General features: G+C 53.9%; 61 protein-coding genes, 1 tRNA gene and 1 pseudogene (1 of these 63 running past the window's edge). 34 read left to right on the forward strand and 29 right to left on the reverse strand.

What is annotated here, in order from left to right; genetic code table 11:
- Positions 1-59 precede the first annotated feature (59 nt).
- Positions 60-407: a quaternary ammonium compound efflux SMR transporter QacE delta 1 gene (locus tag AB3175_RS06535; protein WP_000679427.1), complete on the reverse strand. Its 348-nt coding sequence runs from the start codon at positions 405-407 to the stop codon at positions 60-62.
- A gap of 377 nt (positions 408-784) precedes the next feature.
- Here AB3175_RS06535 and AB3175_RS06540 point away from each other — a divergent pair, with 377 nt between their 5' ends.
- Complete coding sequence (locus tag AB3175_RS06540; RefSeq protein ID WP_367360147.1) at positions 785-2,146, forward strand: integron integrase; 1,362 nt, start codon at positions 785-787, stop codon at positions 2,144-2,146.
- 161 nt (positions 2,147-2,307) lie between these two features.
- Here AB3175_RS06540 and AB3175_RS06545 read toward each other — a convergent pair whose 3' ends face one another.
- The 4 genes and pseudogenes from AB3175_RS06545 to AB3175_RS06560 all read right to left on the reverse strand — a co-directional run.
- Positions 2,308-3,519, reverse strand: coding sequence for a hypothetical protein (locus AB3175_RS06545; RefSeq protein ID WP_367360148.1), 1,212 nt, complete (start codon positions 3,517-3,519; stop codon positions 2,308-2,310).
- Positions 3,520-3,633: 114 nt separating this feature from the next.
- Positions 3,634-4,686, reverse strand: coding sequence for a CNNM domain-containing protein (locus AB3175_RS06550; protein ID WP_367360149.1), 1,053 nt, complete (start codon positions 4,684-4,686; stop codon positions 3,634-3,636).
- Positions 4,687-4,943: 257 nt separating this feature from the next.
- Positions 4,944-5,486: a DUF502 domain-containing protein gene (locus AB3175_RS06555; protein WP_367360150.1), complete on the reverse strand. Its 543-nt coding sequence runs from the start codon at positions 5,484-5,486 to the stop codon at positions 4,944-4,946.
- A 123-nt stretch (positions 5,487-5,609) separates the two neighbouring features.
- Positions 5,610-5,720: pseudogene (locus AB3175_RS06560) on the reverse strand (Tim44 domain-containing protein); the annotation flags it as partial.
- A 620-nt stretch (positions 5,721-6,340) separates the two neighbouring features.
- Here AB3175_RS06560 and AB3175_RS06565 point away from each other — a divergent pair.
- From AB3175_RS06565 to AB3175_RS06600, 8 genes are all read left to right on the forward strand, one after another.
- Positions 6,341-6,733 (forward strand): pirin family protein, encoded by a 393-nt coding sequence (locus AB3175_RS06565; RefSeq protein ID WP_367360151.1) that lies wholly within the window; start codon positions 6,341-6,343, stop codon positions 6,731-6,733.
- Complete coding sequence (locus AB3175_RS06570; protein WP_367360152.1) at positions 6,730-7,188, forward strand: pirin-like C-terminal cupin domain-containing protein; 459 nt, start codon at positions 6,730-6,732, stop codon at positions 7,186-7,188. The genes AB3175_RS06565 and AB3175_RS06570 overlap by 4 nt, the downstream gene beginning before the upstream one ends.
- Positions 7,189-7,522: 334 nt before the next feature.
- On the forward strand, positions 7,523-7,771 hold the full coding sequence (locus tag AB3175_RS06575) for a putative molybdenum carrier protein (RefSeq protein WP_367360153.1): 249 nt from the start codon (positions 7,523-7,525) through the stop codon (positions 7,769-7,771).
- Entirely contained in the window at positions 7,768-8,724 is a 957-nt protein-coding gene (locus tag AB3175_RS06580; RefSeq protein WP_367360154.1) for an NAD(P)-dependent oxidoreductase, read from the forward strand. The genes AB3175_RS06575 and AB3175_RS06580 overlap by 4 nt, the downstream gene beginning before the upstream one ends.
- A gap of 22 nt (positions 8,725-8,746) precedes the next feature.
- Positions 8,747-9,613: an LD-carboxypeptidase gene (locus AB3175_RS06585; RefSeq protein ID WP_367360155.1), complete on the forward strand. Its 867-nt coding sequence runs from the start codon at positions 8,747-8,749 to the stop codon at positions 9,611-9,613.
- Positions 9,610-10,185, forward strand: coding sequence for a nucleoside recognition domain-containing protein (locus AB3175_RS06590; RefSeq protein ID WP_367360156.1), 576 nt, complete (start codon positions 9,610-9,612; stop codon positions 10,183-10,185). Before AB3175_RS06585 ends, AB3175_RS06590 begins: the two co-directional genes overlap by 4 nt.
- Positions 10,182-10,712, forward strand: coding sequence for a spore maturation protein (locus AB3175_RS06595; RefSeq protein ID WP_367360157.1), 531 nt, complete (start codon positions 10,182-10,184; stop codon positions 10,710-10,712). The genes AB3175_RS06590 and AB3175_RS06595 overlap by 4 nt, the downstream gene beginning before the upstream one ends.
- Before the next feature lies 1 nt (position 10,713).
- On the forward strand, positions 10,714-11,433 hold the full coding sequence (locus AB3175_RS06600) for a class II glutamine amidotransferase (RefSeq protein WP_367360158.1): 720 nt from the start codon (positions 10,714-10,716) through the stop codon (positions 11,431-11,433).
- Positions 11,434-11,493: 60 nt separating this feature from the next.
- Here AB3175_RS06600 and AB3175_RS06605 read toward each other — a convergent pair whose 3' ends face one another.
- Positions 11,494-11,622 carry a hypothetical protein gene (locus AB3175_RS06605; protein ID WP_367360159.1) on the reverse strand — a complete coding sequence of 43 codons (129 nt, stop codon included), beginning with the start codon at positions 11,620-11,622 and terminating at the stop codon, positions 11,494-11,496.
- A 145-nt stretch (positions 11,623-11,767) separates the two neighbouring features.
- On the opposite strand from AB3175_RS06605, the gene AB3175_RS06610 reads away from it, so the two are divergent.
- The 6 genes from AB3175_RS06610 to AB3175_RS06635 all read left to right on the forward strand — a co-directional run bounded on the left by AB3175_RS06610 (position 11,768) and on the right by AB3175_RS06635 (position 16,390).
- The gene (locus AB3175_RS06610; RefSeq protein ID WP_367360160.1) at positions 11,768-12,307 is read left to right on the forward strand and encodes a hypothetical protein; all 540 of its coding nucleotides are present in this window, start codon (positions 11,768-11,770) and stop codon (positions 12,305-12,307) included.
- A gap of 424 nt (positions 12,308-12,731) precedes the next feature.
- Complete coding sequence (locus AB3175_RS06615) at positions 12,732-13,787, forward strand: cytochrome c3 family protein (protein ID WP_367360161.1); 1,056 nt, start codon at positions 12,732-12,734, stop codon at positions 13,785-13,787.
- Positions 13,788-13,981: 194 nt separating this feature from the next.
- Entirely contained in the window at positions 13,982-14,905 is a 924-nt protein-coding gene (locus AB3175_RS06620) for a sulfurtransferase (RefSeq protein WP_367360162.1), read from the forward strand.
- 78 nt (positions 14,906-14,983) lie between these two features.
- Positions 14,984-15,271 (forward strand): ribosome assembly RNA-binding protein YhbY, encoded by a 288-nt coding sequence (yhbY, locus tag AB3175_RS06625; RefSeq protein WP_367360163.1) that lies wholly within the window; start codon positions 14,984-14,986, stop codon positions 15,269-15,271.
- 26 nt (positions 15,272-15,297) lie between these two features.
- Complete coding sequence (locus AB3175_RS06630; protein WP_367360164.1) at positions 15,298-16,134, forward strand: PHP domain-containing protein; 837 nt, start codon at positions 15,298-15,300, stop codon at positions 16,132-16,134.
- Positions 16,135-16,189: 55 nt separating this feature from the next.
- A complete protein-coding gene (locus AB3175_RS06635) occupies positions 16,190-16,390 on the forward strand; it encodes a rubredoxin (protein ID WP_367360165.1) in 201 nt (66 codons plus the stop codon).
- 139 nt (positions 16,391-16,529) lie between these two features.
- On the opposite strand, the gene thrC is transcribed toward AB3175_RS06635, so the two are convergent.
- Together thrC and AB3175_RS06645 are read right to left on the reverse strand one after the other, a co-directional pair.
- Entirely contained in the window at positions 16,530-17,918 is a 1,389-nt protein-coding gene (thrC, locus tag AB3175_RS06640; RefSeq protein ID WP_367360166.1) for a threonine synthase, read from the reverse strand.
- Between the two features lie 18 nt (positions 17,919-17,936).
- Complete coding sequence (locus tag AB3175_RS06645; RefSeq protein WP_367360167.1) at positions 17,937-18,863, reverse strand: selenium metabolism-associated LysR family transcriptional regulator; 927 nt, start codon at positions 18,861-18,863, stop codon at positions 17,937-17,939.
- Positions 18,864-19,071: 208 nt separating this feature from the next.
- On the opposite strand from AB3175_RS06645, the gene selD reads away from it, so the two are divergent.
- Both selD and AB3175_RS06655 read left to right on the forward strand, forming a co-directional pair.
- Complete coding sequence (gene selD / locus AB3175_RS06650) at positions 19,072-20,124, forward strand: selenide, water dikinase SelD (RefSeq protein WP_367360168.1); 1,053 nt, start codon at positions 19,072-19,074, stop codon at positions 20,122-20,124.
- Between the two features lie 139 nt (positions 20,125-20,263).
- Positions 20,264-21,001 carry a hypothetical protein gene (locus AB3175_RS06655; RefSeq protein WP_367360169.1) on the forward strand — a complete coding sequence of 246 codons (738 nt, stop codon included), beginning with the start codon at positions 20,264-20,266 and terminating at the stop codon, positions 20,999-21,001.
- A 127-nt stretch (positions 21,002-21,128) separates the two neighbouring features.
- Here AB3175_RS06655 and AB3175_RS06660 read toward each other — a convergent pair whose 3' ends face one another.
- The 16 genes from AB3175_RS06660 to AB3175_RS06735 form a co-directional block, all read right to left on the reverse strand.
- Entirely contained in the window at positions 21,129-21,425 is a 297-nt protein-coding gene (locus AB3175_RS06660) for an FmdB family zinc ribbon protein (protein WP_367360170.1), read from the reverse strand.
- A 25-nt stretch (positions 21,426-21,450) separates the two neighbouring features.
- On the reverse strand, positions 21,451-21,984 hold the full coding sequence (locus AB3175_RS06665) for a hypothetical protein (RefSeq protein ID WP_367360171.1): 534 nt from the start codon (positions 21,982-21,984) through the stop codon (positions 21,451-21,453).
- 199 nt (positions 21,985-22,183) lie between these two features.
- Complete coding sequence (locus tag AB3175_RS06670) at positions 22,184-23,179, reverse strand: D-alanine--D-alanine ligase family protein (protein ID WP_367360172.1); 996 nt, start codon at positions 23,177-23,179, stop codon at positions 22,184-22,186.
- Positions 23,180-23,298: 119 nt separating this feature from the next.
- On the reverse strand, positions 23,299-25,227 hold the full coding sequence (gene alr / locus AB3175_RS06675; RefSeq protein ID WP_367360173.1) for an alanine racemase: 1,929 nt from the start codon (positions 25,225-25,227) through the stop codon (positions 23,299-23,301).
- A 352-nt stretch (positions 25,228-25,579) separates the two neighbouring features.
- Entirely contained in the window at positions 25,580-26,179 is a 600-nt protein-coding gene (locus AB3175_RS06680) for a MotE family protein (protein ID WP_367360174.1), read from the reverse strand.
- Positions 26,176-26,616: a flagellar export protein FliJ gene (fliJ, locus tag AB3175_RS06685; protein WP_367360175.1), complete on the reverse strand. Its 441-nt coding sequence runs from the start codon at positions 26,614-26,616 to the stop codon at positions 26,176-26,178. Before fliJ ends, AB3175_RS06680 begins: the two co-directional genes overlap by 4 nt.
- 7 nt (positions 26,617-26,623) lie before the next feature.
- Positions 26,624-27,976 carry a flagellar protein export ATPase FliI gene (gene fliI, locus AB3175_RS06690; RefSeq protein WP_367360176.1) on the reverse strand — a complete coding sequence of 451 codons (1,353 nt, stop codon included), beginning with the start codon at positions 27,974-27,976 and terminating at the stop codon, positions 26,624-26,626.
- Positions 27,977-28,008: 32 nt separating this feature from the next.
- Complete coding sequence (locus tag AB3175_RS06695) at positions 28,009-28,704, reverse strand: FliH/SctL family protein (RefSeq protein ID WP_367360177.1); 696 nt, start codon at positions 28,702-28,704, stop codon at positions 28,009-28,011.
- Complete coding sequence (fliG, locus tag AB3175_RS06700) at positions 28,697-29,701, reverse strand: flagellar motor switch protein FliG (protein WP_367360178.1); 1,005 nt, start codon at positions 29,699-29,701, stop codon at positions 28,697-28,699. The genes AB3175_RS06695 and fliG overlap by 8 nt, the downstream gene beginning before the upstream one ends.
- A 70-nt stretch (positions 29,702-29,771) precedes the next feature.
- Positions 29,772-31,301: a flagellar basal-body MS-ring/collar protein FliF gene (gene fliF, locus AB3175_RS06705; RefSeq protein WP_367360179.1), complete on the reverse strand. Its 1,530-nt coding sequence runs from the start codon at positions 31,299-31,301 to the stop codon at positions 29,772-29,774.
- A gap of 44 nt (positions 31,302-31,345) precedes the next feature.
- Positions 31,346-31,651, reverse strand: a complete 306-nt coding sequence (gene fliE / locus AB3175_RS06710) for a flagellar hook-basal body complex protein FliE (RefSeq protein WP_367360180.1) — start codon at positions 31,649-31,651, stop codon at positions 31,346-31,348.
- A 105-nt stretch (positions 31,652-31,756) separates the two neighbouring features.
- Positions 31,757-32,188 carry a flagellar basal body rod protein FlgC gene (gene flgC / locus AB3175_RS06715; RefSeq protein WP_367360181.1) on the reverse strand — a complete coding sequence of 144 codons (432 nt, stop codon included), beginning with the start codon at positions 32,186-32,188 and terminating at the stop codon, positions 31,757-31,759.
- A gap of 1 nt (position 32,189) precedes the next feature.
- Entirely contained in the window at positions 32,190-32,576 is a 387-nt protein-coding gene (gene flgB / locus AB3175_RS06720; RefSeq protein ID WP_367360182.1) for a flagellar basal body rod protein FlgB, read from the reverse strand.
- Positions 32,577-32,648: 72 nt separating this feature from the next.
- Positions 32,649-34,052, reverse strand: coding sequence for a sigma-54-dependent transcriptional regulator (locus tag AB3175_RS06725; RefSeq protein WP_367360183.1), 1,404 nt, complete (start codon positions 34,050-34,052; stop codon positions 32,649-32,651).
- Positions 34,053-34,073: 21 nt separating this feature from the next.
- Positions 34,074-35,354 carry a nitrogen regulation protein NR(II) gene (locus AB3175_RS06730; protein WP_367360184.1) on the reverse strand — a complete coding sequence of 427 codons (1,281 nt, stop codon included), beginning with the start codon at positions 35,352-35,354 and terminating at the stop codon, positions 34,074-34,076.
- Positions 35,355-35,372: 18 nt separating this feature from the next.
- The gene (locus tag AB3175_RS06735) at positions 35,373-37,880 is read right to left on the reverse strand and encodes a tetratricopeptide repeat protein (RefSeq protein WP_367360185.1); all 2,508 of its coding nucleotides are present in this window, start codon (positions 37,878-37,880) and stop codon (positions 35,373-35,375) included.
- Positions 37,881-38,444: 564 nt separating this feature from the next.
- On the opposite strand from AB3175_RS06735, the gene AB3175_RS06740 reads away from it, so the two are divergent.
- The 9 genes from AB3175_RS06740 to AB3175_RS06780 all read left to right on the forward strand — a co-directional run bounded on the left by AB3175_RS06740 (position 38,445) and on the right by AB3175_RS06780 (position 46,994).
- Positions 38,445-39,458 carry an HlyD family secretion protein gene (locus AB3175_RS06740; protein ID WP_367360186.1) on the forward strand — a complete coding sequence of 338 codons (1,014 nt, stop codon included), beginning with the start codon at positions 38,445-38,447 and terminating at the stop codon, positions 39,456-39,458.
- Positions 39,442-40,206 (forward strand): ABC transporter ATP-binding protein, encoded by a 765-nt coding sequence (locus AB3175_RS06745; RefSeq protein ID WP_367360187.1) that lies wholly within the window; start codon positions 39,442-39,444, stop codon positions 40,204-40,206. The genes AB3175_RS06740 and AB3175_RS06745 overlap by 17 nt, the downstream gene beginning before the upstream one ends.
- The gene (locus AB3175_RS06750) at positions 40,187-40,951 is read left to right on the forward strand and encodes an ABC transporter ATP-binding protein (RefSeq protein WP_367360188.1); all 765 of its coding nucleotides are present in this window, start codon (positions 40,187-40,189) and stop codon (positions 40,949-40,951) included. Before AB3175_RS06745 ends, AB3175_RS06750 begins: the two co-directional genes overlap by 20 nt.
- Before the next feature lie 102 nt (positions 40,952-41,053).
- Positions 41,054-41,353: a YciI family protein gene (locus tag AB3175_RS06755; RefSeq protein ID WP_367360189.1), complete on the forward strand. Its 300-nt coding sequence runs from the start codon at positions 41,054-41,056 to the stop codon at positions 41,351-41,353.
- Between the two features lie 42 nt (positions 41,354-41,395).
- A complete protein-coding gene (locus tag AB3175_RS06760) occupies positions 41,396-41,581 on the forward strand; it encodes a hypothetical protein (RefSeq protein WP_367360190.1) in 186 nt (61 codons plus the stop codon).
- A gap of 8 nt (positions 41,582-41,589) precedes the next feature.
- The gene (locus tag AB3175_RS06765) at positions 41,590-42,723 is read left to right on the forward strand and encodes an ABC transporter permease (protein WP_367360191.1); all 1,134 of its coding nucleotides are present in this window, start codon (positions 41,590-41,592) and stop codon (positions 42,721-42,723) included.
- A 1-nt stretch (position 42,724) separates the two neighbouring features.
- Positions 42,725-43,846: an ABC transporter permease gene (locus tag AB3175_RS06770; RefSeq protein WP_367360192.1), complete on the forward strand. Its 1,122-nt coding sequence runs from the start codon at positions 42,725-42,727 to the stop codon at positions 43,844-43,846.
- A 335-nt stretch (positions 43,847-44,181) separates the two neighbouring features.
- Positions 44,182-45,285, forward strand: coding sequence for a PocR ligand-binding domain-containing protein (locus AB3175_RS06775; protein ID WP_367360193.1), 1,104 nt, complete (start codon positions 44,182-44,184; stop codon positions 45,283-45,285).
- Positions 45,174-46,994 carry a PAS domain S-box protein gene (locus AB3175_RS06780; RefSeq protein WP_367360194.1) on the forward strand — a complete coding sequence of 607 codons (1,821 nt, stop codon included), beginning with the start codon at positions 45,174-45,176 and terminating at the stop codon, positions 46,992-46,994. The genes AB3175_RS06775 and AB3175_RS06780 overlap by 112 nt, the downstream gene beginning before the upstream one ends.
- A 42-nt stretch (positions 46,995-47,036) precedes the next feature.
- Here the strand turns inward: AB3175_RS06780 and AB3175_RS06785 are convergent, their stop codons facing one another.
- Positions 47,037-48,287 carry a type II toxin-antitoxin system HipA family toxin gene (locus AB3175_RS06785; RefSeq protein ID WP_367360195.1) on the reverse strand — a complete coding sequence of 417 codons (1,251 nt, stop codon included), beginning with the start codon at positions 48,285-48,287 and terminating at the stop codon, positions 47,037-47,039.
- Positions 48,280-48,525, reverse strand: a complete 246-nt coding sequence (locus AB3175_RS06790; protein WP_367360196.1) for a helix-turn-helix domain-containing protein — start codon at positions 48,523-48,525, stop codon at positions 48,280-48,282. The genes AB3175_RS06785 and AB3175_RS06790 overlap by 8 nt, the downstream gene beginning before the upstream one ends.
- A gap of 219 nt (positions 48,526-48,744) precedes the next feature.
- On the opposite strand from AB3175_RS06790, the gene AB3175_RS06795 reads away from it, so the two are divergent.
- The 6 genes from AB3175_RS06795 (at position 48,745) to AB3175_RS06820 (ending at position 51,217) form a co-directional block, all read left to right on the forward strand.
- Positions 48,745-49,182 carry a hypothetical protein gene (locus tag AB3175_RS06795; protein ID WP_367360197.1) on the forward strand — a complete coding sequence of 146 codons (438 nt, stop codon included), beginning with the start codon at positions 48,745-48,747 and terminating at the stop codon, positions 49,180-49,182.
- A gap of 13 nt (positions 49,183-49,195) precedes the next feature.
- Positions 49,196-49,405, forward strand: coding sequence for a hypothetical protein (locus AB3175_RS06800; RefSeq protein ID WP_367360198.1), 210 nt, complete (start codon positions 49,196-49,198; stop codon positions 49,403-49,405).
- A 145-nt stretch (positions 49,406-49,550) separates the two neighbouring features.
- Positions 49,551-49,844 (forward strand): type II toxin-antitoxin system RelE/ParE family toxin, encoded by a 294-nt coding sequence (locus tag AB3175_RS06805; protein WP_367360199.1) that lies wholly within the window; start codon positions 49,551-49,553, stop codon positions 49,842-49,844.
- 73 nt (positions 49,845-49,917) lie between these two features.
- Complete coding sequence (locus AB3175_RS06810) at positions 49,918-50,235, forward strand: helix-turn-helix domain-containing protein (RefSeq protein ID WP_367360200.1); 318 nt, start codon at positions 49,918-49,920, stop codon at positions 50,233-50,235.
- A 428-nt stretch (positions 50,236-50,663) separates the two neighbouring features.
- The gene (locus AB3175_RS06815; RefSeq protein WP_367360201.1) at positions 50,664-50,930 is read left to right on the forward strand and encodes a type II toxin-antitoxin system ParD family antitoxin; all 267 of its coding nucleotides are present in this window, start codon (positions 50,664-50,666) and stop codon (positions 50,928-50,930) included.
- A complete protein-coding gene (locus tag AB3175_RS06820) occupies positions 50,930-51,217 on the forward strand; it encodes a type II toxin-antitoxin system RelE/ParE family toxin (protein ID WP_367360202.1) in 288 nt (95 codons plus the stop codon). Before AB3175_RS06815 ends, AB3175_RS06820 begins: the two co-directional genes overlap by 1 nt.
- Before the next feature lie 98 nt (positions 51,218-51,315).
- On the opposite strand, the gene AB3175_RS06825 is transcribed toward AB3175_RS06820, so the two are convergent.
- The 3 genes from AB3175_RS06825 to glp form a co-directional block, all read right to left on the reverse strand.
- The gene (locus AB3175_RS06825; RefSeq protein WP_367360203.1) at positions 51,316-51,705 is read right to left on the reverse strand and encodes a hypothetical protein; all 390 of its coding nucleotides are present in this window, start codon (positions 51,703-51,705) and stop codon (positions 51,316-51,318) included.
- Positions 51,706-52,259: 554 nt separating this feature from the next.
- Positions 52,260-52,357 (reverse strand) — tRNA-Sec (locus AB3175_RS06830).
- An 82-nt stretch (positions 52,358-52,439) separates the two neighbouring features.
- Complete coding sequence (gene glp, locus AB3175_RS06835; RefSeq protein WP_367360204.1) at positions 52,440-53,690, reverse strand: gephyrin-like molybdotransferase Glp; 1,251 nt, start codon at positions 53,688-53,690, stop codon at positions 52,440-52,442.
- A gap of 218 nt (positions 53,691-53,908) precedes the next feature.
- On the opposite strand from glp, the gene nadA reads away from it, so the two are divergent.
- Together nadA and mfd are read left to right on the forward strand one after the other, a co-directional pair.
- On the forward strand, positions 53,909-54,820 hold the full coding sequence (gene nadA / locus AB3175_RS06840) for a quinolinate synthase NadA (protein WP_367360205.1): 912 nt from the start codon (positions 53,909-53,911) through the stop codon (positions 54,818-54,820).
- Between the two features lie 120 nt (positions 54,821-54,940).
- A protein-coding gene (gene mfd / locus AB3175_RS06845; protein ID WP_367360206.1) for a transcription-repair coupling factor crosses the window boundary here: on the forward strand, positions 54,941-55,484 show its beginning. It continues 3,059 nt past the right edge of the window; only the first 544 of its 3,603 coding nucleotides appear in the window; its start codon is at positions 54,941-54,943; its stop codon lies beyond the right edge, outside the window.

Raw genomic sequence — 55,484 nt, forward strand, 5'->3', positions numbered from 1 at the left:
TAGCCGCCGGCTCTCATCGAAGAAGGAGTCCTCGGTGAGATTCAGAATGCCGAACACCGTCACCATGGCGTCGGCCTCCGCAGCGACTTCCACGATGGGGATCGGGCGAGCAAAAAGGCAGCAATTATGAGCCCCATACCTACAAAGCCCCACGCATCAAGCTTTTGCCCATGAAGCAACCAGGCAATGGCTGTAATTATGACGACGCCGAGTCCCGACCAGACTGCATAAGCAACACCGACAGGGATGGATTTCAGAACCAGAGAAAGAAAATAAAATGCGATGCCATAACCGATTATGACAACGGCGGAAGGGGCAAGCTTAGTAAAGCCCTCGCTAGATTTTAATGCGGATGTTGCGATTACTTCGCCAACTATTGCGATAACAAGAAAAAGCCAGCCTTTCATGATATATCTCCCAATTTGTGTAGGGCTTATTATGCACGCTTAAAAATAATAAAAGCAGACTTGACCTGATAGTTTGGCTGTGAGCAATTATGTGCTTAGTGCATCTAACAAGTAATTCTATGGTTCTGTCTGTCCTTCCTTTCGTAAGAATATACTGAAAGATGGATAGACACTGCCTTTATGTTTAACTCCTGGAACTTGAACGCCGATTACCATATTACATAACCTATACATTTTTAGTCCCGATGAACTCTCGGTAATCATTTATTATTTATGGTGGTTAGATTAATGCCTTGACAGATTTATTTCAACGAAATATTTTAACTTTCTGTATAACATACTGATTTGCAGGATGTATAGAAAAAGGAGAATTATTCATGCTGAACATCCCGCCCGCATTGCTTAAACAATATGAAGTATTTTTACGTAATAAGACTATTCCAATCAGCTTCCAGGGGACCTATAAGAAGTGGTTACGCTATTACCTGGACTTTTGCCGGAAGTATCATTTCCATCCTTCTCAAAACGCCAGCCTGCCTCCTTTTATCCGTAAATTACAGGACAAGAAACAGACGAATGAGCAGCGAGAACAGGCTGCAAAAGCGATTAACCTTTATTATGAACTTTGTAAGGCAAAGGACCCTGACAGCATAGGAACCGTTTTGCAGATGAATGATCAAGGATACGCAACCTGGAATGATTCCCATCAAACCAAGCTCCATGAGAATACTGGGCTGTCGATTAAAGCTGAAGAGGCGAATCTTTCTCTTTCCGGTGCTTCCTGGAGAGCGGAGTACTCACGATTGGAGGATGAAATCCGTGTAAGGCATTACTCTGCTAAAACTCTCAAGACATACAAAGGATGGGTACAGAAGTTTCAGGCGTTTACAAGCAGCAAATCTCCGGCTTTACTTTCCCCCACGGATGTCAAAGAGTTTCTTTCCTTTTTGGCGGTTAAGCGGCAGGTGTCTGCCACAACGCAAAATCAGGCATTTAACGCATTGTTATTTTTTTATCGACATATCCTGCACAAGGAATTCGGAACAATCGATGGGGTTGTCAGGGCAAAACGAAAACCATATATTCCCGTGGTTCTGTCTCGCGATGAGATTGAGAGTATTCTTCAATATTTGGAATACCCTTGTGATCTTGTCGTGAAATTACTTTACGGCTGCGGACTTCGGCTTTTTGAATGTCTGGGACTTCGTGTGCATAGCATAAACTTTGATGCAGGCATCCTGACGGTTCATGACGGTAAAGGACAGAAAGATCGGACGGTACCGCTCCCTGAAACGATTTTACCCGAAATGCAAAAACATCTTGGTTTCCTGAAAAAACTTCATCAAAGGGATCTTGATAAAAAATATGCCGGCGTGTTTCTAGTGAATGCCTTGGAACAAAAATACAAAAATGCATCAAAGGAGTTTATCTGGCAATGGTTTTTCCCTGCGAAACAATTGACCTATGATAAAGAGGCCGCAGAGTACCGGCGCTATCATCTTCATGAAACGCTGGTCCAAAAGGCGATCAAGGATGCGGTGAACAAATCGCGGATCTGCAAGCGCGCCTCGGCCCATACATTCCGTCACAGCTTTGCGAGCCATTTACTGCAGGCGAATTATGACATCCGAACGATTCAGGAGTTGCTGGGGCACAGCGATGTAAGAACGACCATGATATACACCCATACCGTCAAGAGCCGGACGCTGAAAGAGGCAAAGAGCCCCCTGGATTTCTGATGTTTCAGTTTGAGTGAAGGAGAATAGGGATAAGGAATTCCAAGGGACGCCCCTGAGTCGCTTGTGGAGCTGGCCGACACGGTCCCCCGTCATGCAGGCGGCTTTGGCCGCACAGTGTCGTCAGTCTATTCATTCTCTCCATCTGTCTTGTTCATCTTTGTTTATTCCCCGAAGCTTGGAGGGTCCTCATCAAAACTACACTTGGGATTTGTGAAGACGTCAGCCACGGCAGCAATACCCGTTGGATCCAAAGCCATGAGAAGATCCTTCGTGTCGGGCGACTCTCTCGCCAGAGTTGCCTCGGCCAGAATCTCCGCTGCATTCCAACACACCTCCTCGGCGATCTCCTTTGAGTACTTTTTGAGAAGTTTCTTGTTCAGCTTGGAGCGGATGCCAGGCATCATCTCATGAGCTATCGTCTTCGTTGATTTCTTGATGGTTTCCTTTGCTATCGCTTTACTCGTCGTCCTTGCCGCAGTCTTCGCCGAAGCCTTTGCCGCATTCACCGCAGCGTTGGCTGAACCTCCCGTGGTTACAGCGGTCGCTATGTTCAGTGCAAGTTCCAGAGGTGCGAATATCTGCTTAATGGTCTTGTCAGCACATTGATTTGCATGAGTTGCACATCCAGCACCACAATCGACAGGCTGGGTACTGGGACAGTCCTGCCAGCAGACAGGTCCCACACCATGATAATTCTCCTTGCACGGCTTATAACAAAGGCCGGCATCATACACTTGCCCTTTTTTGCATTTCATCGGCTTGCCTACTCCGCGTCCCTTAGACTTCTTCTGGCAGGATATGCCAATGTCCGTCATCCCCGGAGGGCATCTTGGACTGCAAACACAGCAGCCAATCGCCCGATAATCAGGCTTGCACTTGGGATAATAGATGGCCCCGTACTTTTCACATTGGCCCTGTCCGTGCTTCTTCTCGCAGCGTTTTTTGGCGTTGCTCAGATTAAAAGCCTGGTCCCCGAACTTCCAGGGAAATCCCACTCCCCTTCCGTAGGACTTCGGCTTAAAGCAGTAGGCCCCGTCATCACGGAACCCAGATGGACACCTCTGCCAGCACACAGGGCCGACTCCCTTCGCCCCTGGCATGCCAATGTCTTCGCAAGTGGGATAGCAAAGTCCGGCGTCCTTCTCCTGACCCTCCGGACAAGCGCTGACCGGCACACCCACACCACGCCCGTAGGAGTGCCTCCAGCAGTATGGTTGATTTGCCTTGCCCAGCTCCTTAAGGGACCAGCGCAGAAGGGCGTCTTTTTCTTCCGGTGTAATGGTTTTTACTGTGGTCGAATTCATGCTGCAGCCGAAACACAGCAGGGCCAGAACCGCAGAAATCATTATCATGATACTGGACGTTTTTTTCATGCCTCAGTCTCCTGTTTTGTCGAGCTTTAATGAACGGTCTGGTCTGAGCGTGGCCACAAAAAAGATGGAAAAATAAACCGACATAGACAAGAAAGGCGAGGGAGAGCGGGATGACTATTCCTCTGTGTCGACAACGATTCCCAAGGAGCGTGCACGCTTGAACCATTGCTGCCTGGCCAGAGCCCGCATGTCGGCGACCGTGTCTGTTTCGTCCATTATCTCGATGCCCAGCAATGTTTCAATAAGATCCTCCATCGTCACAATGCCGGCGACCCCTCCGTGCTCGTCAATTACAAGCATGGCCTGTTGCCGCTGTTTCAAAAAGTGTTCGAAAATTTGAATCAGAGGTACGGTTTCCGGAACCGCTGCCAAGTCACGGCGCAGCGACATCAGCAGTTTGGCCTGGTTGCCGCACGAAGCCTCCAGGTAGATGTCGCTTTTTAAAACGAATCCGACAATATGATCGGGATCGCCCTGATAGATCGGAATCCGGGAGAACTTGATATCTGGCACCTTGACGGCTTCCCCGACCGTCATGCTCGCCGGCAGAGTAAACATGACCGTACGGGGCGTCAAGACATCATCAGCACTCAGTTTTCTCAGCATAAACAGATTCTTGATGATCCGTGCCTCCTCCTCCCTGAACTTTCCCTCCTGAAATCCGATATCGGCAATAGCAAGAAACTCTTCGCGACTGAACCCGCTTTCGTTTTTGCCTTTAGATATCAGCCGGGTAAGTGCCAAGCACAGAATGACCAGCGGATATAACACAAGGATCATCAAATGGACGGTACGGGCCGTAAAAGGGGCCAATTCCCTCCAATAGAGCGTGCCGAACGTCTTGGGGATAATTTCCGTAAACACCAAAATCAAAAACGTTAATACGGCTGATGTGACAGCGACATACGCACTGCCGAAGACGATCAAGGATTGGGCGCCGACTCCTGCGGCGCCAATTGTGTGCGCCATGGTGTTCAGGCTCAGGATGGCTGCCAGGGGTCGATCGATATTCTCTTTCAAACCGCGCATCAAACGTCCGGTCGTGGGCGCTTTTTTTTCGTAAGCCCCCACAAATCCCGGAGTGACCGATAAAAGCGCCGATTCAAGGAGCGAGCACAGGAACGAAAATCCAAGTGCCGCAAATAGATAAATTAATAATAACTTCATTTCCCTCACCGATAGTGTAAGTGGAGTTTTCTGAAATTCCTCCGGGAGCTACGCTTTAGGCCTCCAGAAAAATGAAGCCATTTCAAGCAGCCGCTTACGGATTGGGGCACGGAATGAATGACGTATCAGCACGAGCGACCACTCATTTCCACCCTGATTTACTTCGTCACGCGACCCCTGTGCCAGTAGGATCCCGCTCTGAGTTACAAGATACGGTCGCCAATTAAAAAAAACTCTGTTGTAGATGACCACTTCATTCATTGCTTTCCTAAAACCCCGCCGGAAACAATAAAAGCCATCACTTTAGAACTTTCTATATCCAGGGGGTTAACCCTGTCCGACGGAAATATCAGTACCTGACCGGCAAAATTATATGACTGAGGCAGGTAAACGGCAACGTGTTCTGATAGGGCAAACATACTCAGGTCTTCCCTTGTAATAAATCCCAATACTTTAGGCCCACCTGATATTATTTCTACAAGAACCGGCTTATCAAAACTTCTCTTCTCGCCTGCCAATGCATTTGTAAAGTCTTTAATGGCTGCGTACAACAATTTGACCACGGGCAATCTGATAAAAACCTGGTCTATGAGGGCAAAGAATTTATTTCCAAAGTAATTTGAAGCCAAAAACCCGATCAGTGTAATGATTGCCACGGCAATAGCGGAACCCAGGCCGGGAATTGGAAGATCAAGTAGACCATCGAACGCCCTGATAACCCAGACAATTATCGTAACGGTCAAAGCTGCCGGCACAAATACCAATAGACCTTTTATGAAATAACCTAATAAATTCTTCACTTACCTCTCCAGGGTCACATCCGATAACCTTTAGATCAAATGTGCTTTTTGGGTTATTAAACAAATCGACAATGAAGCTGATCACCTCCAATATCCGGAGAGATGATCAGCCGCTTTTGGCGATTATTCGTGTTGGTTGATTGCTGATAACTGCCAGGGATAATTCCCCACAGGACGGGTGAAGGTCCCGTATTCGTCGAACCTGACTGGTTCGGTTGTGCTGCCCGCCAGGAGACGGGCTCGTGGCAGTCGTCACCTGCCGTGACGATCTGGTAGTGCTTTTCGATTGTGAACTTGGCGACGAGTAGGAGTGTGAGCCCCGGCTACAGAAGGACTTGCTGCCGCCTGCACGGGCAAAAGCGTCAATCTCCAGGACGTAAAACAGCAAGGACTTGTCATTGTAGGAGAAGGCGCCTGCGACAATGACAAGGAGAAAGCCTGCCAAGGATATTAAGCTGATCTTCTTAATCAGGGACTGACATCTATAAACCTTCTTGCCGGTTAATCTCATATGAGATTACCAGATATCACCTGTTTCTAAGTCGCGTCAAGGGATACCATCGAGTTATTTTACTATCTGATGAATGAAATGATGCATGGCAGGAGGAAGCAAGAAATCAGAGAAGTACGCTTCAGCCGGATGAACCAAATTTCGCGCTCTTGCCTGCAGGGCTTACACAAAGGGCTGAAAAGCGGCAAAATCCCCTTCTAAAATCTTAGAATACCGGACAAGCGCGTGAAACCCATGCTTCTGCGTGGGCTGTGCCGTGATGATTCCATTCATTGAAAATCCAGGCAATCGTGTTAAGATACCCTGAAACGGTCCACGGGCATCGGAAAGGGAGCATCCGATCATGACAATTTCCAGGAAAATTCGCAAGGTTTTTCAAGAGCAGGCTCATTATTCAGGGGGCGGACGTTCATCTGATGCAGGTTTTCGGGCATCGAAATTCCCGTTCGATCCCTTTCGCTCCTGGAGCCGACTTCATGTCACAATCCCGACGATTATCTCAGCGGGTTTTCCATGGCATCCCCATCGCGGCATCGAGACGATCACCTACGTGTTGACGGGGGCTGTCGAGCATGGGGACAGTATGGGGAATCTGCGGGAAAGGATTTCCTCGGGGGACGTGCAATGGATGACCGCCGGAAGTGGAATCATCCACCAGGAAATGCCAAAGGGCGATCCCAACGGCGTCCTTGGAGGGTTTCCAGCTCTGGGCGAATTCCGGCCGCCTACAAGATGATGAACCCCCGTTACCAGGAGATCCGGTCGGACCAGATTCCCATCCTCCGGCTGGACAGCGGCATACGCATCGCGGTGATCTGCGGAACCGTCGAAGGCATTACCGGGCCGGTTTCCGATATTGTCATCGAACCCGAATACATCGATGTCACCCTCCCGGCACAGACCGCCTATGTCCACCCCACAAAGGCCGGACACACCGTTTTCGCCTATGTCATTGCCGGAAAGGGATATTTCTGCGGCGAGAAGAAGCCTTTTTCTTACGAGTCGGAAGGACGCAACGATTATGATCTGGAGGTGCCGCCCTATCTGGAAAACGGGGCGCTGGCCCTCTTTGAAGACGGCGAGGAGATCGCTGTATCAACGGAGGATGAAGGAATCCGGTTTCTCCTGGTTTCCGGAAAGCCCATCGGAGAACCCATTGCATGGCGCGGTCCCATCGTGATGAATACCTGAAGAGCTCCAGTGCCTTCGACGAACTCCAGAAGGAGACCTTCATCAAAAAGGGCACAGGATGATCAGGAGCGCGGTTCGGCGGATCACCAGATCCGCTGCAGCCGATTTGTAACATTACGCGGGGTATGATTCTGGATCATTTCAGGCGGCCAGACGGGTGCAGACCGAGCCGCTCTCGATTTCGCCATTCAATATTCCATTCCCTACAGCGGTACGGCCCCTAAGGGCAGAAAATCGGAGGACGGACCGTTCCCGAGGCCTACAGGCTCCAGGAGATGCCGACCAGCGACTATTCGCAAAGGACGGAAAAAGAAATGTTCTGGATTCCGATGGAATGCTGATCGTGTCCTATGGAATCCTGACGGGTGGCTCCGCCGTGACGGAATTCTATGCCGAACAACATGGCAAGCCCTGTCTGCACGTCGATCTGGACAAAGTGGCTCCCGCCGAGGCGGCCGTCTTCGTGCGCGCCTGGATCGACGAACATTCCATAAGCGTGTTGAATGTCGCCGGGCCGCGGGCGGGAAAGGATCCCGAAATCTATTCATCGACGTTTACATCTCTGGAGGCGTTCAAGAAATGAGCATCCGCATTTTAGCCACATCCTCCCTGGTGGGCCCGTACATTGAACATCTGGGGCTCAGCTTTCCCGAGCTGTGCATCGCTCCCTTCCCGTCTCCGGAATGGACGGCCGCGCTCACTCAGTGCGGAGGCCCTCGTCGTTCTGCTCTCAGAGCCCTGACGGAAGCGGATCTGGAACGCTGCCCGAACCTGAAGGTCATCTGCACCTATTCCGTGGGCATAAACCATCTCCCCGTCGCCTATTGCCGGCAAAGGGGCATTCGCATCGTCAATACGCCCGGCGTGTTGACGGATGCCACAGCCGATCTGGCCCTGACGCTTCTGCTCTCCCTGACCCGGCGCGTCAGCGAAGGCGAGACCCTGGTGCGCTCCGGCCAGTGGAAGGGGTGGGCGACCGACCTGCTCCTGGGAACCGGCCTCTCGGGAAAAACCTGCGGGATTCTGGGATCCGGCCCGATCGGCCGGGCCTTTGCCCGACGGGCCTGGGCCATCGGGATGACGGTCTTTTTCTGGGACCGGGAAGGAAACCAGCCCCCGGTGGATTTCGGCGTGGAGATCGCCGAACGCCTGCCCCTGGATGAGCTGCTGCCGCAGAGCGACGTGCTGTCCCTCCACTGCCCGCTGACGGATACGACCAGGGGCCTGCTGGGCCGCGAACGGCTCGCCCTTCTGCCCCGGGGAGCCTTTCTCATCAATACGGCCCGGGGCGGGATCTTCGACGAACAGGCAGCCATGGACCTGCTTGACGAGGGACGGCTGGGAGGGATCGGTCTGGATGTTTTCGACAATGAGCCAACGCTGAATCCCGGGTGGCTTGCCGCGCCGAGAACGGTCCTTCTTCCCCACCTCGGATCCGCCACGGTCGAGACGCGGGAAGCGATGTCACGGCTGCTTTGCCTTGGAATCGAGGAATCCCTGCGAACGGTCGGCCGAGCGGCTTCCCGGGAGGCATGAGCATGAAATTACGGGGCTCGCCGTGAGAAAGGTCTTTCTGATAACGCCAAGCTGCCTGATCAAAAAGAGGCGCGATTTTACCGGCGGGATTCGACGGCTCGCCGAGCTGGGGTTTAACGTCATCAACCCGGAATTCCCTGCAACTCCGCTCTCGCCGCAGGAGAAAGCGGACCAGATCCACCGGGCCTTTTCGGACCCGGATATCGCAATGATCCTGGCTGTGCGGGGCGGCTATGGAGCCATGAAGGCCCTGCCCTTGATCGACTTCGACCTCATTGGCGACCATCCCAAATTCTTTGCCGGTTTCAGTGACTTAAGCGCATTGATCAACCCCATTTTTGAACGGACCGGAATGGTCACCCTTCATGCACCGATGGTTAAGAACCTGGGCGCACCGTCACCCTTTACGTTGAAGTCCTTTATAAACGCCGTCAACGGCTACCCGGAGAGAAACCTTTTCAAAGGCGCACCGGTAACGGTCTATCAACCCGGTACGGCCAGGGGTGTTCTCAAGGGCGGCAATCTCATGACCCTTACCGCGCTGATAAAGACGGACTGGGAGCTCGATACGGAGCAGACGATTCTTTTCCTGGAAGATGTGGATGAAAAGAGCCATTCGGTCGATCGCTGCCTGACCCAGTGGATCCTTGCCGGCAAGTTTCGGGATGTCAGGGCGATCATCCTCGGCGATTTCCGCGGGATCAGAAGCAGTCAGGTGTACGGGATGATCGCCTCGCAGATGGAAATAAAATTCCCCGTGGTTTCCTGCCCCTATATCGGCCATGGGAACAACAAGATTTCTCTGCCCGTCGGCGCCCTGGTCGAGCTGAATACGGATCGGAAGAGCCTCCGGATTCAGGAGATGTCCCTGCCGGGAGTTCGATCATGAACGTCATCTGGCTGATCCTGCTTTCCGTCGGTATCGTCTTCGCCGTTTTTACCGGAAACCTGGAGCCCTTCACGCAGGCCGTTTTCGACGGCGCCAAATCGGCGGTGGAGATCTCCCTGTTCCTGCTGGGCATCGTCTCGGTCTGGCTGGGGATCACACGGATTCTCGAAGACTCCGGGCTGATCTACCGGATCGCCCATGTATTCCGACCGGTTCTCTCCCGGCTGTTCAGAAACATCCCCGACGATCACCCTTCTCTTACGGCCATTACGCTCAACATCCTGGCAAACCTTTTCGGCCTCGGCAATGCCGCCACTCCCCTGGGAATCAAAGCCATGCAGGAACTGGACACCCTCAACAAAGACAAGGGAACCATCACCTTCGAGATGATGATCTTCATCGTCCTCAATACGGCCAGCATCCAGTTGATCCCCTTTTCGGTCATCGGGATTCTCGCAGCCTATGGCGCCCATAATCCGGCGGAGATCGTTCTGCCGGTCCTGATTGCCACCGCCATTTCGGCCGTTGCAGCGCTCTTCATTCTCTTCACGTTCAGGAAGATCCTCAAATGATCCGGCAGCTCAACACGATCTCCCTCCTCATCATCCCGCTCTTTCTCCTTTTTACGGTCCTCTATGGAACGTTGAAGAAGGTCCGGGTTTACGATTCCTTTGTTGCCGGCGCGAAAGAAGGGCCGGGAATCATTCTGAACATCTTCCCCTATCTGCTGGCAATCTTTGTGGCCATAAAAGGCTTCCAGGCGTCGGGCGCCTTCGACTGTCTCCGGAATCTCTTTTACAGCGCCTTTTCCTTCCTGGATATCCCCGTCGAAGTCATCTCCATGTCGATCGTCAAGCCGCTCTCCGGAAGCGCCTCGACAGCCCTGTTTACCGACATCGTCAAAACGACGGGGCCGGACTCGGCTGCAACGCGGATGACCGCCGTGATCATGGGAAGTGCGGAAACCACCTTTTATGTCCTTGCCGTTTATCTTGGCGCGGTGAGCATCCGGAAAACCCGCTATCTCGTACCGGTGTGCCTGGTTGCCGACCTGATCGGAATCGTTACCGCCGTTTTCGTGGTGAGGTGCCTTTTCTGAAATGTGCAGGCTGCTGGGCATCACGAATTTCAACTTCGTAAGGCATCGACAGATCGTCAACCATTTCTGCGATCTCGCCCGAACCGGTCACGTAATGGCCGGCGATCCTCCCGGACACGGCGATGGATGGGGAATGGCCTTCTATCTCAACGGTGTATGGAAAGTCCGCAAAAGCGGCGGGAATGTCCTGGAAGAGACGGACAAGATCACGAGCCCTCTCCGAAGAGCCGGGGAATGTCCTGTTTTGATCCTCCATCTGCGCAAGTCCGCCTGGAACGACACCTCCACGTCCCGGCATGCCCATCCCTTCCACTACAAAAACACGGTTTTTGCCCATAACGGCACAATCTACAATTACCAGGGGCTGATTCCCGGCATAACCGTTCCAGGCCTCGGAGAGGATGCCCTCGATACGGAAGTCTTCTTCCTGCATGTCATGAGCGATCCGTCTTTTGACCTGGCCAGGGCCTTTATGAACAGCGTTTCCCTGATCAGGCGGGATTATACCTTCTCCGCTCTCAACTGCCTCTTCAGCGATGGGAAACGCCTGTTCGCCTACCGCGATTACGCCAGGGAACCGGATTACTATTCTCTCTTCAAGGCCTCCTCGGAGAGTTCCTGCATTGTTTGCTCCCAGCCTATCATGGAGGATCTTCCCTGGAAAATGATGGAGAAGGAAGAACTTCTGGTGGTGCAGGAGGGATCCGATGATTCGACCTGAGAAGCTATACTTCACTCGAAATGTGTTTGCCTGAAAGCACAGACCGCTATGGACTGTACGTTATTCCCCCAACATGTTATCGACCCAGGAAATTGCCGCCGCAACATTGGGAAAACCAATGGTGCTGGTCAGCAGAATGAGCGCCGGTATTCCCTGAAGAAGAAACCGCTTATTGCCCTTTGTCACCATGGGACACAACGATCTTCTGTGTCATGACAAACCATACGAAATTGAACGTCACTTCCTAAAATCGGTCATAAGGGCTCACCAGGCATAGAATGGCAGGAAATGGCGGCTACAATGCTCAGCAAAAAACGCTTAAAGGGAGATAGACATGGAATTTCTTTCTTTTATCTACAAGTACGGCATCTGGATATCCGTCCCGGTATTTCTCTTCTCTGTCATCCTGCTCGTAAAATGCATCATCGGTGTGATCCGGATTGAGGCAGAGTCGCGGCTGATCAGTGTCCCCCTCCGCGATCGCCAGGAGATCAATTTTTCCGAGTCGGGCAGGGTTGTCCTCTGCATGGAAGGCCCCATCCTCAGCAGGCGTTTTGCAGCGTTGAAATACGAACTCACGGGACCTGATGGAATGGCGGTGAAGAGCCGCAGGGCCTTTTTGCGGACGACCACCTCGGGATTCAAAAAAGCGACCCGGGAACTGAGGGTCTTCGACATTGCCTTTCCGGGTCGATACACCTTTGAGATCCTGGGCCTCAAGGGGGAAAACCCCTCAGACCCCGAGCACCGGATGGTCTTTACAAGGCCTCACCTGGCGCGCACGATGGCCTGCATCATCGGGATCGTCTTCACAGCGGGACTCACCATCCTGAGCCTGGTTCTCTTCCTGATGCGGCTCGTCGGCGTAAAATGACCGGATTTGAGCGCCGCCTCCCTCAATTTCCTTTTCAGGGCTCAAGGCCTTTCTGCGTTTAAATAAAGATTGATGAAAAGAAATGTTGTGGTAAACTTCCCATACTATCCGAGAATGGATAAAAGCTCCTAGGTCAGGGACAGCCACTTCAGAGCAAGCTTTCGCGTAAGACGGACCGGATCCTTTTCGATTCCTTTTAATTGAGTGGCCTCAGCCACAGAATGTTGAGGACGTTATGAAAACGAAGCGCTTTTTCCTTTTGTTGCTGCCTTTTCTCCTTTTTCTTCTGCCGGTATGGGTTGGAGCAGATCCACCTGCCGATCAATGCATCTCCTGCCACACGGACGATCAAAAGATGAAGTCCCTGGTCAGGATGCCCACCCTTCACAGTGAAGGCGAGGGGTGAGCAGGCGCCCCTCCGCCCGTGAAGGCGGAAGATTATTACAAGGGCTATCTCGTCGACTCCGCACTTTTAGCCAAAGATCCCCATTTCTCCCAGGGATGCGACATCTGCCACAAGGGCGACAAGACAAGCACAAAGAAGGAGTCGGCCCATAAGGGGCTGGTATGCCGGCCGTCGGACAATCTCAAAACCTGCGGCCGCTGCCACGGAAAGATCGCGGACACCTATGGAAAATCCCTGCATTATACAACAATCGGCCAGAGGCAGGGTGTCATGGGCCGCTTTTCCAAGGCGGAGCTGAAAACCTTTGACAAGAAGGTTTTTGAACAATCCTGCCGGAGCTGCCATGCCTCCTGCGGCGATTGTCACGTGAAGTCACCGCCTGTTTCCGGAATCAGCATGGGCCTCATCCAGGGCCACAAATTCGTCAAAAAGGACGAAGCAAAGACCTGCGCCTTCTGTCACGGGGGGCGCGTTTACCCGGAATACACGGGTGAATACGGCGGAACGACAGACGTCCACTACCAGAAGGGGATGATGTGCCTTGACTGCCACAACAAGCAGGAACTCCACGGCGACGGACAGAAGTATATGACCAAGCAGGAGGTGAAGGACCGCCCCTCTTGCACGAACTGCCACAAAACCATCACGTCGGAGAAACCCATGACGACGATGGCCCACAACGTTCACCTCGGCAAGGTGAGCTGCTATGGCTGCCACTCGGGCGGCCAGTACCGGAATTGCTACAACTGTCATGAAGGGACGGGCGCCAAGTCCGAACCTGGATTCATCCTCGGGAAAAACCCACGGAACAGGAATGAGGTCACGACGCTCCGCGTCGTTCCCACCGTCCGTGATTCCTTTGCGAAGGCAGGTATTCGCATGGCCCATTACGACAATCTTCCGAATTACTGGGACACCCCTGCCCACAACATCAGGAAACGCACGGACCGGACCCGATCCTGCGATTCCTGTCACAAGGACAGGACCGGATTCCTGACGCGGGAAACCCTCCTGAAGGGAGGCGCCAAGGCAAACGAGGGATTGATTTCCACTCCGAAAGCCATCTCCCGGTAACCTTTGCTTCGAGGATGAAAGGAGGTGGGGCAATCCGGCAAACCAACCTTTCCTCAATAACTGTTCAACCATGACGAGCAAAAGGAGAAATCATCACAGGCATATCGAACCAAGGATGAGCGCATGGAGAACGTTCGCAGATGAAAAGCGGATTCTCGTGCCGACCGACTCCCAATCAGCAGAAAGGAGACAATATGAAAAAAATCAATATGTATGCTCTTCTCTTGATCGTGTTCTTTTTATTGCCCCTGACAGTGGTTGCCGAAGAGTTTTCGCCGATTGTTTCCACCGATTGGCTCCACCAGAATCTTGACAATCCAAAATTGATCATCGTGGATATCCGGAAAGTTGAAGACTATCGGACAGGCCACATCCCCGGGGCCATCAGTCTCTTCTATGGGACGTGGGCCATCAAAAAGGGCGATTTTGACAATCAGCTCCCCGAGGACGATGAACTTGTCGACCTATTGAGTTCCGCGGGCATCGGTCCTGATTCGATCGTTGTCGTTGCCGGGACGACGGAATCGGGCCCTGACCGCGTCAACACATCCCGGGTGGCATGGACTCTGAAATATGCCGGGGTCAAGACCGTCGGCATCCTCGATGGGGGATATACCAAGTGGATGATGAGGGAAAAACGGGCCATCTCAACGGATATCGTAAAACCAAAGGCTAAGCCTTACCAGGGAAAATTCAACAAGAATCTTTTAGCCGATAAAGACTACGTCACGAGTCAACTGGGAAAGGCCTTGATTGTAGATGTCCGGGAGCCGGAATTTTTCAGCGGCAAAAACAAGCTTCCCTTTGTTGCCAAGGCGGGCAGAATCGCAGGGGCGGTCAATCTTCCCACCGCACAGGTGTTTGATAAGTATCCGCCGGGTGAGCACCTTGAAACATGCTGTTATACGCTGAAAACCAAGGATCAGTTGAAGAATATGGCATCCGGGGTCGTGGGCGGCGATTTGTCACGGGGGATCATCGTCTACTGCGATACGGGAAGGGTAGCGAGTACCTGGTGGTTCATTCTGCATGAAGTTCTCGGGTACACAAATGTAAAAAATTACGACGGCTCCATGCAGGAATGGTCAAAGGACCCGAACGCAAAAATAGAGCCGTAATCGTGAAAGGGATGAAGGAGTTGGATAGGTGATGCCTTCTTCGTCACCACTGGAAGTCATCCCTATTTTGGAGATTGCATGCTGACAGGTAAGCAGAAGAGATTTCTTCGCGGAATGGGACATGATCTGAAACCCGTTGTGCTGATCGGCAAGGGTGAACTCACCGAATCCGTCCTTCGGGAAACCGATTCGGCCCTGGCGCATCATGAATTGATCAAGGTGAAGCTCCTGGAGAGCAGCCTTTCAGACCGCCGGGAGGCGGCCGAACAGATGGCGTTGACTCTCAATGCTGAAATTGCCCAGATCCTGGGAAGGACCATTCTCCTGTACAGGAAAGCCGAGCAACCGAAGATTGACCTGCCTTAAATGAGCGAGGGGAACAGGATTGCATCATGGTAGACCTTCACTGCCACACCACAGCCTCGGACGGTTTGATGACCCCGACCGATCTCATCAGGATGGCTGCAAAAGAGGGTGTTACCGTCATCGCCATTGCAGATCATGATACGGCCGACGGTCTTGACGAGGCGGCCCGGGAGGCACGGCAAGAGGGGATAAACTTTCTTCCGGCTATCGAGTTATCCGTTTCCTATCCCACAGGGGAATTTCATCTTCTGGGATATGGGATCCGGCATCATGACGAGGATTTTCGGGATAAGCTGGCGCAGCTGAAGAGCATCCGCGAAGAGAGGGTCCTGAAAATCGTTGAACGGCTGAATCGCGCCGGGGTCCAGTTAACCCGCGAGGATGTGTGCCATGAATCCAACGGAGCCGCGCCCGGCAAGCCCCATGTAGCGCGCGCCCTCATAAAAAAGGGCTACGCTTCCGATATCCATTCCGCCCTGCGCACCTATCTTGACAAGGGCGCTCCAGGGTATGTCTCCAAGGAAAAGCTCTCACCGGAATCGGCCATCGGTCTCATCCGGAGCGCCGGAGGCCTTCCGGTCCTGGCCCATCCTAAGTCTCTCAGGTGCAGGGACTACAGGGAATACGAGCACATTACCCAGGAATTGACCGATCAGGGAATTGCCGGCATCGAGGTTTATGCCACCATGCACGACAAGCAGGATGTCAAGCTCTTTGGGGAACTCGCAAAGCGGCATCATCTGCTTGTGACGGGAGGAAGCGATTTCCACGGGGATAATGGCGGGAGGCTGGGATATTACGGTTATCCCAGGCTCATTCCCGAAAGCTGCTCCCGGGCGCTTCTCCAATACGGCGTTCCCTGATATCACAGAAACGGTATGCTTGCCGGGAAACGGCTGGGAAGGAAGGGCAGATCAGATGGATAAAAAAAAGCAGCAGTACAAGTGCGCAGTCTGCGGTTACATCTATGATCCGGAAAACGGGGACCGCATAGGCGGCATCCCGGCAGGCACAGCCTTCGAAGATCTGCCTGACGACTGGGCATGCCCGTTATGCAGCTCGGATAAATCGGAGTTTAAGCCTACGATAAGCCGGCCCATGTACCAGCCACCAAAATGACCTTTGTTGCCGGACGGCTTTGCTTCAAATGATCGGAGCGGCTTCGTTCCCGCCTCCCTGAGGATGCCGCGACCAGGCTGGATCGCCCCCTGCCGGTCTGCCCCCGTGAGCTGTCATCCTCCGCAAGGCCGGATGAATCCTAATCCGTGGCCTTCAGCGTCGTCAGCAGAAAACGGCGGAAGATCTCATAATCGGCGGCCATGGGCAGAGGTTTGCCCGACCGATGATCAAGATCCCGCATGCTGACCGGCAATTCGGGACTGATGTTCAACAACGATTCGATCTCTTCAGGAAACTTCGCCGGATGGGCCGTTTCCAGGCAGACGCAAAGCGGCGTCTTTCCAGCCTGCTCCAGGTAGCGTTCAAGCCCGCACCAGCCCACGGCACCGTGTGGCTCCAGAAGGAGCCGGTATCGTTCATAAGCCCGGCGGATCGTCTGCCGGGTTTCCTCATCTGAAACGGCCACGGAGAAGATGTTCCTCCTCATGGTTTCCAGGTCCGGCACCCGGTGCACAACGCCCGTCCGATCGACCGTCCCTCCGTACAATTCGAAGAACCGGGCCAGATTGCTCGGGTGACCGACATTCATAGCGTTGGAAAGACAGGCGCGGGAAGGAGATATCTTCCCGTACACTCCGGTTTCCAGAAAGCGGGGGAACTCGTCGTTTTCGTTGGTGGGCATCACCAATCTGCGAAGGGGCAGCCCCATCCGCCTGGCATATTCGCATCCCAGGGCATCCCCGAAGTTTCCCGAGGGCACGGAAAAGACGATCTCGTCTCCAGGCTCGGAAAGCTGGGCATAGGCATAGACGTAATAAATCATCTGGGGAAGAATCCGGCCGAAATTGATTGAATTGGCGGAGGTCAGATTCAAGCCGGCCAAGGCCGGATCGGCGAAGGCCTGTTTGACGAGATTCTGGCAGTCATCGAACTTTCCGTCCACGGACAGCGTACACACATTGCCGCCGATCGTATCCAGCTGCTTTTTCTGCCGTCCGCTTACCTCATCCCGGGGGTAGAGGATATAGACATCAATCCCATCGACGCCCTTGAAGGCTTCCCCCACGGCACTTCCCGTATCCCCCGACGTGGCCACCAGGACATTCAGGCGCATCCCCGGGTCGCGGAAATGGCTCATCAGGCGGGCCATCATCCGGGCCGCAAAATCCTTGAACGACGCCGTAGGCCCCCGGTCGAGACGAAGGACGTACAGGCGATCCACAACGTTCTCCAGGGGAACGTCGTAATTGTAGGACGACTCGATCACCGCGGCCAGGGTTTCCGGGGGCATATCCGCCCCGAGATAGGCCTCCGCCACCAGCAGAGCGGCCGCCGTGTAGGGCCGGCCTTTCAGATGATGGATATCTTTCAGGGATAACCGGGGAATCGTTTCGGGCATATAGAGCCCCTCATCGGGGGCCTGCCCCAGGAGGAGGGCTTCCCGGAAGGAAACGGGTTCCGCGGGCTTTCTGCCTTCTACGGCGGCAAGATAACGGTTCGTACTGTAATAAAGGATTTTTTCTCTCATGATGTCCTTCAAGGGCTGTTACCGGTTTATGGGATGGCTCCGTATAAAATCGAGAAAGATCTGATGGTGGCGCATTAAAGCAAGCTGTCTGCGATAAATCAAATAAAAAGAACGCTCAATGCGGCAGTCTTCCACAGGAACTTCACACAGGATACCGGAACGAAGCTCCCGGTCGACGGCATGGACGGAAATCATCGAGATTCCAAGACCTGCAAGAACGGCCTCCTTTACAGCCTCCGAGCTCCCAAGCTCCACGACGACCCGCAGACGGGACAGAGTCCAGCCGACAACATTCCGAAGATAATTTTCGAAGACCTCCCGGGTCCCGGATCCTTTTTCCCGGACAACAAAGGGCTCCTCGGCCAGCTCGCTCCAGGACACGGTCCTCCTGCCGGCGAAACGATGCCCCCTGGGCACCGCGAGAACCAAACGGTCCTCCCAGAGAGTTTCCACGTGGAGCTTAGGATTCTGGGGACTTTTCCCGATGATGCCGATTTCCGAGGCCGCATTCAGGATCGCATCCAGAGACTCATCGCTGTCGGCCATCTGGACATGAACCCGGATTTCCGGATGGTCTTTATGGAAGCTCCCGAGAACGTAAGGAAGAAGATAGGTCGCAGGAATCGTACTTGCCTGAATGTCGATCACTCCCGAAGCGCGATCCTGTATCCGGATCAGCCGCTCACCCGCCTCTTCCCGCAGATGGAGCACTTTCCGGGCATAATCGTAAAGGACCTTCCCTTCGGGAGTCAGGGAAATCCCCGCTCGCTCCCGGTTGACCAGGCGGACGTTCAGATCCTCTTCCATGTTTTTGACGTGTTTGGTCAGGGTGGGCTGGGTGAGACAGACCTTGCGTGAAGCCCGGCTGAAGCTCCGCTCTCCGACGAGGGCGACCAGGGTTTCAAGCTGTTGAAATGTGATGTTCCGAAAAGGATTGTATGCCATAGATAGCCCTGTTATCATAACGGATAGGAATAATCAATTCTGTTGTTGTCTCTCGATGAATTTGACATCTTTGCGGCTTTCTTCTATATTCGTGCCGTCCATGGCTGTTCGCAAACCTGCCTGGCCGCATTTCCCCTGAGCGGCGGCCGGCAGGCATCGGCAAACAAGGACTTGATTTTAAAAAAATTCAAGATTGGAGATATGGTTCATGGAGGATCCCAAGAAGCCCCGACTGACCACAACCGTCTCGGGAGCCGGTTGAGCCTGCAAATTAGGTCCGGGAGACCTGAGTGAAGCGTTGTCCGATCTTCCCCTGATTTCTGATCCCAACCTGATTGTGGGAATGGAGCACGGTGAAGATGCCGGCGTATACAAATTACGGGATGACTTGGCCCTCATTCAGACCCTGGATTTCTTCACGCCCATCGTGGATGATCCCTACACCTTCGGCCAGATTGCCGTGTCCAACTCCCTGAGCGACGTGTACGCCATGGGCGGCCTGCCGCTGACCGCCATGAATATCGTCTGCTTCCCGGTCAGAACCATGGACATCTCCATCCTCCGCCAGATCCTCCTCGGCGGTCTGGACAAGATGCGGGAAGCGGGGGTCGTGCTGGTGGGCGGCCACAGCGTGGAGGACAAGGAGCTCAAATACGGCCTTTCCGTAACGGGGACCGTCCATCCGGATAAGGTCCTGCTCAATACCGGATCCCGCCCCGGAGACCGCCTCATCCTCACCAAACCCCTGGGGACCGGGATCGCCGGTACGGCCATAAAAGCCGGAATCGCCTCGGAAGCCCTGATTGCTCGATCCATCGCCTCCATGGCGGCGCTGAACAAAAAGGCCGCTGAAATCATCCAGGCAACCCCGGCCGTTCACGCCTGCACGGATATCACCGGCTTCGGACTCCTCGGCCACCTCGCGGAAATGATCGAGGGGCAGGACATCGGCATCCGGATTTTTTCCGACCGGGTTCCCTTTTTCCCGGAAATCCGGGAACTGGCCGAAATGGGCATCCTTCCCGAAGGCCTTTACCGGAATCGAGATTTCCGGATGCCCCTGATGGATCTGAGTCCAGCCTGTCCGGAATGGAGATCCGACATTCTCTTCGATCCGCAGACCTCAGGCGGATTGTTCTTCGCGCTGTCTGCCGACCAGGCGGAAGCCTGTCTCGCCCGTGTGCACGCCGCCGGCCTGGCCGAAGCGGCCATCGTCGGCGAGGTCTTGTCCGCCCCAGCCGGCCGGATCATCGTTGAATAGGAGGAACCCTCCTCAGCCAATCGGGTCTCCCTGTAAGCCAAATCCGCACCCCAAAATACGGTTTTTCAGGTATTGATTAATTCGCGATATGGGTGTGTAGTTCGTCATCATTTTTGAAGTCAAAAAACAGGGAGGATGAATGATGAGACGGCTTGGTTTACGAAAATTCTTTGCACTTGTTTTGCTCCTGACCTTACTTCTGGCGCCGTCGATCGCTCTGTGCGCCACAACCTATGATCTGGCAACCGATTGGAGCAAAATCGACAACCCCAATGGAACCTGGGCGGTATGGAAAGGTTCCGAACTTCTTCAGCATCAGGTGGGCACGGGAAGCCCCATGACGGCTGGAATGGATTTCTTTGCCATGGGAAATTCCTGGGGCAATTTCCTGCCTGCGTGGTGGCAGGGGACGGACAACAACATCTACACGCACAGTTGGGACAGCTCCAATGGTGGAACATACGGTGAGTCCATCCTCACATGGACCGCACCCGAAGCAGGGACCATCAGCCTTTCCGGGTGCATCTGGTATGACCACGCGGGCGTGTCCAGGAGCAACGACTTTTCCCTCTACCTCGGCAGCACCCTTCTTGCGACAGGAACGATCAGCCATGCAAGCCACAATGGCGAAGCGAATGCCCTGACGTTCCTGGATGCCCTGGTAGCCGGCCAGGCCCTCAATGACCTGGCGGTCGATAAAGACGATGTTGTGAGCCTTTATGTCGTTGAGTCCCGAGGTCAAAACTGGGGCTCCGTGGCAGGCGTGGAGCTGACGATCACGGAAACGGCGGCACCTGTGCCTCTTCCCGGCGCGCTCCTTCTTTTCGGACCCGGTCTCGCAGGTCTCGCAATCCTGAAGAGGAAAATGACCCGCTAAACAGTGTACATGCCTCGAATTGGAGGCTTTTCGATCGAGCCGGTCAATCCACAAAAAAAGCATCTAATCTCTCAGGATTAGATGCTTTTTTTTCACTTGGAGACGCGAAGATTTCTCGCGCGGCCTTCTATTCGGCGGCTTTGCAGCCGGCGCAGCAGGATGAATCGCCGCCGCTGCAGGTCGCTGTGTCACTGGACGAGCTGCCGGTCGACTCTTTCTGCCTGGATTCCAGAGCACAAGACTTCTTTCCGCCGTAATCCGTTACATACCATCCCGAGCCGGTCAGGTGAAAGGAAGAAAGGGAAATCATTTTTTCCACACTTCCCTGGCAGTATTGGCACTGCTGTACCGGCGCTTCGGTGATTTTCTGAAAGACTTCAAATTCTCTCCCGCATTTCCGGCATTTGTACTCATAAATCGGCATACCCTAAACCTCCATGTATTATAACTTAATTGTATAAATCTCCAATCTGGTACTGGCTGCTGAAACAATCAAGGACGAGGCCGAGATCATGATGCACAACCGGCTGCATGATCTGTCGGGTGATGGAATGGACGATTTCCTCCTCCCGGATCTTTTCTTCCTGGGGCGCCTCGAAATCAAAAAGGCCTTCATCGAAGCGGATGACATGAACCAGTTCGTGCGCCGCAATATACAGCATCAGGGGCGCGAACTTGATAAAGGAGTTTGCCCGTTCGACGGCATCCAGGATCCGGTTGTCCTGAAGGCAGACGCGATAAAAGTGAAAACTTCGCGAGACATCCGGAAACCTCTTCTTTTCATAGCGATACCGACAGAGGTGGGCAAAGGCCCCATCCTGAATCTCATGGGTTTCCAGCTCGGCCAAGGTCCGGATATCATAGCGGTACGCCTGAAATGCCCGGCGCCCGAACCGGTAGTAATTCGCCACGAGCTGTTCCGCGTGGTCAAAAGCGGCTTTCGCCAGAGACATCTGCGACGGATTGAAAAACCGGTCCCTCATGATATCCCTTAACTCCCTGATGCAACATGTAAATTCCGTCAAATTATAAGCATAAATTTCAAATTGTCAATATGTCGATGAAGAGATTTCGCTTCTTTTATCCGGTCCCTTGACAGAAAAGATTCTGAAGTCATATCCGGAAGCAACATGCGATGCGTTCCCGGTGTCAAAGCGCAATTTTTCTTCCACGGAACAATGATCAGAGCGCCAACTTCAGAATTCTGGATATCAGGTTTTTATAGCTGATGCCCGAACGTTTCATCAGCATCGGAAACATGGAAATATCGGTGAAACCGGGCAGCGTATTGATCTCGTTCAGATAAATCCTGCCGTCGCACAGGAGGTAATCTACGCGGGCAAAGCCTTTGCAGTCGCACAGATGGTAAACCTTCTCCGTTGTGCTTTTGATTTCATCCCTGGCGCCAGCCTCAAGATCGGCCGGAATGGCGACCCGGGTTCTGTTTTTCTTGTATTTTTCATCGAAATCATAGAAGGCCCCGCCCAGGAAAAGCTCTCCCGGCTCGGAAATGATCAATTCATCATTGCCCAGCACGGCCACTTCAATTTCCCTCGGATTTACAAGCCCCTGCTCGGCCAGGATTTTATCGTCGTGCCGGGCGGCCTCCCTGACGGCTTTTTTCAACTCGTTAAAATCGGTTACTTTCGTAATTCCAACGGACGAACCGGAATTGGACGGCTTGATATAAACCGGCAATTCAAAACTGCCCTTGATTTTTTCCACCCACTGATCGACATCGCTCTTTTTCCTGCCCCGCAGATCCATAAAGTCGAAAGGGACCTGGCTAATACCATGGCCGATCAGAAACGTTTTAAAGACAGCCTTGTCCATGCATAAGCTCGAGCTCAAAACCCGGCATCCACAATAGGGCACCTTCTGGATTTCAAAGAGCCCCTGCAATGCCCCGTCTTCCCCGTATTTGCCATGGGTGATCGGCAGGGCGACATCAAAGAGCCTTGAAAAATCGCCCATGGTTATTTCCTGCTCTTCCGAAGGATGACCTGCTTCCTCGGCGTCTTCCAGCACGTAGAATTTGTTGTTTTTGTGCCAGTAAACCAGAACCAGGTTGTATTTGCTGTAATCAAAGGCCTTGATGATATTTTTTGCCGAGATGACGGATATGTCAGCCTCGTTGCTCAACCCGCCGAAAAACAACCCCACCGTTTTCTTTTCCATGTAAGCGCCTCTCTTCATTCCGGAGATATTCTTGGTGCCGTGCTGTTCAAACTGATCCGCCCTTCCGCGCTGAAGCGTTCTTCCTGCCTGAACCGGAACCCTGTTGATGCGTGTTCAGCCTACTTCGATGGATCATAGTCCCAGAGAAAGGTCACCCCGCTGTTGGGGAAGATCCATTCACCATCACGAATTCGCAGCGAAACGCAACGTCCAGGATCCCGGATAATTTCGGGATAGGGGTGCTTTCCGGCGAAAAAGCAGATTTCCTGGACGGTGGAAACGGGCGTCCCTTCATAGCGGAAGTTAATCTCCAGGCCGCGCGTGGGGTAAACAAGATAGACGGGGAAGAACCTGCAGCCCCGTGATGAGCGGGTGACAACCTCCAGTTCCACTCTGACCTGCTGACCGAGCCTTTCCTTGAGATGCTCGCCGCCGCACCAGACTTCATAGCCGCGGTTTGTGCTCTCCCTTCGGATGACCGGAATGTCCTCCTCGTCGATCCGCACCCGGTTCACCCTGAAATCCTTATCCGCGTCTCCGGAGCCGCCATCCTGAAGCAGCCATCGATATTCACAGAGCGGATCATCAAAAAAAGCGGAGAGCTGACCGTTATCCAGAGCGCAGCCGATGAGAAAGACGGGATTCCGGAAGACCTTGGTATATTCGATATGGGTCGTCACGCGGAACCCGTCGGCTGCCGGCCCCGTTTCCCCGGCCTGTTCACCCCCGGGTTCGGATAAGGTGATATCATAGCGAAAATTCGTCCGCAGCTCCAACGGCCGGTCATTTTTTCCGAAGAGCGCCTCAAACATTTCGTAAAAAATGGCGTCACCCAGTTCTTCGCTTCGCGCCCTGACCTGGAAGCACTGGCGGATCATCCCGTCGATCCTCGCCAGGGACCGCTCTTCCTGGGGGATGAAGATCCTTCGCAGCCGCGGTTCGACGGCTTCGGCTCGGCCCTGCTGCACAAAAATCCGGGGGGCCCGCTTGCCCAGAGTACAGAGAATATCGTAACTGATGGTCCCGATTCGCGAAGCGATGTCGTTGGCGGAAATTTCCTCACCGCCCTGCCGCCCCATGAGAACCGCTTCATCGCCGATCCGGCAATCGGGAAGAGAGCTCACATCGATGGTGACCATGTCCATGGAAACCCTTCCGACGACAGGCACACGCTTCCCCCGAATCAGCACCTCGCCCTGATTGGACAGGATGATTCCGTATCCGTCGCCATACCCTACGGGAAGGGTGGCAATCCGGGACGGGCGATCCGTTATGTAGGTCCGGTTATAGCCGATCCCCGCCCCTTTGGGAAATTCCTTGAGGAGAATCACCCGGGTCTTGAAGCTCATGACGGGACAGAGGTCGGCTTTCCCCTCCGTTTGGGTCGCCGGATGAATCCCGTAGGACATAAGGCCGGGACGCACCATATCCAGAAAAAACCGCGGGTAATTGAGAATCGCACCGCTGTTGGCCATATGCTTGATCGGGATCGAAATCCCCTCCGCGGACAGCTTCTCGACCAGCGCGAGGAAAAGCGTCCCCTGCTGTTCGTTGAAATTGACGCAGATCTCGCTGGAGGCAAAATGGGAAAAGAGGCCCTCAACCACGATATTCGGGAACGCGAGAATTTTCCTGATCAGGGCGGGGGCTTCGTTCCAGAGGATGCCGCCCCGGCCCATTCCCGTGTCGATCTCGATATGAACGGGCGCCGTCACGCCCGCCTCTTCAAGGTGGCGCTGGAATTCCCCGGCAAACATAAGATCCGACAGAGACGGGGTCAATCCGTATTTGATGATCTCGCGGATCTCCCCCTTCGTGGACGGGCTCAAAATGATGATCGGGGCGGTAATCCCGCTGACCCGGAGCTGTACGCCTTCGTCGGCATTGGCCACACCGAGGCAGGCGGCTCCGTTCTTCAGCGCCGTATGGGAGATCTCGATGGCGCCATGGCCGTAAGCATCCGCCTTGACCACCTGAAGGATCTTGACCGAAGGCCCGACAAGCCGCCGCAGCTCCGACCAGTTCCGTGTAAAGCTGTCCAGGTCCACTTCGACCCAGCTCCGATATGACAAATCGCCAGCAAAAGACATAAATTCCGCGAAGTAGAATACTTTTTCAGATTGGGTAAAAACGGCCTGATGATATCAAACCTCCCCCGAATGTCAAGGCCGGCCGAAAATCTCCTTCCAGCATCAGAAGCGTTCGACGGATTTGAACAGATTTTCCGATTTCACAGGCGGATCGAGGGGTTTCCAGGGATTGATTCAAGAAGAGACGCGGGGAGGGGCATGGGCCTTTTGGATAGGGGCTCGGACCAGGAGAGGCGGTCCGAGGCTTCCCGGTTGGATGGTAGCGCCCCCTGACGCGGCCGGGGCGGTTGTACGACAATTTCCGCAAGGGTCATTCCGGAGCCTTCTGCGTGGCCATGGTGATTTCCCTGGTAATCTCCACCCCCCTCTGCGGATTCAGGAAACCCCAGATGACACCGGCTTTGTCACGCTTCATGTGCATGGTGATCCCAGCCGCCGTTTTGAGGTCCAGCTTTTCGAGCATGGCCCCCGCCTTCGCCGGAGGGGTCGCCTCATACACTCTGGCCAGGTCCTTGTACCGCTTGGCCTCTGCTTCCTTGTTGGCCGTAATGGTGGAATTGAGCTTCTGTTCAAGATTGAGCAGAACGTCTATTTTTTCAGCAATTTCTTTCTTCAACGACAGCAGCTTCGCCTCTTCGGCCTTGAGGGCGCTTTCCTTTCCGTCCAGGTCCCTTTGCCGGCCCTGTAAAGCCGTATACAGAGTTCTCGACGGGGCCAGTTCGTCATCCACGACATCCCTGACGGCCGCTTCCGACGATCCCTGGCGCATTGGCTCCGCCAGTGCGCTCCGTTCAGAAAGCACAGATCCGTGCGGAAGCTCCATGAACGTCACCAGGCCGCAGACGGTGGCAATCTTGACAAGAAAAACCAAAAGGATGAAGGCTTGAAGAATATAGAAGGCCTTTTTCATGACTCGGCTCCATCAAACCGGAGAATTCCCATTTCATCCATGACCTTGCGATCAAGGTCCGCTAAGGAACGTTCATAATCTTCCAGATTTTTTTCTCTCAGCGTTTCAAGCATTTTTCTCTTCTTGACGGCCTCCAGAAGGTCTTGGCGCTTTGCCTCGACTTCGACCGATGCCTCGGAAAGGATCCCCCTCTGCCCTTTTTCCTCTTCGTGCAACGTTTCGATCCCCCTGAACAGAATGGCGATTTTTTCCACGGATGTCCTGCTTTCCTGCAGGCCCTTCAGCGTGCCGACGAGGTCTGCCCTTTTCTGAACCAGCGCATCGAGACGTTTTTGCTCCTTTTCCATCCGGCGAACCGCTTCAGAAAAGCGAATCAGCATCCTCTCTTCAAGAATCGTCCGGTATTCCAGAACCGTCTGCAATGGGAATTTAAACATGACACCCCTATTCCGCCGCGAAGAGGTTCTCCATCATCCCGGTGGTTTCTTCAAAATCAAACCGCTCATGAATATCCTGCCTCAGGAAAGCATTGACCGGATTGATCATGCGGATGGCGTAATCGATCTCCGCATTGCTTCCATGAACATAGGCGCCGATGTTGATCAGTTCCTCAGCCTTTTTATAGGTCGCCAGGATGTTCAAAATCTGATTCGCCGCTTTCTTGTGCTTTTCAGTGACGATGTCGATCATCACGCGGCTGACGCTGTTGAGAACATCGACGCAGGGGTAATGGTTTCTGCTGGCCAGATCCCGGGAGAGATAGATGTGCCCGTCCAGAATGGACCTTGCCGTGTCGGAAATGGGCTCATTGAAGTCATCTCCTTCGACCAGGATCGTGTATAACCCCGTGATGCTTCCCCGGTCTTCCACCTTTCCCGCCCGCTCCAGGAGCTTGGGCAGGAGGCTGAAAACGGAGGGGGTATACCCCTTCGTGGTGGGCGGCTCCCCTACGGAAAGGCCTATTTCACGCTGGGCCATGGCGAACCGCGTCAAGGAATCCACCATCAGCAGGACATTGCGGCCCTGGTCCCGGAAGTATTCCGATATGGTCGTTGCCACATAAGCCGCCCGCATGCGGATGAGCGGGTGCATATCCGATGCAGCCACCACAACAACGGAGCGGGCCAGTCCCTCCTTCCCCAGGTTCTTTTCGAGAAACTCGCGGACCTCCCTGCCCCTCTCGCCGATCAGGCCGATCACGTTGATGTCCGCATTGGTATTACGGGCGATCATCCCCATCAGGACGCTTTTACCGACGCCTGACCCGGCGAAAATCCCCATCCGCTGCCCCTTGCCGCAGCTGAACATCCCATTGAGAACCTTTACGCCGAAATCGATGGGATCGGAGATTCTTCCCCGCACGAGGGGGTTGATGGGTTCGGCATACAGAGGATACTCCTCTTCCGCCTCAATCGGACCCTTGTTGTCGATCGGGCTTCCCGATCCGTCGATCACCCGTCCCAGAAGGCTTTCTCCGACTTTCACTGCCGCCTTCCTGCCCAGGGACTTGATGGTGCATCCCGGCCCCAGCCCCTGGATGTTTTCCAGCGGCATCAGGATCACCTTGCCCTTTTTAAACCCCACCACTTCGGCAATAACCGGTTTCTGTCCAGGGGGCAGGAGGGCGCAGAGCTCTCCGATTGAAGCCGCCGGGCCGTTGCCCTCGACAACCAGGCCGACAATTTCACTCACCTTGCCATATACTTTGATCGGCGAAATTCTGCCGAGAGCACGCCTGTACCTGGAAAAATCCAGGCAGGGATTCCGGGGCGTCCGTTGTGTCGATTCAAGATGCATGGTTCAGGTACTCAACGGGAACGGGGGCATGGTCACGGGGCCTGCAGATTCAGAAGCCCGGACTTTATTTCGTTGAGCTGTTCGCTGATGCGGGCGTCGACGTCCCCCGAAGTGGTTTCGATCATCGCCCCGCCCCGTGCAATGGCTCCATCCTCTTCAAAGAAGACATTCCTGAAGCCATCCATACTGTTTATGAAATCGTTTTTTATTTGCACCATATATTGGAAATCGCTTGGATTCAGCCTGACCTTGATGTTTTCCCTCTCGACGATATTGCGAAAGGCCGCTCTTAAGACGTTGAGGATTACGCTCTGGTCGGTGGATATCTCCTTGTGCACAACCATCTCGGCAATTGAAAAGCACAGATCCAGCACCTGCCTTTCCGCGGTTTCAAGGCTTTTTTCCTTGAAGGTTCCGAGCTCTTTTGCAAGGGCCTGCAGGGTGTTTTCCACCCTCAGCATCTCCTTTTTTTGAGCCTCGGACGCCTCCGAAATGGCGGCGGCATATCCCTGCTCGTAGGCGCTCTTCCGGACCTCGTCCATCTGCTGCTTCGCCTGCTGAAGGATGGTCTCTATTTCCCGTTTCCTTGTCTCCTCGGGGGAGCCCCTCTTCTCTTCCCCCGGATCCCTCCCCGTTACACTCAGTGGCATAAAATCCATCGCACCGCCGGTCGGTTGGGAAACATAAGAAACGTCCTGCGACTTGATGATCCTCGTCTGCCTATACATACTCATCCTGCACATCGCCCCTTGAGAGGACGATACGGCCTTCTGCTTCCATCTTCTTCGCGATTTCAATAATCGCCCGCTGGCTCACCTCCGCCTCCGAGACCTTGATGGGAGGCATGATCTCAAGTTCCTCCTTAAGCATCTCCGCCCCTCTCTTCGACATGTTGCGGAACACCTTTTCCCTTAACCCCTCATCAACGAGCTTCAAGGCCTTGCCGATATCCTCGCTGCTGATTTCTCTCAGAATCTCCTGCAATCCGCGATCATCGAGCTGAAGAATATCGTCAAAGGTAAGCATCAGGTTTCGGATGCCGGCAGCCAGTTCCGGATCCGTATCTTCCAGGGCCGTCAGAATGGAATTTTCACTGGCCCGGTTCATCTTGTTCAGGATGTCGGCCATCACACGGACCCCACCGATATCCTGGCTGGTCGTCGCCCCTGAAACAATCTCCTTTTCTAGGGTTTGCGCAATTTCATCGATATACTCCTGGGGGACGCTTTTCAGCGTGGCCATTCGGCGGGTGATTTCAAACTGCATTTCCGGCGTAAAATTTTCCAGAATCTGCGCCGCCTTTTCAGGCTTTAAATGGGCAAGGATCAGCGCAATGGTCTGGGGGTGCTCCGATCGCGTGAAATCCATCAGGACCTTGGGGTCTACGTCCCGGAGCTTTTCCGTGATCGGATTGTCATCGCAGCGGACGCTGGACACTTCACTGAGGATATTCTCGGCTTCAGCTTCCCCGACCGCCTTCATGACGATGTTCCTGGTGAAGTCGTCCCTCACGGAGATAAGCCTCCCCTTTTCCTTCGCAAGGGAACAGAATTCCTTGGAAATGGAAGAGATGGTATCCGATGAGATGGTGCTGACCCGGCTCATGAACTTTCCGAGACGTTTTATTTCCGAGGGCTTTAAATGCTTCATCACTTCGGAAGCGTATTCTTCCTCCAATGATAAAACCAGAATGGCAGCCTTTTCTTCATTCGTTATGCTTCCCATTTGTCACCACCCTGATCTCCCGTTCCACGGAGCCCTCTCGTCCTCTTTTCTTGAATGGATTCCCCGCGTTTCATTTCAGCCAGTTCCGCAGCAGTTCCGCAAAAGCCTTGGAATCCTCCACGGCCAGTCTTCTCGTCCATTCCACTTCGCTCAGTTCCTTCTCATGGGCAGACACCAGATCCAGGGAGGGGGGGCTTCCATTCAATTCAATGACGTCCGCCGGAAGCGCCTGGTTTTCGACGGCCCTCTGGGAAGTCTGTCCGGCCAGGCCCCGGATGAGGGGACGGATGACAAAGAAGAAGGCAAGAATCACGGCGATCAGAAGAAGCAGATATTTGATCAGCGAGGAGTGCTGAACCAGGCCGTCTCCAAGCCAGGAGCCACCGCTGTCGCCTTCTTCCGAATCCAGCTTTTTGAACGGCATATTGGTGACGGCGACCTGATCGCCCCGGGCGGCGTTGAACCCTGCGGAGGTTCGAACGAGGCTCTCGATGGATTCGATCTCCTTTTTGTCCCTGGGCTGATAACTCTCGGCGCCTTCCTTATCCTTGGTGTAGACACCGTCAACCAGAACGGCGATGGAGAGCTTCCTGATCTCGCCAACGGGCATGACCGTTTTGGTGACGGTTTTGTTGATTTCATAATTGATGATCTCATCCAGCCTCTCCTGCCCCGCGCTCGAATTGGCCGCCCCGGAATTGGCCGTTTTCTCGGACTGCTTCTGGGTGCTCCGTACAACCGGAGATTCCGGATCATAGGATTCTTCCGTCTTTTCAGCCACGCGGAAATCAAGGTCAGCGGACACTCGAACTACAGCCTTGCCCCGCCCGACGACATTTTCCAGGAGGGATTGAATTCTGGCGGCCGTGTCCTTTTCAAGATTGCGCTGAAATTCAATCTGTGAACCGGACAGGCCGGAAATCCCCGCCTCTCCTTTCAGCTTGGATAAGATGCTGCCTTTATTATCCACAATAATGACGTCTTCCGCATTCAAGCCCTCCACACTGCTCGCCACCAGATGAACGATTCCATCGATCTGCGAGGCACCGAGTGAGCGGCCCGGCTTCATCTTGAGGGTGACGGAAGCGGTCGCCTTTTTCTCTTCACTGACAAAAAGCGACTCTTTCGGCAGGGCAATATGGACCCGACAGGATTCTATTTCCTCCAATCCCTTGATGGTTCTCGCCAACTCGCCCTGGAGGGCGCGCCGATAATTCATCTGCTGCTCGAATTCCGTAACTCCCAGGTTTTTCTGGTCGAAGATCTCGAAGCCTACCCCGCCGCCCTGCGGCAAACCCGACCCGGCCAGCTCCAGGCGAAGCTCTGAAACCCTCTCTTGAGGAACCAGGATCGTATCTCCCGACGAGGTCACTTCGTAGGGAAGCTTTTTCTCCTTGAGTTTTGTTACAATGGCGGATGCGTCTTCACCGGACAAATGGGAAAACAGGACTTTATATTCGGTGCGGTTCGCCAGGTACACCATCGCCGCTAAAGCGGTGAGCGTGATTCCAGCCGCAATGAGTATGGACCATCTCCTTGCCGGCGCCAGCTCCGTGAAGCTCTGCCGGAACTTCTCAAAGAAACCCAGAAGAGGTTGCATGCCGATAACAACTTACCCTTTCATGTGCCGAAGCAGAAAAACACTCATACCTGCATCCTCATGACTTCCTGGTAGGCATCTATGATTTTGTTTCTGACCTGCATCATGGTCTGGAAGGATATGCTCGCTTTCTCCAGGGCGATCATCGCCTCATGAATGCTGCCCGTATCATGCACCTGCACCTTGGATATCGCCGCATCAGCGTCATGCTGAAGCTTATTGATGTCATGTATGGTATTGCGGAGGACATCGCCAAACGAAGACGCTCCTTCATTCCCTTCTCCCCCGGTCTTCTTCTCCGAAAGAGCGGACGGCGGCATCAGCTTGCCCTGGACCGATAAGTCGTTCATTTCTTCACCTCTTCAACTCAGGCTGCCTTTCTTCCCTTCGCCTCCGGCTACAGATCGAACGGCCGTCGACGCGGTCTCCGGGAAAAGGGTTCATCCCGCATGGCGTTATTTCCCGATGTCCAGTGTTTTAAGGGCCATGTTCTTGGTTGCGTCAAAGGCTGTAACGCAGGCCTCGTAAGCCCTGCTTGCCGTGATCATGTCCGTCATTTCCGTTACGACATTGACGTTGGGCATCTCCACATTGCCCTGTTCATCGGCATCCGGGTGGGATGGATTGTAGACCTTTTTCGCGTCCGCCCGGTCCTGGATTACCTCCTTCAGGGAGACCTCCTGCACGGCGTCCCTCAACTTATCTCCGAAGCTGAATTTTTTGTTCACATTTTCCGAAGAGAACACGGCGATCTTGCGCCTGTACGGCCCTCCCTCGGGCGTGCTGGTTGTAGAGACATTGGCCAGATTGCTCGCTATGACATCCATTTTTGACCTTTGAGCGGCAAACCCGGAACTGCAGATGCGAAACGACGTCAGAAAATCCATTTTATTTCGTCTCCTTCAATACGGTGCTCAACCCCTTGAACTTGCGCGCCAGCATTTCAACGGTCAGGTTGTACATCAGGTGGTTTTCGGCCAGAGAGGTCATTTCGTCATCCATCTTCACCTTGTCTCCCGTTTCCACGACCTTGAAATCCTTGTCCGAAATCTCGTCCTGAAGGGCAGGCAGATGTTTTTTATCCGTCTTCGCGAGGGCCAGGCTGTTCACATCGGCCAGGGCCTTGTCCAGGGTGCTCTTGAAGACGTAATCCTTCGGCCTGTAATCAGGAGAATCCATATTGGCGATGTTGGACATAACCACTTTGTTTCTTGAAGAACGATATCCAAGCATCCCGGACAACATCCCAAAGGTCTTGTTGAATAAAAAATCCATCTTTTCCCCCTCTGTTCAGAGACGATTCAAGCAAGGCATGTACCATCCTGGAGAAAAGGTTCCAGGTTAACGCTACTCCGAACCCTTTAACGAATATTCCTGGAGTTTGTTTCTCATGGTCCTGACACTGATGCCCAATATTTCCGCCGCCTTTGTTTTGTTGCCCTTCACCTTGTCCAGCGTGTTGAAAATGAGTTCCTTTTCCATCTCCCAGATCGTCATGTCCCTGGAAAAGTCGATTTCAGGAATTCCATCGGCAATCTCTTCCCGGAAACGGGACATTTTTTCCCCGGGCGGGTCATCGGACCCGACATCCTCCAGATAAAGATGCTCCGGCAATACCGCATCCCCCTGGCAGACCAGCACCGCCCGTTCAATGACATTTTCCAGTTCCCGGACATTGCCCGGCCAGTCGTAGGCGTTCAGGCGCTTCAACGTGCTGTCGTCCAGCACCGGCAAGGGCCTTCCGTTCAGATTGGCGTATTTCTCCAGGAAATGACGGCCAAGGCATTCAATGTCGCCCCTCCTTTCCCGCAAGGGCGGAATTTTCAGCGGGATGACATTGAGCCGATAATACAGGTCATCCCGAAACGCCCTGTCTTCAACGGCTTTCCGGATGTCTGCATTGGTCGTGGCGATGATCCGCACGTCAATGGGAAAGGGCATCTTTCCACCCACCCGGTCGATTTCCTTCTCCTGGATGACCCGCAGCAGTTTCGCCTGCAGGTGCGGGCTCATTTCGGTCACCTCATCAAGAAGCAGCGTCCCCCCGTTCGCCAGCTCGAACTTTCCGATTTTCCGCTGCATCGCCCCGGTGAACGCCCCTTTTTCATAGCCGAACATTTCACTTTCCAGGAGATTTTCGGGAATGGCGGCGCAATTGACCGCCACAAAGGGCATGTGCTTCCGATCGCTGTGGCGGTAGAGGAACCGGGCGAACAGCTCTTTTCCCGTTCCGCTCTCCCCCTGGATCAGGACGCTGGATTTGCTCTTGGCCACCGTCTTGAGGAAATCGAAAATGCCCAGCATTCTGCCGTCCTGTGTGATGATCTCCCGGTCGGCAGCCGGGATTTTTCGTTCCGCCCGGCCTCCCTTTTCGTCCTTACCGCCCTGGGTGGCCAGGACGTTCTTGACGACGAACTCGATGTCCTCAAGGGAAAAGGGCTTCATTATGAAATCGGAGGCCCCTTCCTTCATCGCCTCCACCGCGGTGTTAACGGTTCCATAAGCGGTGATGAGGATCACAGGGCTTTCCGGAGAGATCTTTTTGATGCTTTTCAAGACTTCCATGCCGCTCATTCCGGGCATTCTCATATCCGTAATGACCGCTTCGAAGGCACCGGCCCTGAACTTATCCAGGGCTTCGATGCCGTTGGCCGCAGCCTCGACAAGGTATCCGCAGCTTTCCAGGGTTTCGCAGAGAGCCATTCTCATGGAGGTGTCGTCATCAACAACCAGTATGTGCGTTTCTTTCATTCTTTTCCCATCCGGATCTTTCTAAAAGTCCATCCCCTTCGTGACGGAGGCCGCCGCCACTTCACCCCCCGGCCCCCTGGAGCGCATTCCCCGATCCGTCAGGGGCAGGAGAATGTGCACCGTCGTTCCCTTCCCTTCGGCGCTTTCCACATGGATGTATCCCCGATGCATTTCGATGATGGTGTGGACGATGGCCAGTCCCAGCCCCGATCCCTCTTCCCTGGTCGTAAAGAAGGGGTCAAAGATCCTGGGCAGCGCCTCCCCGGCGATGCCGGTTCCGGAATCGACGATCGTGATTTCGATAAAGGGCTCATCCGCCTCCTGCTCCTGGCCGGGGTCCGGGTAGCAGGTTTGAAAGCAGAGGATCCCCCCCTGTTGATCCAGAGACTGCAGCGCATTGAGGATCAGGTTGAAAAACGCCTGTTTCAGCATTTCAACATCCCCTTCAATCCAGGGTTCATCTTCTGAAAAGGCCGTTTTGACCAAGACGTTTTCCCGGTCGATCATGGGCTCGCAAAATCCAAGAAGCTCCTTCAAAAAAAGGTGAAGGGAAATCTGCTGCAAAATCAAATTGCGGTTTTTTGTGAAGAGAAGAAGATTGGATATTTTGTTGTCCATCTTTTTAACGGACGAGATAATCCTTGAAATACGATCCTTTTCCCTGTCCCCCTTTAATTCCTTCAATAAAAGCGAGGCGTACAATTCGATGCTTCCCAGGGGGTTTCGAATTTCATGGGCGATATTGGCCGCCATTTCACCCAGGGCTGCGAATTTTTCGGACCGTTTGGCCATGCTTTCCAGTTTTTCAATGCGGGTGATGTCGCGAAGGATAAAAACGGTTCCCATTTTCCGCCCGCCCGATTTGATCGGCGATCCCGTTACTTCAAGAAGGCGGTCTTTGAAGCTCATGCGGGCGCTTCTTCCCTTCGGGTGGGATTTGTTCAGAAAAATATCCATCCATTCGTTCGAAGGAAGATCCTCGAAGAGGACACGAAGATGTTTCCCAAAAACGCTCTCCTGGGAGTTTCCCAGAAAAGTTTCCGAAGCGGCGTTCAGCACCTGGATTTCATCGTCCAGATTGGTCACAAGGACGCCGTTGGTTAAACTTTCCAGGATATTCTGCAGATAACCCTTCATCTCCTCCTTCTCGGAAAGCGTTCTCAGCAGTTCCTCATTTTTTGCCTCCAATTCACGGTTCAGGCTTTCAAACTTCTTCTCCAGACGCGCAAAGGCCTGCTGGATATGCAGAGTCGCCTGATTGAACCCTTCAAAGGATTTCTGAAGGGAAGAAATATCGTTCATGACCCAACTCCCGCACGTTCAATTCTTCTCTAGATAATCGCGATTGCTCCTGGACCACGCCTGGTCGGCAACCCAGTAATCCACGACTTTCGGCCAGAAGGCATCGCCGCTTTGCTCCTTCAGCTGGGCAAAGCTTTTTCCCGCCATGGCCCCATCGTTCAGTTTATGGTAGCTCTGCCCCATCCGAAAGAGGGCCCACATCGAGGATTCCCTGTGCCTGATCCCCGGAAAGGCCTGTGAATACATGGCCAGACCGTTCTGATAATCGCCGGTTTCATAATAACAATCCCCCATACCCGCGCAGACATCGGCAACAAACCCCTGGTCGCATTTCTGTGGATCCTCGCGGCACGCGTCCAGAATTTCCCGATACCGGCTGACGGCCGAAGAGCAGAGTCCTTGATGTCTCAAGGCATGGGCATAATTTCTGGAGATCGGAAGAAAATCAGCACGGCCCTTTGCCTTGATCAGTTCTTCATACAGGGGGATCACCCTATCGTACCGGCCTTTCCCGTAGAAATAATCCGCCAGATTCCGCCTCGCCGCATCTGCCGCGTCACCGCCATTCCTTGCAAGCTCCGCCAGCAGGGCTTTCCATTTTTCATCGGTCATTTCCCCCTGGCTGCGGTCGGACTCCAACATGATGAGATCCGAAACGGATGTCTCCATCGCCTGATTGTTCTTTTGCTTCAGGCGGTCCAAAAGGGCCACGGCGTCGGCTTTCAGCCCTGTTTTCCACAGGCTGTCTCCAATCCTGAAGAACATTGCCGTCGACTCGGCGGACAGGGGCACCTTGTTGCGTACCCGGTAATAAAGGTCCGCGACGGCGAGAAAATCCCCCCCTGCCCGGGCTTCCTCGATCAGGTGGGTTGCATTCAGAACAAGATAGGCCCTGCTCTCCTGATGCAGACGTCCATGGGGAAAGGCATCGAGAAGCCTGCAGTACAGTTCGAGGGACTCCTTGAAGCGGCCGGACTTACACAAGGCGTACCCTTTTTGATACAAAAGCCACTCCTCCCGATAGCCCCCGGGATATTTTGTCCGCATCCAATCGTAGGTTTCTATGGGATTTTTGAAGTAATCCCGTCCCGCCATGCAGGCGTTGAACTCCGCCTTCGGATCCATGACGCCGATATTCGCCATGAAAAGGATGCCTTCATTCGCCTCCAGGGTATTCGGATAGGACTCCAGAAGCAGGCTGAACACTTTCAATGCCGTCGAAAAGCGGCCGCCGAAATAGTGGGATCTCCCCAAGTTGTACAAGGCGTTCTTTCTCAGATCACCGTCCGGCTGGAGGTTGAAGCACAGAAGAAACAGGTTTGCCGAACCCGTGTAATCCCCCTGAGAAAACCGGTAGAGCCCCAGATCATGCAGGATATCGGTGGTCAGCCCATCAAAGGAACTCCACTTGTTCAGCGCATTCCGATACCAGGCATCCCCCTCCGGCCTTTGATTCGTCTGCCGCAGGCAATAACCCAGGAGAAAAGACGCCTGGAACGCATAGGACCCATCGGGAGATAACGATAAATATTTCTTCAGCTTATCAATGGCATGGGCGTAGCGTTTTGTCTGATAGAGGATCTTCCCCATCCGAAAGAGCGCTTCCTGCCCGTAAGGAGAATCGGGATATTTCGATAGGACATTCGAATAGGCCTCGTAGGCCTCTTCGTAACTCCCCGTCCGTTCCAGGATGTCCGCCAGCCGGAAATTCGCCACATCATTTCCGCTGCGAGGGTCCGGGTAATGGCGGAGAATATTCCTGTAGGACTCAATGGTCTGCGATCCGTACTTCCCGCTCTCCTTTTCACCGAGAAAATAGAGGCAATCGGCGAGAAGCCGCAGGCTGCTCTCGTACAGGGCGGCGTCGCTTTTCTGACTCGAAAGGAGAGCGTTCAGCATGCCCGCTGCCTGCTGATACCGGTGGGCGTCGAATTCCGTCTTCGCCGCCTCATATTCGGAGCAGACAGGGCTCTGCCCGGCCGGGATCGAAGCCGGAGCGTCGCCCCCCTTGGAACCCGCCGGCGTTTCCGGTTTTCTGCCGTTTTCCGACGGCAGGAGTCTGCTGCTGAAGATGGCCTGCTTCATTCCGGAACCGGCACCTTTGGCTACCCGGGCGCTTTCACCCGCCCTCTGATCCGTGATGGGAACAACAGTCCCCCCGGCCGTTGCGCTTGACGCGCTGTGAGCCGGCTTTACGGCCTTCTGCGGTCGCTTTTTTTCCTTTGCCGGCGGGGACATCCGGTTTTGCGGCCGTTTTTCTTCGGCGAAGACCCGGTACCAGGTCCCCTTTCCAGGGATTTCGACTTCCTTGAAATAGGCCTCGATGCCTTTCGACTTCAGCCTGTCCCTTTCCTGAACGGCGCTCTCCATCTTCTGATAGGACGAAACCTGCCTGACCCGGCTGTTCTGATGTTCCGTTTCCGCCCGGCAGACGCCCTGCCCCCAGGCGGTGAGACTCAAGACCCAGAAGAAGAGAATGGCAATCCGGAGCATCCTGTCGGAGTTCCTCCATGGCAAAGTCATCATTCATCAACCCCAGCCGGAGAGCACGATATGGCCGCTTCTGCGGATGCTTTCGGAACCGCTGCACTGCAGATCACAGATTTCCCCCATCATTCAACGCATTGAAGAACCTCACAGGATCAAAGCAATGGCTATACCAGCTTCACCTGTCCCGGCAACCGCCTTCAGCCGCTGCAGGATGGCTCGGCGAATCCCCCGCGGCGGGCTTGGCGGCCGCCGGGAACCAACCTCGACGAGCCCTCGGACGAACCGACGGAACCGCGGAAATCCTCCAGGACCTCGGCCCCGCATGTTCCGCCATGAAGCCATTCCATTGACGCTCCGGGAAGATTCTCTCCCCGGCAGGCCGGAGATGCCGGCAGGAGAAAAAACGCTTTTCCGCTTCCTGCGGGCCTGGAATCTCACAGGCACCGGAATCCCGATGTCAATTGACTGACACAGAGGGGATTAACAGCGAGAGGATAACATGGACGTTCTTTTCAAGACGTGCTATATAAACGCCCATTCTCGAGGAGAATTTATGAACGATCAATCCCCCTGTCTGCCGGAAGAATCCCCAGAGGTTCCATGCTGAAGAAACGCCTCATTCCAATGATCCTCATCGTCGTCGTGGTTGCCGCCAGCCTGCTTGTCTATTTCGGGCAGCGGCAGAACAGCCGGCGGGAAGCCTACTATTCCGGAACGATTGAAAGTACGGACGCCCAGCTCGCCTTTCAGACCGCTGGCCGGGTTGCCGCCGTACACATCCGGGAAGGAGAAGCCGTCCGGGCGGACCAGGTGCTGGCGGAACTCGATACGGCGGAATGGAACGCCCGCCGCGATCAGGCCAGGGCCGCCGTGGACCGGTCCGAAAACAGCGTGAAGCAATTGGAAGTTCTCCTCAATCTGTACAGAACATCGCTGCCCGAGGACGTTGCGAAAGCGTCGGCCCAGGTGGATAACCTGAAATACACGCTGACCGATGCGGCCAGGAACAATGCACGGTATGCTCAGCTCTTTTCGCGGGGGGTGGTTTCGGAAAAGGAGCGGGATGCCGTAAGGCTTCGCTATGACAACGCCCGGGCCGCCCTGAGGGAAGGCGAGGCCGTGCTTGGAAAGGCCCGCAGTGAAATGCAGAAGATCGAAGCCACCCGGATGGAGCTCCAGGCCGCCCGTTCACAGGCGGAGGCGGCCCGGGCGGCCCTCGAGGAAGTGAACATCCAGAGGGCCTACACGACCCTGAGGGCCCCTTTCGATGGAATCCTGCTGAGCCGGAATGTCGAGCCGGGGGAAGTCGTCTCTCCCGGAAGGGAAGTCCTGACCCTGTCCAATCTTGCCACCGTCGATCTGAAGATCTTCGTCAGCGAGACGGAGATCGGAAAGGTCCGGCCGGGGCAAGCCGTCGATGTCAAGGTGGACACCTTTCCGGACCGCATCTTCAAGGGCAAGGTCTCCTACATCTCCCCGGAAGGAGAGTTTACCCCGAAGATCATCCAGACATTCAAGGAGCGGGTCAAACTGGTTTATCTCGTAAAGGTCGCCCTCCCGAACCCCGATTTCGTACTCAAGGCGGGGATGCCTGCTGATGCCTGGCTCCGATAACCCGATCATCCGAGTTGAAAAGGTCTCTCTGCGGTTCGGCGCCGTGACCGCGGTTTCGGAGGCCTCCCTTTCGGTGGCCGCGGGTTCCATGTTCGGCCTGGTGGGATCGGACGGGGCGGGAAAGACCTCCCTGCTGCGGATGATCGCCACCATGATCCAGCCCTCCGCCGGAACCATCACCATCGACGGCCTGGATGTTTCGACCCACCGGCGGCAGGTCCGGGACCGCATCGGTTACATGCCCCAGCGGTTCGGACTCTATCAGGATCTGACCGTTGATGAGAATCTCAAGTTTTTCATGGATATTTACGGGATCAGGGGAACGGAGGCGAAGTTGAGAAGAGAGCGCTACCTGGGCTTTTCCCATCTGCTGCCCTTCGCCCACCGTCCGGCGGGCCAGCTTTCGGGAGGAATGAAGCAGAAACTGGGCCTGGCCTCCGTTCTGGTTCACGAACCGAAAGTGCTGATTCTCGACGAGCCGACCAACGGCGTCGACCCCGTTTCCCGCCGGGAATTCTGGGACATGCTGAGGGTCATGCAGAACGACGGGATGACCATTCTGACCTCGACAGCCTACCTGGATGAAGGCGAGCAGTGCGACCAGGTTGCCATCATGCACCAGGCGCTGATCCTGGAGACCGCCTCGCCGCAAGCCATGCGATCCGGCTTTCCCAGCCTGGAAGAGGCAGTGATTTCCCGGATACAGGAAGTGGATGAGGAGCTCCGGAATGACTCCTTCCAACGATAAGGCCATTGTTGTAAAAAACCTGGAAAAGCGCTTCGGCTCCTTTACAGCGGTTGACCGGATCTCTTTCGAAGTCGAAAGGGGGGAAATTTTCGGTTTTCTCGGCCCGAACGGCTCCGGAAAGTCAACGACCATCCGCATGCTTTGCGGCATTCTCACCCCCACATCGGGAGAGGGCTACGTAGCCGGCCGCGACATCATTTCCCAGCCTGAAACGGTAAAGCAGGCAATCGGCTACATGTCCCAGCGCTTTTCCCTTTACGAGGATCTGACGCCCTATGAGAACATCCGTTTTTATCTCGGCGTCTACAAGGTCGCCCCCGGCAGGTGGAAGGAGCGAATCGCCTGGGTTCTCGAATTGACGCGTCTGCAGGCGGTCCGCGATGTCTTGACCCGAACGCTTCCCCCCGGCTGGCGGCAGCGCCTCTCCCTGGGGTGCGCCCTGCTGCACGATCCGGAGATTCTCTTTCTCGACGAACCGACCGCCGGTGTGGATCCCATTACCCGGCGGCATTTCTGGGATTTTATCCGCCGGCTCGCCGGGGATGGCATCACGGTCTTCATCACCACGCACTACATGGATGAGGCCCGTTACTGCGAAAAGATCGTCATGCTGAACGAGGGGCGGATCGTCGCGGCCGACAGCCCCGAAAACATCATCCAGTCGGCCTGCCCCGGAAAAAAGGAGGCGACGCTGGATGACGCCTTCGTGGCACTGATGGCCGGGCGCGGCGAACAGACGCCGTAAACAGGAATCGGCGATCCCGTACCTGCTACACGCCGGCGGCTGGAACCGGTCTGGCGCCTGGTTCTGAAGCGTCACAAAACTATGTTCCGGAGGAATTCGATCATGAAAAAGACCTTTTTGATTCTCTATAAACCCGGCCCGGCCTGGATTCCGGGACGCCACATCTTCGACCAGCCTCTCCAGGCCCATGGAGAGTACATCCAGAAGCATTATTTTGAGGGAAAAGTCCGGATGGCGGGTCCATTCCTGGACAGCAGCGGCGGGGCCTCCCTGCTCGAAGTGGAGGGCGGGGAAGCGGAGGCCCGCTCCATAGCCGAAAATGATCCGGCCGTCAAGGCCGGCCTTTTTACGTTTACGGTTTTCCCCTGGCATCTCGTTTCCTGGGAGAACTACGGGAAATAGCGGGCAGCGTCTCCGCAAACAGCGTTTGAAGAGGATTGCCTCATGAAGCCCTTCCGGCCGTGTTTCGTCCCGCTTTTCATGGCCGTCGGTTCCATCGGCATTCCGCCTTTTTTCATGAGTCTGGCGGAGGGCATCGAGTCCCGGAACGTCAGGAGAATCATTGCCCAATCCGTCATGATCAACCGCCGCGGGCTCTTCACCATCCCGGGCGGCGGAATCGCCGGATAGGAGGAGAGATGAATCCGGCAAAGGTCGAAGCGGTCATCCGCAAGGAATTCTATCACCTCCTCCGTGATGTCCGCAGCCTTTACCTGGCCTTTGCCCTTCCCCTGCTCCTCATCCTCCTGTTCGGCTATGCCCTCAGCCTCGATGTCAACCACATCCGGACGATCGTCGTGGATCACGATGCGACCCCCGCCAGCCGGGACCTGATCCGGAAGCTCGACTCCTCCTCCTATTTTGACGTCGTCGCCCATCCAGGGAGCATCCGGGAGGTCGACAGCTATCTGGACGAGGGGCAGGCCCTCCTGGCCATCGTGATTCCGCCGGACTTTTCGAACAACCTCGCCAGGGATCGCGAGGCACCGCTACAGGTCATTCTTGACGGCAGCGATCCGAATTATGCCAGTATCGCCAGGGGCTACATAAACGCCTTTCTGGAAAACCAGAATCTCCGGCTCCTGGACGACTTTCTCAACCGCCAGGGGAGAGAACCGATCCGCCCCCCCCTTGAGGGGAGGATCCGCGTCTGGTTCAACGAAGACCTGGAGAGCAGGAATTTCATCATCCCCGGAAACATCGCCGTCATCCTCATGATCGTCGGCGCCATGCTGACCTCACTTGTTGTGGCCAGAGAATACGAAAACGGCACCCTGGAAACCATCAAGTCGCTCCCCCTGAACACGGGGGAATTCCTTGCCGGGAAAGCCATTCCCTACTTCATCATCGGCATGATCGACGTCCTGATCGCCATCCTCATGGGGCAGTTCCTCTTCGGCGTGACCATGAAATCAAGCTTCTGGCTGATGATTCTCGCCTCCGGGCTCTACCTGGCCGTTGCCCTCACCCTCGGGCTCCTGATTTCCATCGTTCTCAAATCGCAGCTCGTCGCCAATCAGGTCGCCGTGCTGGTTACCTATCTGCCCTCCCTGCTGCTGTCGAACTTTGTGTTTCCGATTCTCAACATGCCCAGGCCCCTGCAGCTTCTGGCTCAATTCGTCCCGGCAACCTACTATATCAGGATTTTAAGCGGCGTTTATCTCAAGAACCTCGGATTTGCCCAGCTGTGGTTCTCCTTGCTCGTTCTGCTGATCATGTTCCTGGTTTTGGCCCTTGCGAGTTTCTTCGCGCTGAAGCGGGAGGGAATCTAGAATGAGCTGGCTGCGCATCCGGGAACTGGTCCGGAAAGAATTTATTCAGCTGTTCCGTGACAAGCGTAACCGTCCCCTTCTGATCATTACCCCCATCATTCAGCTTTTGATTTTCGGATACGTGGTCAATTACGACATCAGGAACATCCGGCTGGCCCTCATGGATCAGTCACAGACCGTGGAAAGCCGCCAAGTCGCCGATTCCTTCAGCGGAAACAGAATCTTTCAAATCCGCTACCGGCCGGAAAATGATGCCTCCCTGGAAAAGCTCCTTCTTCAGGGAAAGATCGATCTGGCCGTGAAGATCCCCCCCGATTTCAGTTCGGAAATCCGGAAAGGGCGGACCGCCCGGATTCAGATCCTGGCGGACGGAACCATGAGCAATATGGCCTCCATCCGGATCGCCTACACCATGCTCGTCCTGGACCGGCTGAACCGGCAGCTGATCAGGGAGCTTCACCCGCTGCGGATGGACTACGGCCGCATCGATGCCCGCGTTCGCACCTGGTACAACCCCAATCTGGACAGCCAGAATTTCTACGTTCCCGGCATTGTGGCCTTCGTCGTCATGCTGATCTCCCTCCTCTTTACCTCCATGGCCATCATCAAGGAAAAGGAGGCGGGAACGATGGAGCAGCTGATGGTAACGCCGATTTCACCGGTTGAACTGATTCTCGGCAAGACGATTCCCTACATCGTGATCTCTCTTTCCCAGATGGTCATCGTCACGGCCATTGCCGTCTTCTGGTTCGAGATTCCCCTGGCGGGCAGCATTCTTCTTCTCCTTCTTGCCGCCTGCCTGTTTCTGCTCAGCACGCTGGGAATCGGACTCTTCATTTCCACGATTTCCGGAACGCAGCAGCAGGCCATGATGACGACGTTCTTCGTGATCCTCCCCTTTTTCATGCTCAGCGGCTTCGTTTTCCCCATCGACAACATGCCTGAAACCGTTCAATGGCTGACCCTGCTCAATCCGCTTCGCTATTTTCTGGTCATCATCCGGGGGATTTTTCTCAAGGGGGTGGGGATGGAGATCCTGTGGCCTCAATTTGCCGCCATGGCGGTCCTGGGGCTGGCCGTTTTTGTCGGCGCCGTCGCCCGGTTCCGGAAGCGGCTTGACTGAAACCGGCGCCGATGGACCGTCGAAATCCCGGCGCTTCTCCAGACTTCAGACCTCTCAACGGTTCACCCCTTCGATAAACTTTTGATTTGAAAAAGAGAAAGAAATCGTTGTACCCTCGCTGTCGTCCGCCCATCCACAGGCGGATTTGACCAGGAAAGGCGACGATCAACAAAGGCGATGCGCCCATGTTCCCTTGCTGCCGTCTGCCGTTCCGCCAGGCGGAAGAGCTCGGACTTTGTTGAAAGAATTCGGATGATTTTTTTAACTTCATGATTGTTGATCCCTGCCGTCGGCAGGGAACGATTTTTCAGCAATACGTAAAAGGATACCGTGTTATGAAAGGCGAGAACAAAACCAAACTACAGCGTGTCAATGATTCGGATACCATGATTGAACTCCTTCAGGAATCGGAATCCGGAGGTCACTATGACAAACCCGTCGAACAGAGAGGAGACTCACCAGACAAGGAAATGCTTCGCTTCGAAGGATCTTTGGACGATTTGGAGCTTTCCTCCGTCATCGATGTTCCGAGCATTCATTCCCTGATGGACAGCTTCCAGAAGTTTGCCGGCATCCCCTTGGCGATCGTCGACCTCAAGGGCAGGGTGCTGGCCGGCCCGGGATGGGGAGAGATCTGCCGGAGATTCCATCGGATGCACCCCGAAACCTGCAGGAACTGCATCGAAAGTGATATTGAGCTGTCCTCCGGCATACCGGAAGGCAAGTACCGGCTCTACAGGTGCAAGAACAACATGTGGGAGATTGCGACCCCGATCGTGGTGGCCGGCAGGCACATGGCCAACATCATTTCCGGGCAATTCTTCTTCGATGATACCCCCCCCGATGAGGAACTGTTCCGGTTGCAGGCCAGGAAATACGGGTTTCCTGAAGAAGAGTATCTTGCGGCACTGGAAGCGGCTCCACGATTCAGCAGAAAATCCGTGGATGCCGGAATGGCGTTTCTCATGAAGCTTGCCCGGATGTTTTCCCAGCTCAGCTTCAATAATATGAACCTGAAGCGGCTGGCGGCGGATCGGAATACCCTGGTGGATTCTCTCAGGGCGGCAGAGGAAAAATACCGGGGGATTTTTGAAAACGCCATTGAAGGAATGTACCGTACATCCCCTGAAGGCCGATTTCTTGAAGCCAACCCGGCGATGGCCAGGATCTTCGGCTATGATTCGCCGTCGGAATTGATGAGCAGGGTGACCGATGCAGGCAAGCAGCTCTACGCCGACCCTGAAGGCCGCACGGAATTTGTTTCGCTCCTGGATCAGCAGAACAATGCAAGCGTTGAAACGCAAATGCGCCGGAGGGATGGCAGCCTGTGCTGGATACACCTGCGAGGTCGAACCGTTCGCACCGCGGAGGGGAAAATCCGTTATTACGAGGGTTTGCCGAAGATGTTACCGAGCGCAAAACTGCCGAGGAGACGCTGAAGCAGTACGGCAGCCACCTAGAGGCGTTGGTTAAAGAGCGCACCTCCCAGCTTGAAGAAAGAAACCGGCAATTGAATTTGGAAATCGCAGAGCGCAAGCGGGTTGAGGAAATTTTGTGCGAATCGGAAAATAAATACCACACCATTTTTGAAAACACGGGGACAGCCACCCTGATTGTCGAGGATAATACGACCATATCCCTGGCGAACAAGGAGGTTGAGCGCCTGTTTCATTACACGAGAGATGAGCTGGAAGGGAAGAAAAGCTGGAAGGATTTCAAGCTGCAGGAGGATATTGAACAGTTGATGGAATATCATCGCCTGAGAAGGGTGAATCCGGAAGCGGCCCCCAAGAACTATGAGATGAAAGTGATTGACCGATTCGGTTCGCTTCGGGATGTTTATGTGACGGTTTCCATGATACCGGGAACCTCGAAAAGCGTAGTTTCTCTTTTGGAAATCACCCACCTCAAGAACATGGAAAGGGCCCTCACGAAAAGTGAAGCCTTATACCGAAATCTGTTCGAGAATGCTTCGATCGGCATGTTTCAGACCTCTCCTGAGGGCGGCTTCCTTCGGTGTAACAAGGCTTTCTCCGAAATGCTCGGGTATGAATCCCCGGAGGAAGTGGTTTCCTCCGTTTTCAACACGGCCACCAATCTCCACACAACCCCCGAAAACCGGGATCTGATTCTTTCCACACTGGAGGAACGTGAATGGTTTTATGGAGAAATCCCCCACATTCGCAAGGATGGAAGTATTATGATTGGGAAAATGGCAATCCGGCGGATGCTCAACTCAGACGGAACGATAGCCTATCTGGAGGGGATTGCGGAGGATATTACCGAAAAGAAAAAGGTGGAGGAACAACTGAAAAGATACGCAGAGGAAATCACCGACCTCTACGAGAATGCACCCTGCGGCTACCATTCCCTCGCAGAGGATGGAACCTATCTTCGCGTCAACAGGACGGAACTTTCCTGGCTTGGATATTCCCGCGAGGAGATGGTCGGAAAGATGAAATTTTCCGATCTGCTGCCGGCTGAAGAAAAGGCCCTGTTCATGACGAAATTTTCTGACTTCAAAAAGCGGGGCTGGGCGCGTGACCATGAGTACACCGTTATTCGAAAGGATGGCAGCCGATTGCCCGTACTCATCAACGCAACGGCGGTCTCGGATGAAAATGGCCGTTATCTGATGAGCCGGGGTTCTTTGTTCGACAATTCGGACCGGAAGCATGCCGAAGAGTCGTTGCTGGAACGGGAGAAAGAGTTGAGGGTCAAGGCGCAGAATCTTCAGGAGGTCAATACGACCTTGAACGTTCTGCTGGACACCATCGAAAAGGATACGGAAGAACTCAAGGAACGAGTGACCACCAACATCCGGGAGCAGGTTCTACCCTATCTGGAACAGCTGAAAAAGACGCCGTTGGATGAAGTCCAGAGGGGGTTCCTTCAGATAGCGGAAAATCGTCTGGACGAGATAGCTTCACCCTTTGTCAAGAAGTTGACCTCAAGATATTTGAATCTTACGAAAAGGGAAATTCAGATTGCCACTCTGATAAAGGACGGCAAGACAACCAAGGAGATCGCGGAAATCCTGGATGCAAAAAAGCGCGCGATTGATTTCCATCGGGAAAACATCAGGAAGAAGCTTGGATTGAAGAACAAAAAGAGCAATCTTCAGATATTACTGCGCTCTTTTTCGTAGAGGAGGAAGATGGGAAAGGGTCAAGGCTCTGCCTTCAACACCTCAGGCAGACTCTGCCCTCTTCTCAATGACAGTCCGTATCTTCTCGATGACTGTGGACGTCCCGTCTATTTGATTGAACTCGCTTGACAGCGTTTGCGCCGCCGCGGGGACGGCGGCGGACATTTCCTTTAATGTTTTCAAAACAAGATTCGGCTTGATCCCGATTGATTCGCTGAATCGTTCCCAGTGTTTCCTAATCATCCAGAACGGTCTGTTCTCACCACCTATCCTCATGGCCTGTTTGTCCATCAAATCAGGATAGACCTGCGTGCAGATCAGATCGTAAAAAGGCGCGAGTCGCGGCCCCCGGTCCGTAAAAAGCATGGCCAGATTCTTAGCATGAGCGTCGGCATTGCCGATCAGGACATTGAAGATCATCCACCGCAAAAGGGCCATTCGATCGGCGGCGGGACGGATACTTTTTTCGTGCAGTAAGGTAAAACACTGTTTTAAAGACGGGCCGCCTTCACTTTCGTATTTCTGTTCGGGGAGAAATCCCAGGGCCTGGCAGAAGTCTTCCTGGTGCAGACGCACGATGCGGCCATCCGTGTCTTTGCTGCGGTCATAGCGCGCGATGATGAAAATCCGATCAAGACCCCGACGGATTGTAACCGGCGGAACCGACAATCCCATTTTGTGTGCGAGCATCATGCAGAAGGCTTCATTCCCAACCGTATCCTCCAGATCCCTGATCGGCGGTTTCATGATATGGCTGCTGGGCGCATTTCCCGTGGCGATGAAGATGCGGCGGTCTTCCATGTAAACAGGCAACTTGTTCTGCGCGCCGGCCAGCGAAAGTCGAATTCCTTCGATTCCGGCAAGCAGCGGTCTTCGGGGAAGCTCGATGATCATCCGGTGCAGTTCTTCTCCATGGAGTTCCCGATAGCCGGGTTTCATGGCGGGAGCCATTCCCTCGGGCATTACGGATACCGCCCCCGCGCACTCCCCGCCGATGCCGTTCAACAAGGCAAAGTCATTGCTCTCAGAAATTCTCAAGCGTTGGGCAATGGCCCGTTTGACTTCAGCCTCCGGCAGGAGATTGGAAAAAAAAGGGCGGGCGGCGTCATCAGGGTATGTCTCCTCTCTCAAAGGAAGGTGCAGCGACAAGGGAATGGAACCCTTCTGATGTATCCATTCCGTGTCATATTGAAACACAAAGCGTCTTTTATCATCCAGCCAGAGCCGTCCGACTTTTTGATCCCAGAGATAGACATCCAGGCCAGGGTTATCCATGCCGACCACTTTACTCATTCGGCCAATTCCTTGCTTCGATGTAAACATCGAGCCCCAGCGCCGTCAGAACCTGCAGGACTTTCCCAAGCTGCGCCGTCGCTTTGCCGTTTTCCAAATCGGACATGAACCGGTACCCGACACCGCATAAAGCTGCTGCATCGGCCAGTGTCAAATCGTCTTCCCTGCGTTTTTCTCTGACAGCTGTGCCAATATCCGCCACTGTCGTTGCTTTGTGTTTCACATTTCTTTCCTCCATAATTCCCTTTCGGGAACAATAATCGTTCAGAGAGGAATCGTCAAGAAATATATTCCCGATAGGGAATAATAAAAAGATTGAATGTTTTCATGCTCTCAAACATTACCGGACGGGCATACAAAAGACACGTTCTCGTGATCAGATCAAGAAAGTGGTCGGAAGGCGTAAAATACTTACAACATGTTGTATTTATTATTATAGCATCACAAAGTGTGATATGTGGGTTTTGTTCCCCAACAATACCCCTTTCCCGCACGGGGTGACGCGATATGCCAGATTGTAACAGACAACATTTCCGGTAAAAACCAGATCCATCAGTTCTTTCAAAATCAGAAAATCGGTAATCTGCGAAAGCGCAGTAACATCGACAAGGAAAAGGGGATTTCTCCTGTCGTTGTGTTCCGCATGCTGTTCACCCTGGTTTTTACCGGCAAGAACCTGTACCGCACCCTCGAAACAGGAGGAAGCTGTGGCATGGCCAAAGACACGGTGTATCGCCTTCTCAACTCAGTCCATACCCATTGGAGAAGATTCCTGCTGTTGTTGAGTGCTCAGGGAATCCAAGAGGAGCTTAAACCACTGGCCGGCGCCGCCAACATGAAGGTGCTGATCGCCGATGATACGCTTCACCGGTGCAATCGGAGCACTTTCCCATGACGATGCCCGTAGAATGGTCCAAAAGTACATCACGTATTACAATGAGACCAGGCTGCACAGCGCCATCGGGTACGTTTCCCCCTTGGACAGACTTGAAGCCAGAGACATAGAAATCTTCAAAGAGCGAGACAGAAAACTGGAAGCAGCCAGAGAGCTGCGAAAACATCAACGACAGAGGAGCTATTCTGAAATCAATCCTTCAGGAGAAGCCTTTGTATGTTAAAACAAGTGGGGTAAAAGTCCATTTCCGGCTGCGGCGGGACACAGGCCGAGCGGCGGCACAGAACTAAAATGGTTTCAGACCGATAAAAACTATTGCAATGTATAACACCAAGTATTATATTCCGTCTAAGGATTGGAGGAGCTGAGTGCGGATATTCAAAACCAAGTGGTTTACACGCTTTGCACGAAAAGAGGATCTCAGCGATAAGAAACTGGCGGATGCCGTCCAGGAATTAGAAAATGGCCTGCATGACGGTGATCTTGGGGAAAACCTTACCAAAAAGAGGCTGGCACGTGCAGGCGAGGGAAAAAGAGGCGGCTACAGAACAATTGTTGTCTATCGCGCAAAAAATCGAGCCGTGTTCGTGTATGGTTTTCCGAAGAGCACAAAGGCCAATCTGAGCGCCGTGGAATTGGATGTATACCAAAAAATGGCGTAAATATTAATGAGTTTCAATGATGATGGCATAACCAAAGCATTAAACGCAGGTGAATTAGAGGAGGTAAACTACCATGGCGAAAAAATATCAGAGTGAAGCGCTTGAAGCGCTGCACGAGACGGCGACCGGCCTACATCGCCTTGGTCTGATAGACACAAAGACGATGCGTGATTTCGATGTATCTTGCCTGACGAGCGTAGAAAAGCTTTCGGCGAAGGAAATCGCGGCAGTCAGAAAAAAAGCAGGGGTCAGCCAAGCCGTATTTGCAAAATATCTGAATGTGACAGTTGGCTTGGTGAGCCAATGGGAAAGAGGAGAAAAAGAGCCGCGTGGCCCCTCTCTTAAGCTGCTTGCCCTAGTGCAGAAAAAAGGCCTAGAAGCAATAGCCTAAAACAGATTTAACCCTTCCTCCTACAAGTTGAAAGGTCAAACTCTAAGCTCATGCCGAATAATGAAGCCTTTTCACGCGTAGTGATTGATGCCCAGCTCGCCGATCAAGGATGGAACACGCAGGACCCGAACAGTGTCCGCTATGAATATATCCTGCCGGACGGGACGCGAGCGGATTATGTGCTCTGTGATCGTCATGGACGTTCAGCGGCTGTAATTGAGGCCAAGCGCTTCTCCACTGCTGGCCTCGGTGTGGCATGAATTCGATAGCGACCCACGCCGCCTCGGCGGCGCTTTGAAGTAGAGTAATTTATCGAACTTACTCAGAGGATTCTGATTGGGTGTTGGGGAATTTCCATGTTACCCTTTTCTATGACAAAGATTGACATTTAATGTTATTCTTTATATAAAGAAAAAAGGAGGTAAGTCATGAACATTTCCCTTACGCCGCAGCTTGAAGAACTGGTTAAAGCAAAAGTCGCCAGTGGGCTTTATGGCTCTGCAAGCGAAGTCTTGCGCGAAGCCCTGCGCCTTCTCGAAGAACGAGACCGAATCCACGCCATTCGTTTTGAAGAACTGAAGATGGCAATCAAGAAAGGCTTGGAGAGCGGTGAGCCAACACCTTTAGACGTGGAAGCCATAAAAGCGCGGGGCCGCAAGCGGCTTGCCGCTCAACAAAAGAAGGCAACCGGCTAATGCCGAGGATTATCAAGCACCCCGAGGCTGAAAACGATCTTGACGAGATTTGGTTGTATATTGCCCAGGACAGCCCCGACCATGCGGATCAATTTCTTGATGAAATCGAGGAAACTTGCCAAAAGCTTGCACGGTTTACAGAGATGGGCCGGAATCGGGATGACCTCCACCCCGGCTTGCAAAGTTTCCCTATTGGTAAATATCTGATTTTCTACATGCCGATTAAGGGGGGTATTGCGATTGTCAGGGTCCTGCATGGCATGATGGATATTGAGGCTTTATTTTAAGATTCCGCACAGCCATCCAATCCGGCCGTGAGTCATTAGGACAAGAAAAATGATGGCTGTGATGATGGCTGCCTGTGTATATCTATCTGGGGTTTTTTTCATCGTTCCAGAAGCCTTTCCATTGTCCTGTCAATAGCTTTGTCTTTGGCTATATCACGAACCTTTTCCGCCGCTTTCAAGACATCCTTGCCGTCATACACCACATCCCGAAGCCGTAGCATTGGGGGTACTCCCTGCTCTGTCGCAGGGACGAGGTATTTCTGTCCACTTTCAAGATTTTCAATCCGGTGATAGTTTTTCCCCTGAACCTTGATGTCGCCCCAATATTCGCCCGTGATCGGCTCATTCAGACGGCCTTTGGGAACTTCCAGGTAGCTTTTTCCCGAGACGGAGATTTCCTTGAACTTGTCCGCCTCTCTTTCAAGGGTTTCATAACCTCGATGGTTGGCAAAGTCCTCTCCCAGCGATTTTGTATTCCTCTTTTCCACCGAATGGACCAGGGCTTCACGGTTCTTGAAATCATTCCTGCCGTAATAATCGTTGCATCTTCCCGGTGTCTCGACATCGAGACGTAAGTCAAATGCTTGTCAAATCGCTTGGTGGCCAGGACAAAAGAGCGGTCAACCGTGGTGCCTTGAGATTTTTCCTTATCAGGAATTTCACCCCCGACGTTTATTGCATGTTCCATAATTTCCAAACTCTTCAAAATGTTTCCTCGCATCGATCGTCCTCCTTCCTTAGCTGTTGAATGATCTTCTTTTGTTCATGTTGGGAACGGCCTTTTCTATGGCATCAAGCCGCTGTTCGATATCATTCAATTCCTTCACCTTCAGGACATAGTCGATGATCTTGATCGCGGTAATTAGGTTTTTCTCCTTTTATAGGGTATCCAGTTTACCTTTTTCGGGGTATCCTACGGAATATCTACCCCGAAAAAGTGCGTCTATAGATGGATTTTGCTGGACAACCCCCGACAGGAGATACAAAAAAGACTGATTAATCAAGGCTTTTTATACTGTTTTGGATTGTATCGGATTATAATTGGCGGAAGTGCATGGGAATCGAACCCACCTGGGACGGTTTTAGCGCCCCACACCGGATTTGAAGTCCGGGAGGCCCACCAGTGACCTTGGCACTTCCGTTGGAAAAGAGTAAAGCGGGTAATATGGACGTTCTTTTTGAGAGGGGGTATTAAACCCCAACAGGCGATGCCTGTCAACCATTATCTCTCTTGGAAATATTCCGGATTCAGGGTCATGTTGAACGAGTCGTCGATCATCTGCACGGTGACCCGCTCTCCGGAAGAAATGTTCCGCACGCCTTTCGGAAGGATCGCCAAGCCGTTGGCCCGCACCATGGATTTAAGGATGCCGGAGCTCTGCTCTCCCGTGAGGACCGCCACATAACCGCCGCCCTCGCGCTCCACATGAACGCGCACAAAATAAGTCAGCTCCGGCTGCTTGTCCAATCCTTCCTTCAGAACCGCCTGTACGGTTCTTCGAAAGAGGAATCGGTGCCCCATCATCTTCAGGAGAACGGGACGGACAAACTGTTCAAATGAGACCATTGTAGACACTGGGTTTCCCGGAAGGCCGAAAATCGGCTTTCCACTGATCCTGCCGTACACCAGGGGCTTCCCAGGCTTCATCGCCACCCGCCAGAACTCAATGTCTGTACCCACTTCCGTCATGATATCCTTGACCATGTCGTAATCACCTACGGACACCCCTCCGGAAGAAAGGATCACGTCGGCCCGGAGGGCCGGCCGAAACTTGGCCAGCAGATCTTCCCGGTTATCCCGGGCGATGCCCATCAAGAGGGGAACGGCTCCGCACTGCAGAATCTGGGCCGTCAGGGAGTAGGCGTTGCTGTTGACGATCTTCCACGATGAAACCGGGTCGTCGATGTCCGCCAGTTCGTCGCCTGTGGCGATGACCGCCACCACGGGGCGCTGATACACGGAGACAAAGGACTTCCCCAATGCCGCCATCATCCCCACTTCCGCAGGGCGCACGACGGTTCCGGCAGGGATGACTTCTTCTCCTTCACGGACGTCCTCGCCGGCGAACCGGATGTTTTCCGCTTTTTTCGCGGCAACGGTCAACTCTACCCTTTGTCCGGTCTGCCGGGTGTCCTCCACCTTGACCACGGCATCAGCGCCTTCCGGAATGGGCGCACCCGTCATGATCCTTGCCGCCTGGCCGATCCCGATGGCCCGTTTGGGAATGGACCCGGCGGGAATGTCTTCGATCACGTCCAGAATGATTGGATTGGAAGGAGAAGCCTCTTGCGTATCCACCTCGCGTACGGCGTAACCGTCCATGGAGGAATTGTCCCGTGGCGGAATAATCCGCCCACCATAAACGGACTCTCCGAGGACACGCCCCAGGCTTTCAAGGACAGCGACTTTTTCCGCACCCAGAGGAAACGTCTCTTTTAAGATGATATTCAGGGCATCTTCAACTTGAATCATGGCGCACCTTTTTTTCAACCGATTTTCCCACTCCCCGTAGAAACCCATGGAAAACGCCGTCCAGTTCGCAGGCTCTGGAACTGTCCGGAAAGCTATCCCAATTCCCCCGTTCTGTCAACAACCACAATCCTCTGTTTTTTCATCTTGTAATGTGTGTTTTTATATTATATTTCCCTTAACAGGAGTTTCATCCTATCAAGGAATCGAGGACTCGACTTATGAACAGATCAGACCTGCAGTCGGAAATCCGCGATCTGCTTCGCGAACGGAACGGCATTCTACTGGCCCATTATTACCAGAGGGAAGAGGTTCAGGAAATTGCCGACTTTCTTGGGGATTCTCTGGCCTTGAGCATCGAGGCCGCCCAGACGGAGGCAGAGGTCATTGTTTTCGCCGGGGTTCATTTCATGGCGGAAAGCGCATCCATTCTGTGCCCGGACAAGACCGTCCTCCTGCCCCACCTGGATGCGGGCTGCCCCCTGGCCGACAAGATCACGCCCGGCGCACTGGAAAAGGCCCGACAGCGGTATCCGGACGCAGCCGTGGTCACCTACATCAATTCCTCGGCGGAGATCAAGGCGCACTCGGACATCTGCTGTACCTCGTCCAACGCCGTCAAGGTGGTAAAGAGCCTTCAGGATTCGCGGCAGATCCTCATGATCCCCGACGGCAATCTGGCCCGCTACGTGGCAAGGTTTACGGACAAAGAAATCATTCCCTGGGACGGCTATTGCCCCTTTCACCATTTTGTTCAACCGGAGGAGATCGCCCGCGCCAAGGCGGAACATCCCGACGCGCTCTTCATCGCCCATCCGGAATGCAACGCCGCCGTCGTGGAAATGGCCGACTTTGTGGGCAGCACGTCAGCCATGATCGAGTTCTGCCGGACAACGGAGGCCAAGGAAATCATCGTAGGCACGGAGATCGGGATCATGACCCCGCTCAAGAAGCAGAACCCGGAAAAGATCTTTATTTCCCCCTCCGAACATCTTGTCTGCCAGACCATGAAGATGATCACGCTGGAAAACATCCTGGAATCCCTGAAAACGATGAAGCCGGTCGTGAAGGTTCCCGAGGCGATCCGCATTCCGGCAAAGAGGGCCCTGGACCGGATGCTGGCCATCCGCTGAAGAAGGAGTCCCCTGATTCAAACGGCTGCCGCCTTTCTGATCACGACAAAAAGGCCTGCTTGAAGAACGCTTGATGACCGGAATTCCGCCCTGGCCGATTCCGGCCGGAATTTTGTGACATTGAGAAAAATACTTTCCACATCCAAAGGCCCTTCCGCTCCGGTTCTCCGGATGCTTTATGAAAAGATAGACCACGGCGCGGAGCAGTTATCCGTGAACCGGCTGCACGGTTCGGCCAACGCCTTCCTCATCGCGGCCCTGTCGCGGAAGCTCGGCAGGCCCATGGTCGTCCTGAGCCCGACGGAGAAAGAGGCACGGCAGACCTTTTCGGATCTTTCCCTCTTTCTCGGCGGGGACAAGGTTTTCCTGTACCCTCCCTGGGACATCCAGAGCATCGACATGTTCGCCCTGCAGCGCGAGGTCGAACTGGTCCGAATGGAGGTTCTGGCCCGCCTGCTGGCGGATGAACCAGCCATCATCGTCGCCCCCCTGAAGGCCCTCATGCAGAAAGTTGTTCCCCGGAGCCTTCTTGACGCATACCTGGAGATTGTCACGCCGGGAAGCGAGATCCCGCGGGAGGATCTTGTCGCCAAACTGATCGCCGGCGGATATCAGCGAACAACCCTCGTGGAAGAAAAGGGGGAATTCAGTCTGCGGGGGCATG

Origin of the sequence: Syntrophus sp. (in: bacteria) (assembly GCF_040768185.1) — a bacterium.
In the GTDB taxonomy this organism is placed as follows: Bacteria; Desulfobacterota; Syntrophia; order Syntrophales; family Syntrophaceae; genus Syntrophus; species Syntrophus buswellii.

What these genes read in the sequence shown, in the direction of transcription:
- AB3175_RS06535 (WP_000679427.1), bottom strand. Translation starts at nt 407, where the DNA reads ATGAAAGGCTGGCTTTTTCTTGTTATCGCAATAGTTGGCGAAGTAATC.
- AB3175_RS06540 (WP_367360147.1), top strand. Translation starts at nt 785, where the DNA reads ATGCTGAACATCCCGCCCGCATTGCTTAAACAATATGAAGTATTTTTA.
- AB3175_RS06545 (WP_367360148.1), bottom strand. Translation starts at nt 3,519, where the DNA reads ATGAAAAAAACGTCCAGTATCATGATAATGATTTCTGCGGTTCTGGCC.
- AB3175_RS06550 (WP_367360149.1), bottom strand. Translation starts at nt 4,686, where the DNA reads ATGAAGTTATTATTAATTTATCTATTTGCGGCACTTGGATTTTCGTTC.
- AB3175_RS06565 (WP_367360151.1), top strand. Translation starts at nt 6,341, where the DNA reads ATGACAATTTCCAGGAAAATTCGCAAGGTTTTTCAAGAGCAGGCTCAT.
- AB3175_RS06570 (WP_367360152.1), top strand. Translation starts at nt 6,730, where the DNA reads ATGATGAACCCCCGTTACCAGGAGATCCGGTCGGACCAGATTCCCATC.
- AB3175_RS06575 (WP_367360153.1), top strand. Translation starts at nt 7,523, where the DNA reads ATGCTGATCGTGTCCTATGGAATCCTGACGGGTGGCTCCGCCGTGACG.
- AB3175_RS06580 (WP_367360154.1), top strand. Translation starts at nt 7,768, where the DNA reads ATGAGCATCCGCATTTTAGCCACATCCTCCCTGGTGGGCCCGTACATT.
- AB3175_RS06590 (WP_367360156.1), top strand. Translation starts at nt 9,610, where the DNA reads ATGAACGTCATCTGGCTGATCCTGCTTTCCGTCGGTATCGTCTTCGCC.
- AB3175_RS06595 (WP_367360157.1), top strand. Translation starts at nt 10,182, where the DNA reads ATGATCCGGCAGCTCAACACGATCTCCCTCCTCATCATCCCGCTCTTT.
- AB3175_RS06600 (WP_367360158.1), top strand. Translation starts at nt 10,714, where the DNA reads ATGTGCAGGCTGCTGGGCATCACGAATTTCAACTTCGTAAGGCATCGA.
- AB3175_RS06605 (WP_367360159.1), bottom strand. Translation starts at nt 11,622, where the DNA reads ATGGTGACAAAGGGCAATAAGCGGTTTCTTCTTCAGGGAATACCGGCG.
- AB3175_RS06610 (WP_367360160.1), top strand. Translation starts at nt 11,768, where the DNA reads ATGGAATTTCTTTCTTTTATCTACAAGTACGGCATCTGGATATCCGTC.
- AB3175_RS06620 (WP_367360162.1), top strand. Translation starts at nt 13,982, where the DNA reads ATGAAAAAAATCAATATGTATGCTCTTCTCTTGATCGTGTTCTTTTTA.
- yhbY (WP_367360163.1), top strand. Translation starts at nt 14,984, where the DNA reads ATGCTGACAGGTAAGCAGAAGAGATTTCTTCGCGGAATGGGACATGAT.
- AB3175_RS06630 (WP_367360164.1), top strand. Translation starts at nt 15,298, where the DNA reads ATGGTAGACCTTCACTGCCACACCACAGCCTCGGACGGTTTGATGACC.
- AB3175_RS06635 (WP_367360165.1), top strand. Translation starts at nt 16,190, where the DNA reads ATGGATAAAAAAAAGCAGCAGTACAAGTGCGCAGTCTGCGGTTACATC.
- thrC (WP_367360166.1), bottom strand. Translation starts at nt 17,918, where the DNA reads ATGAGAGAAAAAATCCTTTATTACAGTACGAACCGTTATCTTGCCGCC.
- AB3175_RS06645 (WP_367360167.1), bottom strand. Translation starts at nt 18,863, where the DNA reads ATGGCATACAATCCTTTTCGGAACATCACATTTCAACAGCTTGAAACC.
- AB3175_RS06655 (WP_367360169.1), top strand. Translation starts at nt 20,264, where the DNA reads ATGATGAGACGGCTTGGTTTACGAAAATTCTTTGCACTTGTTTTGCTC.
- AB3175_RS06660 (WP_367360170.1), bottom strand. Translation starts at nt 21,425, where the DNA reads ATGCCGATTTATGAGTACAAATGCCGGAAATGCGGGAGAGAATTTGAA.
- AB3175_RS06665 (WP_367360171.1), bottom strand. Translation starts at nt 21,984, where the DNA reads ATGAGGGACCGGTTTTTCAATCCGTCGCAGATGTCTCTGGCGAAAGCC.
- AB3175_RS06670 (WP_367360172.1), bottom strand. Translation starts at nt 23,179, where the DNA reads ATGGAAAAGAAAACGGTGGGGTTGTTTTTCGGCGGGTTGAGCAACGAG.
- AB3175_RS06680 (WP_367360174.1), bottom strand. Translation starts at nt 26,179, where the DNA reads ATGAAAAAGGCCTTCTATATTCTTCAAGCCTTCATCCTTTTGGTTTTT.
- fliJ (WP_367360175.1), bottom strand. Translation starts at nt 26,616, where the DNA reads ATGTTTAAATTCCCATTGCAGACGGTTCTGGAATACCGGACGATTCTT.
- fliI (WP_367360176.1), bottom strand. Translation starts at nt 27,976, where the DNA reads ATGCATCTTGAATCGACACAACGGACGCCCCGGAATCCCTGCCTGGAT.
- AB3175_RS06695 (WP_367360177.1), bottom strand. Translation starts at nt 28,704, where the DNA reads ATGTATAGGCAGACGAGGATCATCAAGTCGCAGGACGTTTCTTATGTT.
- fliG (WP_367360178.1), bottom strand. Translation starts at nt 29,701, where the DNA reads ATGGGAAGCATAACGAATGAAGAAAAGGCTGCCATTCTGGTTTTATCA.
- fliF (WP_367360179.1), bottom strand. Translation starts at nt 31,301, where the DNA reads ATGCAACCTCTTCTGGGTTTCTTTGAGAAGTTCCGGCAGAGCTTCACG.
- fliE (WP_367360180.1), bottom strand. Translation starts at nt 31,651, where the DNA reads ATGAACGACTTATCGGTCCAGGGCAAGCTGATGCCGCCGTCCGCTCTT.
- flgC (WP_367360181.1), bottom strand. Translation starts at nt 32,188, where the DNA reads ATGGATTTTCTGACGTCGTTTCGCATCTGCAGTTCCGGGTTTGCCGCT.
- flgB (WP_367360182.1), bottom strand. Translation starts at nt 32,576, where the DNA reads ATGGATTTTTTATTCAACAAGACCTTTGGGATGTTGTCCGGGATGCTT.
- AB3175_RS06725 (WP_367360183.1), bottom strand. Translation starts at nt 34,052, where the DNA reads ATGAAAGAAACGCACATACTGGTTGTTGATGACGACACCTCCATGAGA.
- AB3175_RS06730 (WP_367360184.1), bottom strand. Translation starts at nt 35,354, where the DNA reads ATGAACGATATTTCTTCCCTTCAGAAATCCTTTGAAGGGTTCAATCAG.
- AB3175_RS06735 (WP_367360185.1), bottom strand. Translation starts at nt 37,880, where the DNA reads ATGATGACTTTGCCATGGAGGAACTCCGACAGGATGCTCCGGATTGCC.
- AB3175_RS06740 (WP_367360186.1), top strand. Translation starts at nt 38,445, where the DNA reads ATGCTGAAGAAACGCCTCATTCCAATGATCCTCATCGTCGTCGTGGTT.
- AB3175_RS06745 (WP_367360187.1), top strand. Translation starts at nt 39,442, where the DNA reads ATGCCTGGCTCCGATAACCCGATCATCCGAGTTGAAAAGGTCTCTCTG.
- AB3175_RS06750 (WP_367360188.1), top strand. Translation starts at nt 40,187, where the DNA reads ATGACTCCTTCCAACGATAAGGCCATTGTTGTAAAAAACCTGGAAAAG.
- AB3175_RS06755 (WP_367360189.1), top strand. Translation starts at nt 41,054, where the DNA reads ATGAAAAAGACCTTTTTGATTCTCTATAAACCCGGCCCGGCCTGGATT.
- AB3175_RS06760 (WP_367360190.1), top strand. Translation starts at nt 41,396, where the DNA reads ATGAAGCCCTTCCGGCCGTGTTTCGTCCCGCTTTTCATGGCCGTCGGT.
- AB3175_RS06765 (WP_367360191.1), top strand. Translation starts at nt 41,590, where the DNA reads ATGAATCCGGCAAAGGTCGAAGCGGTCATCCGCAAGGAATTCTATCAC.
- AB3175_RS06770 (WP_367360192.1), top strand. Translation starts at nt 42,725, where the DNA reads ATGAGCTGGCTGCGCATCCGGGAACTGGTCCGGAAAGAATTTATTCAG.
- AB3175_RS06775 (WP_367360193.1), top strand. Translation starts at nt 44,182, where the DNA reads ATGAAAGGCGAGAACAAAACCAAACTACAGCGTGTCAATGATTCGGAT.
- AB3175_RS06785 (WP_367360195.1), bottom strand. Translation starts at nt 48,287, where the DNA reads ATGAGTAAAGTGGTCGGCATGGATAACCCTGGCCTGGATGTCTATCTC.
- AB3175_RS06790 (WP_367360196.1), bottom strand. Translation starts at nt 48,525, where the DNA reads ATGGAGGAAAGAAATGTGAAACACAAAGCAACGACAGTGGCGGATATT.
- AB3175_RS06800 (WP_367360198.1), top strand. Translation starts at nt 49,196, where the DNA reads ATGGTCCAAAAGTACATCACGTATTACAATGAGACCAGGCTGCACAGC.
- AB3175_RS06810 (WP_367360200.1), top strand. Translation starts at nt 49,918, where the DNA reads ATGGCGAAAAAATATCAGAGTGAAGCGCTTGAAGCGCTGCACGAGACG.
- AB3175_RS06815 (WP_367360201.1), top strand. Translation starts at nt 50,664, where the DNA reads ATGAACATTTCCCTTACGCCGCAGCTTGAAGAACTGGTTAAAGCAAAA.
- AB3175_RS06820 (WP_367360202.1), top strand. Translation starts at nt 50,930, where the DNA reads ATGCCGAGGATTATCAAGCACCCCGAGGCTGAAAACGATCTTGACGAG.
- glp (WP_367360204.1), bottom strand. Translation starts at nt 53,690, where the DNA reads ATGATTCAAGTTGAAGATGCCCTGAATATCATCTTAAAAGAGACGTTT.
- nadA (WP_367360205.1), top strand. Translation starts at nt 53,909, where the DNA reads ATGAACAGATCAGACCTGCAGTCGGAAATCCGCGATCTGCTTCGCGAA.